At 43.4% G+C, this 42,212-nt stretch carries 35 protein-coding genes and 2 tRNA genes; 16 read left to right on the top strand and 21 right to left on the bottom strand.

Annotated elements, in window-relative coordinates; translation table 11 throughout:
* Positions 1-62 precede the first annotated feature (62 nt).
* On the top strand, positions 63-857 hold the full coding sequence (locus AC2FA3_RS13405; protein WP_490510014.1) for a YdcF family protein: 795 nt from the start codon (positions 63-65) through the stop codon (positions 855-857).
* A 181-nt stretch (positions 858-1,038) separates the two neighbouring features.
* Positions 1,039-2,490 carry a cardiolipin synthase gene (cls, locus tag AC2FA3_RS13400; RefSeq protein WP_490510013.1) on the top strand — a complete coding sequence of 484 codons (1,452 nt, stop codon included), beginning with the start codon at positions 1,039-1,041 and terminating at the stop codon, positions 2,488-2,490.
* A gap of 79 nt (positions 2,491-2,569) precedes the next feature.
* Here the strand turns inward: cls and AC2FA3_RS13395 are convergent, their stop codons facing one another.
* From AC2FA3_RS13395 to rsmH, 7 genes are all read right to left on the bottom strand, one after another.
* A complete protein-coding gene (locus AC2FA3_RS13395) occupies positions 2,570-3,517 on the bottom strand; it encodes a putative RNA methyltransferase (RefSeq protein WP_490510012.1) in 948 nt (315 codons plus the stop codon).
* Between the two features lie 175 nt (positions 3,518-3,692).
* Positions 3,693-4,811, bottom strand: coding sequence for a phospho-N-acetylmuramoyl-pentapeptide-transferase (mraY, locus tag AC2FA3_RS13390; RefSeq protein WP_490510011.1), 1,119 nt, complete (start codon positions 4,809-4,811; stop codon positions 3,693-3,695).
* 3 nt (positions 4,812-4,814) lie between these two features.
* Complete coding sequence (locus tag AC2FA3_RS13385) at positions 4,815-6,272, bottom strand: UDP-N-acetylmuramoyl-tripeptide--D-alanyl-D-alanine ligase (protein ID WP_490510010.1); 1,458 nt, start codon at positions 6,270-6,272, stop codon at positions 4,815-4,817.
* Between the two features lie 109 nt (positions 6,273-6,381).
* Positions 6,382-8,145, bottom strand: coding sequence for a UDP-N-acetylmuramoyl-L-alanyl-D-glutamate--2,6-diaminopimelate ligase (locus tag AC2FA3_RS13380; protein ID WP_490510009.1), 1,764 nt, complete (start codon positions 8,143-8,145; stop codon positions 6,382-6,384).
* A gap of 72 nt (positions 8,146-8,217) precedes the next feature.
* Positions 8,218-10,341 carry a peptidoglycan D,D-transpeptidase FtsI family protein gene (locus tag AC2FA3_RS13375; protein WP_490510008.1) on the bottom strand — a complete coding sequence of 708 codons (2,124 nt, stop codon included), beginning with the start codon at positions 10,339-10,341 and terminating at the stop codon, positions 8,218-8,220.
* Positions 10,338-10,808: a cell division protein FtsL gene (ftsL, locus tag AC2FA3_RS13370; protein ID WP_490510007.1), complete on the bottom strand. Its 471-nt coding sequence runs from the start codon at positions 10,806-10,808 to the stop codon at positions 10,338-10,340. Before ftsL ends, AC2FA3_RS13375 begins: the two co-directional genes overlap by 4 nt.
* 251 nt (positions 10,809-11,059) lie before the next feature.
* Positions 11,060-12,229 (bottom strand): 16S rRNA (cytosine(1402)-N(4))-methyltransferase RsmH, encoded by a 1,170-nt coding sequence (gene rsmH / locus AC2FA3_RS13365; protein ID WP_490510006.1) that lies wholly within the window; start codon positions 12,227-12,229, stop codon positions 11,060-11,062.
* Between the two features lie 323 nt (positions 12,230-12,552).
* Here rsmH and gltX point away from each other — a divergent pair, with 323 nt between their 5' ends.
* The 4 genes from gltX (at position 12,553) to AC2FA3_RS13345 (ending at position 15,020) form a co-directional block, all read left to right on the top strand.
* Positions 12,553-14,079: a glutamate--tRNA ligase gene (gene gltX, locus AC2FA3_RS13360; RefSeq protein WP_490510005.1), complete on the top strand. Its 1,527-nt coding sequence runs from the start codon at positions 12,553-12,555 to the stop codon at positions 14,077-14,079.
* A gap of 152 nt (positions 14,080-14,231) precedes the next feature.
* Positions 14,232-14,591: a hypothetical protein gene (locus tag AC2FA3_RS13355; RefSeq protein ID WP_490510003.1), complete on the top strand. Its 360-nt coding sequence runs from the start codon at positions 14,232-14,234 to the stop codon at positions 14,589-14,591.
* A gap of 122 nt (positions 14,592-14,713) precedes the next feature.
* Positions 14,714-14,789: transfer RNA gene (locus AC2FA3_RS13350), tRNA-Ala, on the top strand.
* A gap of 155 nt (positions 14,790-14,944) precedes the next feature.
* Positions 14,945-15,020 (top strand) — tRNA-Glu (locus AC2FA3_RS13345).
* A gap of 204 nt (positions 15,021-15,224) precedes the next feature.
* On the opposite strand, the gene AC2FA3_RS13340 is transcribed toward AC2FA3_RS13345, so the two are convergent.
* On the bottom strand, positions 15,225-15,524 hold the full coding sequence (locus tag AC2FA3_RS13340) for a hypothetical protein (protein ID WP_201546666.1): 300 nt from the start codon (positions 15,522-15,524) through the stop codon (positions 15,225-15,227).
* 320 nt (positions 15,525-15,844) lie between these two features.
* Between AC2FA3_RS13340 and AC2FA3_RS13335 the strand changes: the two genes are divergently transcribed.
* On the top strand, positions 15,845-16,303 hold the full coding sequence (locus AC2FA3_RS13335; RefSeq protein ID WP_490510002.1) for a hypothetical protein: 459 nt from the start codon (positions 15,845-15,847) through the stop codon (positions 16,301-16,303).
* A 113-nt stretch (positions 16,304-16,416) separates the two neighbouring features.
* Here AC2FA3_RS13335 and acnA read toward each other — a convergent pair whose 3' ends face one another.
* Both acnA and AC2FA3_RS13325 read right to left on the bottom strand, forming a co-directional pair.
* Positions 16,417-19,224 (bottom strand): aconitate hydratase AcnA, encoded by a 2,808-nt coding sequence (gene acnA, locus AC2FA3_RS13330; protein ID WP_490510001.1) that lies wholly within the window; start codon positions 19,222-19,224, stop codon positions 16,417-16,419.
* A gap of 354 nt (positions 19,225-19,578) precedes the next feature.
* Positions 19,579-20,592: a DUF3025 domain-containing protein gene (locus tag AC2FA3_RS13325; protein ID WP_490510000.1), complete on the bottom strand. Its 1,014-nt coding sequence runs from the start codon at positions 20,590-20,592 to the stop codon at positions 19,579-19,581.
* A gap of 114 nt (positions 20,593-20,706) precedes the next feature.
* Between AC2FA3_RS13325 and AC2FA3_RS13320 the strand changes: the two genes are divergently transcribed.
* Both AC2FA3_RS13320 and AC2FA3_RS13315 read left to right on the top strand, forming a co-directional pair.
* Positions 20,707-21,423, top strand: coding sequence for a hypothetical protein (locus tag AC2FA3_RS13320; RefSeq protein WP_490509999.1), 717 nt, complete (start codon positions 20,707-20,709; stop codon positions 21,421-21,423).
* A 44-nt stretch (positions 21,424-21,467) separates the two neighbouring features.
* A complete protein-coding gene (locus AC2FA3_RS13315) occupies positions 21,468-22,031 on the top strand; it encodes a YchJ family protein (RefSeq protein WP_490509998.1) in 564 nt (187 codons plus the stop codon).
* 34 nt (positions 22,032-22,065) lie between these two features.
* On the opposite strand, the gene AC2FA3_RS13310 is transcribed toward AC2FA3_RS13315, so the two are convergent.
* The 3 genes from AC2FA3_RS13310 to AC2FA3_RS13300 are packed head-to-tail and all read right to left on the bottom strand — an operon-like array spanning position 22,066 to position 24,560.
* On the bottom strand, positions 22,066-22,962 hold the full coding sequence (locus AC2FA3_RS13310; RefSeq protein ID WP_490509997.1) for a class II glutamine amidotransferase: 897 nt from the start codon (positions 22,960-22,962) through the stop codon (positions 22,066-22,068).
* Positions 22,963-23,274: a hypothetical protein gene (locus AC2FA3_RS13305; protein ID WP_490509996.1), complete on the bottom strand. Its 312-nt coding sequence runs from the start codon at positions 23,272-23,274 to the stop codon at positions 22,963-22,965.
* A gap of 47 nt (positions 23,275-23,321) precedes the next feature.
* The gene (locus AC2FA3_RS13300; protein ID WP_490509995.1) at positions 23,322-24,560 is read right to left on the bottom strand and encodes a homoserine kinase; all 1,239 of its coding nucleotides are present in this window, start codon (positions 24,558-24,560) and stop codon (positions 23,322-23,324) included.
* A gap of 181 nt (positions 24,561-24,741) precedes the next feature.
* On the opposite strand from AC2FA3_RS13300, the gene hisF reads away from it, so the two are divergent.
* The 7 genes from hisF (at position 24,742) to glmS (ending at position 33,008) form a co-directional block, all read left to right on the top strand.
* Positions 24,742-25,524 carry an imidazole glycerol phosphate synthase subunit HisF gene (gene hisF / locus AC2FA3_RS13295; RefSeq protein WP_490509994.1) on the top strand — a complete coding sequence of 261 codons (783 nt, stop codon included), beginning with the start codon at positions 24,742-24,744 and terminating at the stop codon, positions 25,522-25,524.
* Between the two features lie 181 nt (positions 25,525-25,705).
* Positions 25,706-26,236, top strand: coding sequence for a 6,7-dimethyl-8-ribityllumazine synthase (ribH, locus tag AC2FA3_RS13290; RefSeq protein WP_201546650.1), 531 nt, complete (start codon positions 25,706-25,708; stop codon positions 26,234-26,236).
* A gap of 299 nt (positions 26,237-26,535) precedes the next feature.
* Positions 26,536-27,696, top strand: a complete 1,161-nt coding sequence (gene nusB, locus AC2FA3_RS13285) for a transcription antitermination factor NusB (RefSeq protein ID WP_490509993.1) — start codon at positions 26,536-26,538, stop codon at positions 27,694-27,696.
* A 2-nt stretch (positions 27,697-27,698) separates the two neighbouring features.
* Positions 27,699-28,739: a thiamine-phosphate kinase gene (gene thiL, locus AC2FA3_RS13280; RefSeq protein ID WP_490509992.1), complete on the top strand. Its 1,041-nt coding sequence runs from the start codon at positions 27,699-27,701 to the stop codon at positions 28,737-28,739.
* Positions 28,740-28,742: 3 nt separating this feature from the next.
* Complete coding sequence (locus AC2FA3_RS13275) at positions 28,743-29,333, top strand: phosphatidylglycerophosphatase A family protein (protein ID WP_490509991.1); 591 nt, start codon at positions 28,743-28,745, stop codon at positions 29,331-29,333.
* A 221-nt stretch (positions 29,334-29,554) separates the two neighbouring features.
* A complete protein-coding gene (gene glmU / locus AC2FA3_RS13270; RefSeq protein ID WP_490509990.1) occupies positions 29,555-30,937 on the top strand; it encodes a bifunctional UDP-N-acetylglucosamine diphosphorylase/glucosamine-1-phosphate N-acetyltransferase GlmU in 1,383 nt (460 codons plus the stop codon).
* A 226-nt stretch (positions 30,938-31,163) separates the two neighbouring features.
* A complete protein-coding gene (gene glmS / locus AC2FA3_RS13265; protein WP_490509989.1) occupies positions 31,164-33,008 on the top strand; it encodes a glutamine--fructose-6-phosphate transaminase (isomerizing) in 1,845 nt (614 codons plus the stop codon).
* Between the two features lie 193 nt (positions 33,009-33,201).
* Here glmS and AC2FA3_RS13260 read toward each other — a convergent pair whose 3' ends face one another.
* The 8 genes from AC2FA3_RS13260 to AC2FA3_RS13225 form a co-directional block, all read right to left on the bottom strand.
* Positions 33,202-33,678, bottom strand: a complete 477-nt coding sequence (locus AC2FA3_RS13260) for a hypothetical protein (protein ID WP_490509987.1) — start codon at positions 33,676-33,678, stop codon at positions 33,202-33,204.
* 75 nt (positions 33,679-33,753) lie between these two features.
* Complete coding sequence (locus AC2FA3_RS13255; RefSeq protein WP_490509986.1) at positions 33,754-34,578, bottom strand: sulfite exporter TauE/SafE family protein; 825 nt, start codon at positions 34,576-34,578, stop codon at positions 33,754-33,756.
* Positions 34,579-34,673: 95 nt separating this feature from the next.
* Positions 34,674-35,174, bottom strand: a complete 501-nt coding sequence (locus AC2FA3_RS13250) for a flavin reductase (protein ID WP_490509985.1) — start codon at positions 35,172-35,174, stop codon at positions 34,674-34,676.
* An 87-nt stretch (positions 35,175-35,261) separates the two neighbouring features.
* On the bottom strand, positions 35,262-36,308 hold the full coding sequence (locus AC2FA3_RS13245) for a methionine synthase (RefSeq protein ID WP_490509984.1): 1,047 nt from the start codon (positions 36,306-36,308) through the stop codon (positions 35,262-35,264).
* 68 nt (positions 36,309-36,376) lie between these two features.
* Complete coding sequence (locus tag AC2FA3_RS13240) at positions 36,377-37,414, bottom strand: DUF1852 domain-containing protein (protein ID WP_490509983.1); 1,038 nt, start codon at positions 37,412-37,414, stop codon at positions 36,377-36,379.
* Between the two features lie 404 nt (positions 37,415-37,818).
* Entirely contained in the window at positions 37,819-39,093 is a 1,275-nt protein-coding gene (locus AC2FA3_RS13235; protein WP_490509982.1) for a lipoprotein-releasing ABC transporter permease subunit, read from the bottom strand.
* Positions 39,094-39,132: 39 nt separating this feature from the next.
* A complete protein-coding gene (locus AC2FA3_RS13230) occupies positions 39,133-40,635 on the bottom strand; it encodes a surface lipoprotein assembly modifier (protein ID WP_490509981.1) in 1,503 nt (500 codons plus the stop codon).
* Between the two features lie 100 nt (positions 40,636-40,735).
* On the bottom strand, positions 40,736-42,212 hold a 1,477-nt coding region (locus AC2FA3_RS13225; protein WP_490509980.1), incomplete at its 5' end, for a transferrin-binding protein-like solute binding protein.

Here is a 42,212-nt window from a genome sequence, read left to right as displayed (position 1 = left end):
ATATTCGATTCAATAAAAATTAAACACTAGCATATTTATCTAGACATAATAAAAGCAAAACTATGGCAAAAAAATTAGTCATTATAGCGCGAGTTGGATTGGTGGTGGTTGGTGTGGTTATCATGGTTGATTGTGCCGTGTTAATGACAGTCGGCAAAATTAACTTTGGCACTGTCGTACCGTTTTTATTGGGCAGCGTGTTTGTCGCACATGGGATATTTTGGCATGCCATCCGTAAGTTTACTAGGCAAAACCCTTTCCGCAATCGTATTTGGTATGCGCTGTGGCTGCTGTTTTTTATTTGGCTTATTAGCTTCGGGTTATTTGTTTTCTCATTGCAGCAGCAGATTAAACGCAGCGCGCAGCCTGTGTCTGAGGTCGCGGCGATTGTTGTACTAGGTTCAGGTACGGTCGCAGGCAAGCCAACACCGACGCTTACTAAGCGCTTAGATACAGCTGCTCCGCTGATTAAAGCACAGCCCGAGGCATTGGTGCTTACCAGTGGTGGCATTGGTATGGGGCAGACGCAGAGTGAAGCCAGTATTATGGCGACTTATTTACATGAGACACATGGCATTGCCTTTGAGCACATTTTACAAGAGGGCAAAAGCACCAGTACCGCCGAAAACTTAATCTATAGCCAATTAATTTTGGCAGCGCAAGATATCTCTATTACAGCGCCTATTGCGATCGTGACCAGTGATTTCCATACCATTCGCGCCGCTGCCATTGCCAAGCATCAAGGCTATCAGCAGCCTATTTTGCTCGCCAGCCCTACGCCGTTATCGATTCGCTATAATGCGTGGTTTCGTGAGTATTTTGCCTTTGTCAGTGGTTGGCTATTTGGCGAATACTAGTAGAAGTTAATAAATAGAAACCGATAAATAGAAGCTAATAAAATCTATAAACAAGCCAAACCATCAAACCATCAAACCATCAAACCATCAAACCATCAAACCACTCAGAGTTTCAATAAAAATAATAACGACCACAATCATAATCATAACTTTCACAAATATAACAACCATGGACAGCGCTATGCTCATCGACATCTTATTAACCATTCATTTTATCTTACTGGTACTGATATCCTTGCGCGTGCTTGCACGTCATGATTTAACCGCACCAGCGCGCTTGGCTTGGATTGTTATTTTATTTGTCTTACCTTATCTTGGTGTACTGGTTTATTGGATGTTCGGCGAGGTGCATTTAGGGCACAACTTCACCCGCGAACGCGAGGCAATCATCGACAAACTACGTCAATACCGTCCCTCAGTGCTTGGTAGCGATGTGGCTTTATTGCATGCCGTCAAGCCTGAGTATCACGCAGCCTTTGCTTATTCAGCAAAAGCCACCGGCTTTCAGACTACGGTAGGCAATAGTGCCGAGCTGATGCCAGACGCAGCTGAGACGCGCAGACGCATGATTGCCGATTTTGATGCGGCGACCGATCATATTCATGTGCTTTATTATATTTGGCTGGTCGATGGCATGGGGACTGATACCGCCGAAGCGCTTATTCGCGCAGCAAAGCGCGGCGTTACCTGCCGGGCGATGGTCGATGGTATGGGCTCACGTAAGATGGTGGGCTCAAAGCTATGGCAACAGATGAAGGATGCGGGTGTACAGCTCAGTGTTGCATTGCCATTAACCAATATCATAAAGGTCCTGCTGTTTAGCCGTATTGACTTGCGTAATCACCGCAAGATTACCGTGATTGATGGCAAGATTGGCTACGCTGGCAGCCGTAACTGCGCCGACCCTGAGTTTATGGTAAAACCTAAATATGCCCCTTGGGTCGATATTATGCTGCGTATCGAAGGCCCCATCGTTGGGCAAACTCAGATGTTATTTGCCAGTGATTGGTTGACTGAAAACCCTGATACGCCGCTCGACAGCTTTCCGTATGCGACAGATTTACAGCCAAATCTGCTATCTAATAATTTTGCTGCCCAAGTGTTTTCCGATGGTCCGACCCAGCGCCACGGCACCACGCCACAGTTTTTGGGCGCTTTAATTAGCCAAGCTCAGCATACCTTGATGATTTCTACCCCTTATTTTGTGCCAGATTATTCACTGGTGAGCATTCTATGTGCGACCGCCTATCGCGGGGTTGAGGTGACGATGATTTTCCCGAAGAAAAACGACTCCTTTATCGTTGCTGCGACCAGTCATAGTTATTACTGGCAATTGCTTGAAGCAGGCGTAAAGATTTATGAGTATAAACCCGGATTGCTACACGCCAAAACTCTGACTGTCGATGGTGAAATCAGCTTGATTGGCTCAACCAATTTAGATTTACGTAGCTTTGATTTGAACTATGAAAACAATATCCTATTTAGTGATAACAAACTGACTACCGATATTATGGAGCGCCAATATCAATATATCGCTGACTCTGATGAAGTGACGCGCGAAGAAGTGAAAAACTGGCCACTGTCTTATCGGATTTGGAATAATATCGTTGCCACCATGGGACCGGTTTTATAAATGAATCCTTGTTAATAAATCCTTATTAAAGAAAAATGATTAATATGAAGTAATTTTCATTAAATTTACTTTATTAATTTCATACAGCAGCTGTTTTTTGCAAAATGTAGATAACAAACTTGGCTTCAGTTTCAAAAGGCTTTGCGGTCACTTCTGCTAGTAGCTCCTGTCTTTTTTCGCCACGCGCACGATATGCATAAGGGGTCATGGTCATTAAATCCGCCAATTCCTCTGCCGATAATTTTAGACTACTGCTGATATGATGGGTTTGTAAAAGCTTAAAATAAGGCGCCAATTCCTGCAAAAACTTATCCGAATCATGCTCGCGGACGTCATCAAATAACGTCTCACGCATCGTTGCTAAATGCCCTATATCGGGCTTGGCAATGATTAGATAGCCTGCATCACTTAATACCTCATTGAACACTTCTGGCAAAATGGGGCTAAAAATACTGCTAATGCCATTGATGCTATGTGCCCGTAATGGCAAGTGGGCAGCGCTGGTGACTAACGGATAGATGGCTGCCGCTTTAATTACCTCTGTGGCAGAATAATCTTTAACTGGTTGATACCAAAGACGACCTAAAGCCTTACTGGTCTTTGCCAGCTCTACGACGGCAGGTTTACTGATATCCGCTGCAATCAGTACGTCCATTCCCATTTGCGCCATTGCCTGCGTGTAATATCCTTCTCCGCAGCCAATATCTAGCCAGTTAATAGGCTTATCTTTTTTATTAAGAATGGCTTTTTGTGCCGTCAGTAACGCCGCCATCTTTTGGCAAATTAAGTCATTTAATGGCTGATAATGTCCGGCATTTAAGAACCGTTTGCGCGCATCAATTGATTGCTGACTGTCGCCCGGTGCTTTGGTTTTTTTTTGTTGTACTGGCAACAGATTGACATAACCCTGACGTGCCACATCAAATGGATGGACCGTTTGCTTTGGATGCAAGCTGCCATCACAGCGCCAAGTATCGGCAGCTGGTTGCAGAGGTGATTGACAAAGGGGACAAATAAATAAGCTCACAAATATCTCAACGTCATCGCAATATGGCTGCCATTTTAACAAAGTTCAGACTTCTTAAGGAATAAAAGGTGGATTAAAACCATAATGAAAAACATAGAGGCAAAATTATAAGCAAGCATTAAAAAAAGCCATCTCAGATTTTGAGATGGCTTTTGATTTATATTTTATTGACGACTTAACGCAGTTTTAAAGTCATCAGGCCAAGAATGACTAGGATAATGGCAATAATCCAAAACCTTGCCACCACTTGCGTCTCTTTCCAGCCAATCTCTTCAAAGTGGTGATGCAATGGTGCCATGCGAAAGACGCGCTTTTTACGCAGTTTATACGAGCCAACCTGTAGCATCACTGACAAGGCTTCTGCAACAAACAACCCACCCATAATGGCAAAGGCAATCTCTTGACGGGTCATAACTGCTATCGTACCGAGCATGGCACCGAGAGCAAGCGCCCCAACATCACCCATAAATACTTGCGCTGGATGGGCATTAAACCATAAGAATCCAAGTCCAGCACCAATCATCGAACCACAGACAATAATCACTTCCGAGTTATAGGCGATATAAGGTACATGCAAGTAATCCGCAAAGCGCACGTCACCTGACACATAAGCCATGGCGCCTAAACCTGCTGCTACCAAGACCACGGGCAAAATAGCCAAACCATCCAAGCCATCGGTTAAGTTGACAGAGTTAGAAGCACCATTAATCACAAAGTAGGTAAAGATAATAAACCCAATACCAAACGGCACTGCTGAGAATGGAATAATCCAATCTTTAAAAATCGGTAGCAGCAAATCCTGCATCTCACGCGTGGTCGCCATATCCGGCTGTAATGTAGCAATATAATATAAAGATATACCGACGAATAACGCGCCCATCGATAGCCAAAAGTATTTTTTGCGAGCGATTAAGCCTTTGGGGTCTTTATATTTGATTTTAAGCCAATCATCTGCCCAACCGACCGCACCAAAGATAATCATAACAATGAGCAAAATCCACACATAGGGATTGTTTAATCGCGCCCACAATAAGGTTGAAACCCCAATCGCGCTCAAAATCAGCACCCCACCCATGGTCGGCGTGCCCGTCTTAGCCAAATGCGACTGCGGACCATCATTACGAATCGACTGACCGTACTTCAGCGCACGCAGACGTCGAATGACGCGTCCACCAAAAATCATACTAAAGGCAAGTGCGGTAATGACCGCCAGTAACGCGCGCAGCGTCAACGAAGAAACCGCAGAGAACGGCGTATAATACTGACCAAGCCAGCCAAACAACCAAACTAACACCGCCTACTCCTCGACTAGCGCATTGATAAGGGTTTCCATTTCCATGGAACGTGAGCCTTTAAACAGCACCGTACAAGGCTGCGCCTGCTGTGCTCGTAAATAAGACTGTAAATACGCCAATAAACTGTCTTTATCAGCAAAGGCATGGGCGCTGATAGCAGAAATCTCTTGCGCACCCGCCACCGTATGAGGCGCATATTCACCGACACACAGCAGCACATTGATGCCCGTCGTCGCAATGGTACGGCCCAAGCTTTGATGCTCGCTAACCGCCGCCTCTCCAAGCTCTGCAATATCACCGAGTACCATCACTTGCGTACCCGTTTGCGCCGCAAGCACCTTAGCTGCTGCTCGCACTGAATGCGGATTGGCATTATAAGTATCATCAATCAAACGATGCATACCGAGTAGTTGGCTATTTAAACGCCCTTTAGCAGGACGGGCGTTTTCAAGTCCGATGACGATGTCGCTGATATCTATATTTAGCGCATGGGCACAAGCAGCAGCGGCCAAGGCATTATTAACATTATGCTCACCAGCTAAAGGTAGACTGATATCATGAACTTGGCTGTCGATATGCAGCTTAAATTCACTGCGCTCAGGCTCAACATCTAAATGGCTGGCACTGACATCGGTATTGCCGAAACCAATCACGTGTGAGGTATACTTTTCAGCGATACGGCGCAGCTTATTGGTAAAATCATCTTTATCAGGAACGATAGCGTACTGCGTGTCATTCAAAGTATGGTAAATCTCAGCCTTGGTTTGGCAAATGCCTTCACGGCTACCAAATTCCCCTAAATGTGCGGTACCAATATTAAGAACACAGGCCACATCCGGCTTTACAATCTCAGTAGTATAAGCAATCTCACCAATATGGTTAGCGCCTAGCTCCAAAATCGCATACCGATGATGATCGGATAATTCGAGCAACATCATCGGCACACCCAAGTCGTTATTTAGGTTCCCACGGGTAATCAGCGTTGGTGCCAAGCGTCCAAAGATACTACCGAGCATCTCTTTACAGGTGGTTTTACCGCTCGAACCCGTAATGGCAATAACGGTTAAATTTTTATGCTGCTGACGACGATACGCAGCCAATTGTCCTAGCGCTAAACGGGTATCGCTCACGACTAACTGCGGAATATCAGCAGAAATGGGACGTGAAACGATTGCCGCGACCGCACCTTGTTCTATAGCAGTAGCGATGTAATCGTGACCGTCAAAATTATCACCGCTGAGCGCTAAAAAGATATCACCAGGTTTTATGGTACGAGTATCGGTAGCGATACGAGTGCTGGTAATTGACTTGCTTGTGTCCGTGCTATTATTGCTTGATGTTGCTTGACCTTCAGCAAATTGCCAATGCCCATCGAGTGTTGCGGTTGCCGCAAGTAGATTGTCTACTTGCCAAACATACAGCCCTTGCGACTGCATGCTGTTATCGTTGTCGGCTGTCATAATGATTACCTTATATATGATGACTACTTATCTTTGATATTTAATGATATCTGTTGTTCAAAAAAGCTCAAAAAAATGAGCGGCAAGCGCTATTATTTGTCTATAAAGGCTATACGCGCCCTGCTTTCTTTAAAGCGTTTTGCAAAATAACGCTGTCGTCAAAATCATAACGAACATGGTTAATTTCTTGATAGGTTTCATGACCCTTGCCCGCGATAACAACGATATCATCAGGCGCAGCTTGATTAACTGCATATTCGATGGCCGTTTGGCGCGCCGGTTCGATATAGGCACGTTGATATTGCTCGCTCGTCATGCCCGCTTGCATATCTTGCAAGATTACATTTGGGTCTTCGGTACGTGGATTATCCGCCGTCAATACAACGTTATCGGCGCCTGCCAATCCCGCTTGCGCCATCAATGGGCGCTTGCCCGCATCACGGTCGCCGCCACAACCAAACACTGCCCATAGCTGACCTTTACAATGGGTTTTTAGACTGGCAAGCACTTGGCTTAACGCATCGGGCGTATGCGCATAATCAACAATAAAACAACCATCATTGGAGGGCACACGCTGCATACGTCCAACCGCACCTTGTAGCTGCGGGATAACGCCCGCAATGCGCTCCAAACTAATCCCTAGGGCTACAGCAGCGCCAATAGCAGCCAGCAAATTGGCAACGTTAAAACGACCCAATAATGGGCTGACGATATTAATGCTATTGGTTTCTTTGTTTTTAAAATCAGCATTATCAAAGTCACTGTTACCAAAATCAGTACGCAGCGCAATCTCAACACCCTGCAAACTTGGCTTGATTTCAGCGGCAACAAAGGTCGCAGATTTTGCTGGGTCTAAACTATAGGTCCAAACCGTTAATTGGCTGGCATGCGCGGTATCGAGCATAATCTGTGCATGCTCGTCATCGATATTGATGATGGCGTGGGTTAACTCTGAGAAATGTGCTTTATCAAACAGCTTGGCTTTTGCCGCCGCATACTCTGCCATATCGGCATGATAATCTAGATGATCACGGCTCAAATTGGTATAAATCGCCACCGATACTGGCATACCTTCTAAACGCTGCTGATCCAAACCGTGCGAGCTGGCTTCCAATGCCAATAATTCAGCATTCTCTGTACCCATTTGATATAAAAACTTCTGTACCGCTAAGGCATCACCGGTGGTATGGCTGGCTTGCACTAAAGCGCCTAATCTGCCGTTACCCGCCGTGCCCATCACGGCGCTACTCATGCCAGTTAACTGCGTCAATTGTGCCACCAATTGGCTGATAGTGGTTTTGCCATTGGTGCCCGTTACTGCGACGACCGTCGGCAAGGTTACGGACTGCTGATATTGCAAACGCGCCTGAATCAAGTCACCTAAAAAATCACGGATATTGGGCACATATAATACGGGGCAAGGCAGGCGGTCCAATTGCTGCTGTGCGATAGATTCAGCATTATCATCAGTCAAAGCAAGATTGGCATGCGGCGGCATAGTAGACTTAGACAGTAAAGCAAGAGGGTCAATTTCTGCTAGGATAAAAGCCGCCTGCTCAGCGGCTTGATAGAGGTGGTCACGACTTTTTTGACAGTTTGGTATATGACTTTTTAATAAGACAAAGACATCGTTGTCTGCCAATTGACGGCTGTCTAAGCAGAACTGCTCAAATGGAATGTTAGCAACCGAAGTTTTTGCATTCGGTAGTTGACTACTAGATGCGGCTAGCATCGTTGTCAATGCCTGCGCTAGACTGTGTTTATCTTTATAGTTTTGACTATGACTCTGCCTATCTTTATCGTTGCCACTAGCTTCAATCAGCTGTTGCAAGGTGACTGTGGTGCTGCTTAGCGGCGAGGTAGACAGAGTCATTGGCAAATCCTAAACGGTTAAAACGCATCAAATGATTAAGAGCTGAATATTGAAAAAAACTTACTTTTTTGCCTACTGGTCTTCGGTTCTTAATGGCTTATCTAACGGCACATTATACAAACGCAGCGCCTCTTTCATGACGTTATGAAAGACAGGAGCGACTGTTAAGCCGGCATAAATCTGACCACGCGGGTCTTCGATTAACATCACGCCAACCAGCTTAGGATTAGACGCTGGCGCCATACCGGCAAAGACGTTACGATACTGGTCGGTATAGTAGCCACCTTTTGGATTGATACGGCGCGACGTTCCTGTTTTACCAGCGACGCGATAACCGTCGATAGCAGCACCCTTAGCCGTACCGCCCGGTTCGGTGACACTTTCCATCATTTGCACGATAGACATAGCTTGCTCATGTGCCATGATACGCTTACTGGGCTGCCGCTCGCCATCTTTAGTCAGCGTTAAGGGATGCATCACCCCGCCTGCCGCCAGCGCCGAGTACGCTTGAGCAATCTGCGCCAGCGTCACTTGGATACCATAGCCGTAACTGACCGTTGCCCGTCTTGAAGTTTCTTTTTCTTCCGGTGTGACCACAAGGCCACTACCTTCACCTGGAAATTGTAACGGTGTTTTTGAGCCAAAACCAAACTGTTTTTGCATACTGGTAATACCATCAGCCGGTAACGACAAAGCAATCTTGGTCGAGGCCACGTTACTCGATTTCTGTAGTAGCGTTGCCAACGTAATCCGACCCAAATTATTATGGTCACGAATGGTATAGCCACGGACACGAATAGAGCCAGGATTGGTATCGATCAATGATGTCGCCGTATATTTACCTGAATCTAAAGCAGCAGCAACGGTAAATGGTTTCATGACTGAGCCGGGCTCAAAGACGTCAAGTAGCGCACGGTTACGCTGGTTTTCACCGGTCATCTCATTAAGATTATTAGAGTTAAATGACGGCCACGTCGACAAGGCGAGCACTTCACCGGTTTGCACATCGACAATCATGCCCGTTGACCAGCGCGCTTTTTGTAAGCGACCAGCTTTTTCAAGCTCTTTATAAAGCAAGTACTGTAAGCGTGAATCAATCGTTAACGCGACATCTTTACCCGGTACTTCTGGCTTAACTTGCTTAATTTCTTTTAAGCTATTTTGCTTAGCATCTTTTAGTACCAATACCTTACCATCTTCACCGGCCAGCTCAGTTTCGTACTGGCGTTCGATACCGGCGCGCCCTTCATAACCGCCTTCAGGGTCATTGGCATTTTGTCCCATAAAACCTAACAGTTGCGAGTTCGGTTGCGGCTGTGGATAGTAGCGCTGGAAAAAGTTTTTCTCATTCACACCCGGAAAATCAAGCGAGCTGACACTTTGAGCAATCTCAGGCGTGACTTTATTAAGTAGCGGCAGATAATGCGAGCCTGCACCCGATGGCAACGCCGCTTTCACCGCTGCTTCATCGGTCACATCGACACTAGGGTCGATAGCAGTCACTCGTTTCAGCTCATCTACCGAAATATTGGCAGCAGCAGCAAGCGTGGTCAAATCCATATTATCCAAGCGCTTTTGCATACGCGCAACCAGCTTTGGACTATCAGGATTGGTGAGGATAATACGCTTAAGCTCGTAATATTCGCGTGCATAATCATGCGGGCTAAACGACACGGTCGCTAGTGGCGCACTAACTGCTAATGGCAAATCATTGCGATCGGTAATCATACCGCGATAGGATTTTTGCGTACGCACGCTGGTAATCAGCTCGTTACCTTTATCTTGGTAAAACTGAGCATTGGCTACCTGTAAATAATAGGCACGACCGATAAGCCCTACTAAAATCAGCAGTGCCAGCCCCCAAATCGTACGAAAGCGGTTTTTATCCTGCTCGACACCGCCGCGAGAAGATGCTCCAGAGGCTTTACCCAAAAAAGATCTTTTGCTTTTTTGGGTTTTAACACTGGTATAAGCGCCCTGTTCTTCGTTCTTTTTTAGGCGGCTAAACAGCTTGGCTTTACGATTATCAGCCGCTTTATTGTCAGGTTTGCTGCTGGTTTGCGCAGATTTGGCAGCACTGGCACGGCGTAGTGGCTTAGTCACTTTACCACTAGTGACTTTGCCACTGGCAGGTTTTTTGCTGTTATTCTTAGCGGCATCTTTAGCACTATTAGCATTGGATTTTTTATCAGTCATCGTCCTGCCTCCGCTACATCAGCATCCGCTTCAAAAAAATCTGTTTCATTGACAGCTGCTGCATCTGAGCCATCAGCTTCGATGACTGGTGCGACGGCAACTGCCGCACCCGGCTGAATAATCAGCTTGTCTTTAAGGGTTGGCGAAAACATACCCAATTCGGCGACGGCGCGACTGGCAATTTGCGGGGTGGCACTAAAGGTTTGCTGCTCGATAAGCAAACGCTGATGTTCTACCTGCAGCTTGCGCTCTTGTTTTTTCATGTCTTGCAAGGTTTTATAATCCTGATGATATTGCTGCACACCCTCGGCAGTTTTGATGCCGCTCCAGATAATTGCTGCCGCCAATATTAATAATATGGCCACATAAATACTGACCACATTAAATCGGCGCACGAATAATTCGCCAACATCAGTATTAGCAGGCATTGCGGTGCGACGGTTGACAGGTTTGTCAGATATTGCCATGACGATCTCAAAAAAGTGAACTTCAAATATAAAAAGCGCTAACCATTTGCGAGTGATCACACCCTCATGAGCCATCAGCACCATCAATAAAAACAAATAGGAATAGAATTAAAACCCAGCTAAAAGTAACTGCTGAGCCTAGCAGAGAATGTTTACAGCTTTTTAACAGCCGCGTAATCATTAAAACATTCAGTCATATTTTAACCACATAACTTAATAGCAGTCTTTAGGGTATTCTTCTATGGCTTAGTTTATGAATTTTCATCTGCTACATAATCCGTATCGGTACGGGTTGCCATGCGTAACCATGCGCTACGCGAGCGTGGATTGTGACTGACTTCTGTCTTACTAGGACCCACACGTTTCGGCTTACTAAAGTAGCGCGGGCGGTTTGGCGGCATCGGCAGGTTCTCATCTTCTGGATATTGCCCTTTACTATGACGCTGTAGAAACTGCTTGATACGGCGATCCTCTAAAGAATGAAAGCTAATCACCGCCAGCTGCCCGCCCGACTTTAAAATCGGGATACTTTGTTCTAAAAAGTCGTCAACATCGCCAAGCTCATTATTAATGAAGATACGCATGGCTTGAAAGCTTTGCGTGGCTGGGTGTTTGCCACGTTGCCAATTTGGATGCGCGACTTTAATCACTTCAGCCAATGCTAAAGTAGAATCGTAACTGTCCATCTGCTTAATCGCACGCGCAATACGTCGGCTATGGCGCTCTTCGCCAAACTCATAAAGCACATTGGCCAAGGTTTCATCATCGACCGTCTCTAACCACTGGGCAACCGACTGCCCACGACTGGTATCCATACGCATATCGACTGCGCCATCACGCATAAAGCTAAAACCACGGCTGCCATCGTCAATTTGCGGTGAGGAAATACCCAAATCCGCCATTAAACCATCAACTTGCTTGATGCCCATAGCTGCTAAACTGTCAGTCAATGTCGCAAAACTGTCATGAACCACTTTTACACGGCTATCGGTATTTGCCAATTCGCGAGCAACAGCAATCGCCGTCGGGTCTTTATCAAATACAATCAAGGTTGCATCATCGGCAAGTTGGCTTAATAGCAATCGACTATGACCACCACGCCCGAAGGTTGCATCGACGTAGATGCCACTCATTTTTAAGCCGTTTTGGCTTTCACTACTTTGTTCTGTATTGTCTGTTTGCTTTGGTAGCGATTTGACGCCCAATACGGCAGCGACTGTTTCTTCTAACAGCACCGCATCATGGGCAAAACTTAATTCATCAGAAGTGGTTTGTTCTGTTGCAGATTCTTGAGCAAGCTGATTAGCAGAATCATTTTCGACAGCAGACGAATGAACTTCTGACTCAGCATTATCAATGACTGCAGAAGAGGTGGTTTTAGAGTTTTGCTTATTTTTTGGCTTATTATTCGATATGGACACAAACGACTCAGTAAATGACGGTCATTTTGACCGGTAATAGTAAAAAATCAGATGAAAATAAACAAGTTATGACTTACTTCACATTATTATCGCAAGGATACACTGGTAGTCAAGCGCTAGAGGGGCATTTCGTTAAAAATATCCCGTCTCTCTGTTATACTAGCGCTATATTTTACGCTATTTTTCACTATTGACGGTTATTGTTTCACCCGTATTTTTTACTAAAACCTTTGATTCATATTTGTCGTTACTATCTTTAACCGCTATTTTTTATTATCAGCTTTTACTGCCATATTCATTAACTACCACATTCTGAGATTCTTATGATGCAAACCTTTACTGCTAACAGCACCCGTCCTATCCGTACTCGTATTGCGCCATCGCCTACTGGCTTTCCGCATGTCGGCACCGCTTATATCGCGCTCTTTAATTTAGCCTTTGCTAAAGCCCATGGTGGCGAGTTTATTTTACGTATCGAAGATACGGACCAAACCCGCTCAACGGAGCAATCTGAAAAAATGATTTTGGATGCGCTGCGCTGGGTCGGTCTTGACTGGGCGGAAGGTCCAGATATCGGCGGTCCGCACGCACCTTATCGTCAGAGCGAGCGTAGTGAGATTTATAAAAAGCATGCTGAACAGCTTATCGAAAACAATCATGCGTTCCGTTGTTTTTGTAGCAGTGAAGAGCTGGATGCCATGCGCGCTGCGCAAATGGCCAATGGCGAAACCCCACGTTACGACGGTCGCTGCGCTCATTTAGCTCCAGAGAAAACCGAGCAATTGGTCAATGAGGGTAAACCGCACGTGATTCGTATGCGTGTACCAACTGAAGGCGCATGTCAGGTACAAGATATGCTACGCGGTACGGTTGAGATTCCTTGGACACAAGTCGACATGCAAGTGCTGCTAAAAACCGATGGCTTACCTACTTATCATTTAGCCAACGTCGTTGATGATCACTTGATGGACATCAGCCATGTATTACGCGGTGAAGAGTGGTTAAACTCTGCCCCTAAGCATCAGCTGCTTTATGAGTATTTTGGGTGGGAGATGCCAGTGCTTTGCCACATGCCGCTCCTGCGTAACCCAGATAAATCAAAACTCTCTAAGCGTAAAAACCCAACCTCCATTACCTATTATCGTGATGCTGGCGTGCTACCTGAAGCGCTACTAAATTACCTCGGTCGTATGGGCTACTCAATGCCTGACGAAGCTGAGCAGTTTACCTTAGAAGAAATGATTGCCAGCTTTGATATTCAGCGTGTGTCGCTTGGCGGCCCTATTTTTGACATTGAGAAACTTAACTGGCTCAATGCTGAGTGGCTGCGCGCACTTACTCCTGAAGAGTTAAAAAATAAAATCCTCGACTGGGCAAGTAACAGCGATAAATTAACCGCCATTGCTGCCGCTATTCAGCCACGTATCGAATTACTGTCTGATGCGGTTAATTGGAGTGGGTTTTATTTCCAAAACCTGCCGAGTATTACTGCCGAAAGCTTTACCCATAAATCACTGACGCCTGAGCAAATTACTGAGATGCTACAACTGGCACTTTGGCAGCTAGAGACTTTACCGACCTGGTCGGAAGAAAATATTTATGCCACGCTAAAAGGTCTTGCGGCTCATCTTGATATTAAAATGCGCGACTTTATGGCGCCATTCTTTGTCGCTATTGCTGGTAGCACCTCATCGACGCCGGTCATGAACTCTATGGCGATTATCGGTGCCGATATGACGCTGATACGTTTACGTCATGCGATTGATGTACTGGGTGGTTTGGGTAAAAAGAAGCTTAAAAAGCTTGAAAAACAAGCAGCAGAATTGCCAGATTTTTTGGCAGCTGAATAGTTTTTAATTGTTTGTTAATAACATTTTTGATTCATAATATTATTAATAAATAAAAAAGAGGGGTCAGGCTAATACTGACCCCTCTTTGCCTTACTCTCAGAATTTGAATACAAATACTGATTCTTTATTTAACATCTCAGTTGGAAATAAAAATGAGCGCCAAGACCGTCACGATAGAAAGCAAAGATTATGTCTTTAATACGTTAAAAGAAGCACAAAGATACTATGATGCAATTGTAAAAGAGTTATACGATGCCAAGCTAACCCTTACGACTGGGAAAGACTTTGAAGACTTAAAGTGGATATATACGACTTACTCTGATTATAATAAATCAGCGCGATTAAATGAGTCTGATATCGTTGGCTTTAAAGGTATCAGCACAGTACAACAAAAAGGAGGGCAATATATCCCCACAGAATGTGCTGCCATTATTTTTTCAGACGGCAAAGAAGAAGAATTTTTTACCGATAAAGCCATTAAAGAGATAGCCAGTCAGCAAAATCCACGCTAATTTAGGTTTATTAAGTAGCTAAATCCGCTTTAAACGCTTTTTTTCGCATATTTATCGATTATTTTGAAAATAGCGGTTGACAAGACCGGTGGTGTTACATAAAATACGCACACTCTTAGCGAGGGGCTATAGCTCAGTTGGTAGAGCACTTGCATGGCATGCAAGGGGTCAACGGTTCGACTCCGTTTAGCTCCACCATACTATTTATTGCAAAGCTCAGTTCACTGAAACTTTAACATAAGTACTCGCTAGTAGGACGATATCAGCACCTAGGCACAGCTTGCTCTATTCTTAGATAAGCTCTCTGATATTGTGAAGTACCGTTGTAACCATTTGGTTATAACACTCTATGCGTCCCCATCGTCTAGAGGCCTAGGACACCGCCCTTTCACGGCGGTAACGGGGGTTCGAATCCCCCTGGGGACGCCACTATACGGCGTCACTTATTAGCACTTTTGCTTAGCAGCTTTAAGCATTAGATTAGACTAATAAGCGAACAATAAAAAATCCCAGTCATCATACGGTGACTGGGATTTTTTTGTCTGTTGTTTCGTTAAATTGCTGTTAATCATTATTTAGATATTTTGATATGAGGCAGGCTAGCTTTGTTAAGAATAACCTTTAGTGTTCACCCTAACGATCATAACAAGAGACAAACTCTCTAATTGCCCAACCCCATTGTCTATATTCTCCTTGATAGTATCCTTCTAAATACACCCAAGGACGGTCTTTATTATCGTAAGTGGTTTCTGTGATATAAACTTCACGATCGTTGCGTAGTTTATTGATAATCTTACCATTCGGTTTATCACGAATATTTAATGGCGTGCCAGTAGGATCGGTTACTTTACAAACCTGCTCTGCATGCGCCGCTCCCATCCCAGCTGTGATAGTAAAAATAGATAGGGCGAATATACCAATCAATCGTTTCATCTCAACTTCCTTTTATCAATAAATACTTGATACGTTTTTGCTATCGTAGCAAAAACGCCTATGACCCATTATGCATTTTGTATAAGATATTTTGGTTTGATCAATTTCTTATAAAGAGTAAAGGTAAGTCATGTCTCATGGCTTCTAATATTATTATTTGTGAGGTGAATTAAGAATTAAGCTATTATCACTCTCTGTTACTCTTATCATAAACGCTTTGATAGACATTTAGTAGGTTGCCTGTTGATTTATCATAATTGGTATTTACGGGTATGTGAGAAGGGTTAAGGCAATTGGAATAAATTATTCAGGAAATAATAATGAACGATGACACCAAGAAAAAATTTACTTTATTACTGGAAGAGTTAATTAACGCAACCTGCTCAGAATCTAGGCAAGTAGAAATAAATATTGAACTAAATAAACTGTCTCCCGACCCTTTTTGGAGTGATTATATATTCTGGAGTGAGGAGTCTGTAAACGAAGATTTAAGTATAAATTATGAGGAATTTTTTGATAAAATTACTGATTACCCAAATTCTAATGAGTATAAAACAAAGAAACGCATTTTAGAGCTGGCACAAAAACTCGTTATTAGAGATTTTTCTGAAATTAGCGAAGTTGATATCGTAAATGAAATCAATTCACTATCTCCTGATATCAGCTGGACGAATTATCTTTTCGTCGATAAGAGTTGCTTGAACACTGACGGCAGCATTGATAAAGAAAAATTCTTAAATACTATATTTAAGGAAAGCTGGAATGAGAACTTTAGATAACTAATGAAAATAAAATTTCAGATACTTGCTTTCTGTTTTCCCAGATAATAAAAAAGCCCAATCCCCTACTTTAACTGGGACTGGGCTTTTTTTATTCTAAATATAACTAATCATTATGCAGCGTTTTTACTCTCAGCTGCCAATTGACGTAGTACATAGTGCAGTACACCGCCGTGACGCACGTATTCGCGCTCTTTTGGCGTCTGTAGCATGACGTTGACATCAAAGCTCTCAGACGAACCATCTGCACGTGTGGCCGTGACTTTTGCAGTCTTGCTCTCACCATTATCTAGACCAGTGATGCTAAGCACCTCAGAACCATCTAGATTATAAGTCGCAGCATTTTCACCTGCTTTAAAGGTTAATGGCAATACACCCATACCAACTAGGTTTGAGCGGTGAATACGCTCAAACGAGCTGGTCAATACTGCTTTTACCCCGAGTAAGATTGTCCCTTTAGCTGCCCAGTCACGACTAGAGCCAGAGCCATATTCTGCACCACCAAGGACTACGAGCGGACGCTTGTCTTCTTTATACTTCATTGCCGCATCATAAATGGCCATTTCTTCGCCGTCTTGTAGCGTGGCGCTATCACCGTTGAAGTAATAGGTATAGCCGCCCTCTTTGCCAGCCATCATAGTATTTTTGATACGGATATTGGCAAAGGTACCGCGCGTCATGACCGCATCATTACCACGGCGTGAGCCATAGCTGTTGAAGTCGGCTTGTAACACGCCACGCTCTTGTAAGTATTTACCTGCTGGCGAGTCTGGATCGATATTACCGGCGGGTGAAATATGGTCAGTGGTGATTGAATCACCAAATAAACCCAAGATACGCGCCCCTTCGATATCAGGAATACCTTCTGGCTCCATGGTCATACCATCAAAGAATGGAGGGTTTTTGATATAAGTAGACGCTTCGCTCCATGGATACAACTGGCTATCAGCTGAGCTAATGGCGTTCCATGCTGCACTACCGTCAAACACTTCACCGTAGTTTTTACGGAACATATCAGCGTCGATATTATTGGCAATCAGCTCATTAATCTCATCTGACGTCGGCCAGATATCTTTAAGGTAAACATCATTGCCTTCTTGGTCTTGCCCTAGCGGATGGGTGGTCAATTCAATATCGACCGTACCTGCCAGCGCATAAGCAACCACTAACGGAGGCGACGCCAAGTAGCTGGCCTTAACATGCGAGTGAATGCGACCTTCAAAGTTACGGTTGCCTGACAGTACGGCAGCGGCAACCAAGTCGCCTTCTTCGATAGCGCCTTCAATTGCCTCTAACAGCGGACCTGAGTTACCGATACAAGTGGTGCAACCATAGCCAACTAAGTAAAAACCCACTTTCTCGAGCTCATCCATCAATTTGGCTTTTTCAAGGTAATCAGTCACCACTTTCGAGCCTGGAGCAAGAGAGGTCTTAACCCAAGGTTTAGCAGTTAGACCTTTTGCTGCGGCTTTTTTAGCCACTAAACCTGCGCCAATCATTACAGCGGGGTTTGAGGTGTTGGTACAAGAGGTAATGGCCGCAATAACGACAGAGCCATCACGCAATCGATACTCTTCATCTTCAATTTTAACCGTGCAGTAAGTACTGCCTTCAGCGCAGAAAGGCTTGGGTTTTGCCGCCAAAGATTTGGCTTGCTCTTGCTTACCGCCTTCTTCATCAAAGCGAACCTTGGCTTCAATTTCCTTCTTACGGTCTTTGGTCATCACTTTCAGGGTTTCACCAAATTTTTCGTGCATATCAGACAGATTGATACGCTGTTGTGGCAAGTTTGGGCCAGCCAATGCGGGTTGAACGGATGACAAGTCCAATTCCAACTTACTTGAATAAGTTGCTACTGGGGTATCGGCATCGTGCCATAGACCCTGCGCCTTAGCATATTTTTCGACCAGCTCAATCTGGCTCTCTTCTCGACCTGACAGACGCAGATAATCAATCGCCATTTGGTCAATCGGGAAAATACCGCAGGTTGCGCCATACTCGGGTGCCATATTAGCAATGGTGGCTCGATCAGCAAGCGGCATACTGTGTAGACCTTCGCCATAAAACTCGACGAACTTACCAACCACACCATGCGCACGTAACATTTCAACCACGCGTAATACCAAGTCTGTGGCGGTAACGCCTTCGGTGAGCTTACCCTTTAGCTCAAAACCAACGACTTGTGGAATCAGCATCGATGATGGTTGATTGAGCATCGCCGCTTCCGCTTCAATACCACCGACACCCCAACCAAGGACACCAATACCATTAATCATGGTGGTATGACTGTCGGTACCAAATACTGTATCAGGATAAGCAGTCAACTCGCCATCAACTTCAGCAGCCATCACGACACGCGCCAAATATTCTAGGTTTACTTGATGCACGATACCGGTGGCTGGTGGTACCACTACGAAGTTTTTAAAGGCATTCTTACCCCAATGTAAAAACTCATAACGCTCATTGTTACGTTTAAATTCAATCTTTTCGTTTAAATCTAGTGCATCTTCGCGACCATAGGCGTCAACTTGCACAGAATGGTCAACGACCAATTCACTCGGGATAAAGGGATTGATTTGATCCGCTTTGCCGCCAAGCTTAACCACCGCATCACGCATGGCTGCTAAGTCGACCACTGACGGCACGCCAGTAAAATCTTGCAAGACGACACGGGCGGGCATAAAAGCGATTTCTTTTGACGCTTCTGCACCCGCGTCCCAATTGGCAACCGCCTCAATATGGTTTTTGCCGACAGATTGACCGTCGTCTTCATTACGTAATAGGTTTTCTAAGACGATTTTCATGCAAAATGGCAGTTTGCTGATGTGTTGAAAAGTTTCAGTCAGCTTCGGTAAACTGTAGTAGGCATGTTCCTTGCCCGCGACCGAAATGGTGTCTTTTACATTAAAAATATCACTCATGGTAGCTTCCTTATCGTTGTTATATATCCTTGACATAAATCGTTATGAATTTATGCAGATAATTGGTGGCTAAATAGCGGGTACTTAAATTTTTATTAAATGAATGTCATTAGGTTTAATGGCTAGAGCTTAGTAGCTGATAATAGTAGCTAAGAGAAATAGCCAGCTGTGTTGTTATATTAGTAAGAGCGGCATTAACAAAAGATATAAGCATCTCTCTAGCGTTTAACAGTAACGCCCTTTTACCATAACAAATAAGCCGTGCTTTGTTAACGTCTAGATGGTGTTGAATCGTGGCACAATCGTAAACGTAACAATGCTTTAGCACTCGATTAGCAAGGTATTTATTGTCTCTTACTTTTGAAGAAGACGACCGCTACGAAAGACTTGGCTATCCTCATAAAAGCTAGGATGGGCATTCTCCGCCCAAAAGTGTGGCACACCCAAAATAGGTAATGGCGAGAGCTTACGCGGTGTCACATCCGGTTGCGATAACAACGCCTCCATATAGTCAGTTACTTTCTGATCCAAGTGACCGATACGCTCAGATAACGATAAGGCAAAAAAGTCTTGCGCGACATGTATCACGATACTATGGGCGCATAATGCTTTGCGCGGTTGTAGTAGCTTTTCAAGCAGTGCATGCCCAAAAATATATACCGCAGCCTGAGAGGATTCATGCAGCTGTTTTGGCTTATCCCACTGCTGACGCGGTTGTACCAAACTTGCCTGCCAATCAAAATTGATCAGCGCTTCACCGATACTAGGCTCAGCTGTCACCAATATTGCGCCATTTTCATCAAACACCGTAATGGTATCGCGAACGCGCCCTCGACTGCTCCCAATACCTTGCTGCTCAATTTCAAGCATATGATAGTAATTGAGCAGCGCTTTAGTTTTGGGAAAGGTTAGCCAAATACTGCCATTAAATAAATCATGCAAATTATCACGCGTCGGAATATTACCGGTCGTACCGATAAAGCTCTCGTACGCCTCGCCTTCTGGCAACGCCTCTTGTGAGACAAATTGTAAGGTTTTAGCTTGATTATTGAGCGCCGGTTTGGTTTGCGGTAGTGACTGCTGTAGGTCGTTAGCCTGTTGCTGCAATGCTGTATTTAAAACCTTGGCGATAATATCAGGCGTATGTTCTATTTTGTCTGTCTGAGCAGGCTCATTATTTAAGCCACTTAATTGAATGATGATTTTACTAATATAGCCTAACTGGTTTAAGTGACAGAGCCACGGTGCTTGCCAATCAATAGCAGCAAAAGTGTCATCAAGCGTGCTATTACATGCAGGCGGGTTATTGGTAGAAGCATCGAAAGAAGTAGTTTGATAAGGATTAGCAGGTAAATCAGTGGTGGTCATATTGACTATCTCTATTAGACGACTGGCGTGTCTATGGTATCATGGAGCGCTTTTTTACGGCTAGACGAGCCGCTCGAAATGACGTTTTCGCGCGCTATTTATTGATGAGTTTTTATGGCTAATTTTAACACCCACTTAAATGTCGCATTCATGGTTAGTGGTACGATGAGTTTGACTGTTTACAAAGCGGGATTGATTGATGATTCCGGGTTTTTAATGTGCGTGGCGCTTGGTACCACTGGGGGATTATTACCTGATTTGGATTCTGATAACTCAACGCCGATTAAGCTTGGGTTTAACATTACCTCATTTATTTTTGCCTTTGGTCTCGTGATGCATTGGCGCAGTGAGCTGAGTTTGCTGGCACTGATAGCGTTATGGCTGGCAGGATACGGCTTTATGCGTTATGTCGTATTCTCTATTTTTACCAACATGACCGTCCATCGCGGTGTCATTCATTCCGTACCCTATATGGCGATACTGGGTCTTGGAATGACCTATTTAAGCTATGATATTTTAAACTTACCGTTAACGGTTAGCTGGTTCTACGGCTTGTTTTTATTCGGCGGCGCGATGGTGCATTTGGCATTGGATGAGTTATATAGCGTCAATTTGATGGGTATGAAAATGAAGCGCTCATCGGGTACCGCCATGAAGTTCTATCAACATAAAGACAAATGGTGGTATCTGCTACTGTACGTCATCCTTGCACTCTTGGTATATTTTGCGCCACCGTTTGATAGGTTTTGGGAGCAGCTGCGTGATCCAGCACCTTGGGCTCAGCTAAAAATCGGGCTGTGGCCAGAAATGATCAAAAATTGGCTGCAATAAAATTTGTACCGCTACTAAAAAACAAATAATAACTTGAGTAAATAATGTCGATTTCCATACAAATCTGCCCTTGCCAGATTAACCTGTCATCAGATGATATAGGCTCATCACTACTTTATAAGGAGTGCTGCCAGCCTTACCATGACGGGCTTTTTGATAAAGACTTTGATAAGTTAGACGGCATAAAAGCGGACACTGCTGAACGTCTTATGCGGTCGCGCTATAGCGCCTTTGTCTTGGTCAAGCCAGAGTACATCGTCAAAACTACGCTGCCGGCGCAGCAAAACTTGCTAGACATAAAGTCTATTGAGAGTTGGGCAAAAGAGACAGATTGGGTAGGTTTAGAAATTGTCGGTCATACGCCAAAGCTAGGCAAACATCATGCGCAGGTTGAGTTTAAGGCCTATTTTAATATGCCTGATGGCAAAGAACAAAAACAACAGGTGCATCATGAATTATCTGCTTTTGTAAAAACAAAAAACAAAGCTGATAATGATGCGAGTTGGTACTTTTTGGATCCGACCGTTTCTATGTCTGTCACACAGAAACAGCCGTGTATTTGTGGTTCGGGTGAAAAGTTTAAACGCTGTTGTGGCGCTTATATCTAACTGATATTTAACCAATATTAACTATTTTCCAACTCTAAACACTCGCCCCAACTGCTCTTGCCACCGCAATCCCTTCTTCAATCGTCAAAAATTTGCGCTGGCTTGGACTGTCTTTATAAATGACATCGCCATCTTGGAACATCAAGCATTCATTGACGGCTAACTGTTGCCATTTTTCATTTTCAGTGAGTGGAACAGTCACTAGAATCGTAACTTTATCGGTGTCTGTGGTCACATCGCTAAAGTTAATAGCTAAATCATCATCTGCTAATTTCGCTTCACCAAACGGCGCTTTACGCGTGAGATAAAACAGTAAGCTACCAGCATAAGCCAATTGCCAACGACCATTCGATATCAAGCAATTAAACAAACCATTGGCAGATAAATAACGACATTGGGTAGTCAAAAAGTTAAACAGCGTTTGGTTATCAGGACGGGTTTTAAAGCTGCTTTTCAGACGATTAACGAGATAACAGAATGCCATTTCAGAATCGGTGTTACCGACTGGCTGGCAATGTGAGGCATTGCCATTATCTTGCAGGCGCTGACAGCGTTTAATAAACTCGCTATTCATCTGCCCATTATGAGCAAATACCCACTGCTCGCCCCAGACTTCACGAACGAAAGGATGAGTATTGGCCAAGCAGTTCTGCCCTTGGGTCGCCTTACGAATATGGGCAATGACGTTCATGGCTTTAATCGGATAATTATTAACCAAATCGGCAACGGGCGATAAATGGCTCGGATGATTGTCATGGAACAGACGCAGGCCAGTCGAAGCATTACCCGAATCGCATTCGCTACGCTCAAAGAACGCAATACCAAAGCCATCTTCATGGCTGTCGGTCATGCCGCCGCGACGCCGAAACCCTGCAAAGCTAAAACCAATATCCGTTGGGGTATTACAGTTCATTCCTAAGAGTTGACACATTTATACTTCACCGCCGTTGTTGTCGTCTTTTGCAGAATTTAAAGTAGGGTTTAGAGTAGCTTCTGACACTTCATCAAACATCTCATAAGGCGTTGCCCCATCGGTGTCGATATTCGCCAAAATACGCTGTGCATGCGCCAAATCAGTATCCTGTACCCAAAGCACAATCCCAGAATTCATACCCGGCATCACGCTCAGCGGTTGCAGAGATACTGTAATGCCGTTATTACGCAGCAGATTAGCATGTAGCTCGCCTTGTATATTGGTATCGTAGCACGCCAGTTTGTGCCAGTTATCAACTTGATCGGTCATGGTGAATTCCTTTTAAACATTTAAATGTCTTGTTAATACAAATGGATTTAATAAAAGTCAAAACCTGATGACCAGTTAATTTGATTTAACGGATAAGCATCAATATGGAAACCGTTTGGATAATCTTTAAAGCCAGGCTGTAATTTCAATTGATTTATAGCGGCTTGCGCTTGTTGCTCAGTAGCAAATACACCGATTAATTTAAAATCTTCGACATCGTTGTTTTTATCATCGTCTTTACAGCGTGCGTGTTCAAGTACAAATACCGTATTTTGCTCTTTTTCAACATGTGACCAATGGTAAGCGGCTAGACGCTTCATCAAGTCAGGATTTTTGACCATAATGTTATCGCCAGTCCGCCCTTCGGTACGGTTATAATGAATAACGTTTAAACGTAGCAGCCAAAAGATAACCGCCGCTTTTGCCAACATTACTGGTAAGGCACATTTTTCATCCGCGCCAAGTGAGCGTTTTGACTCATAGCCTTGCAAAAAAGCGGCCATTTTACTGCGGTCAAAATTCACCGACTCACCTTGCTCAGCATCACCCCACGTGGTACAAAAGTCATTAATGGTAATGGCAATATCCATCACATAATGTTCGACGCTGACTTCGGTAAAATCCAACAACCCTGTCAGACGCTCTTCGCCTTTTTGGCTATTATTTAACGATAAGTCCCATAAGGTATTATCCGCAAACATGTCTAAATGACATAAGCCTTTTGGCAAAGTCGCAAGCGGCAAATCTGAGTAAGCGCGCCAAATATCGCTCATCAATTTGGCTTCATCACCGGGCATAAACTGCATTTCACGGTCGCGTACTTCCGCCCATGGATATAAAGGCACACCATATTCTTCCGCAGGTTGTAATGCTTGCAAAGTCTCATGTAGCATGGCTAAAGCGGCGCCAATTTCGTGACACATCGCTTGTGTGGTCTGTTGTGGGTGCGAGCCTGCTAGGCATGGCACTAACGTAATTGCTTTATTATCGTATTGAATGACATAACATTTTTCTTCACTATCAACCAACGATAACGGCGCAGCGACCGGTAATTTACCATCTAATTGATTTAAAATGACCGCCATTTTTTCGATGTCTTCTGGTGGACGCTCTTCAAATAACGTAAATACATAAGAGTGCGCACCATCCACATCATCAGTCGTCTGAATAAACCAGTTAGAGTTTTTAATGCCTTGGGTAATTGGAATGGCGCGCGCAAATGACACGCCAAAACGCTGGCAAAAATCGGCAAACTGGTCATCGGTTAACTGGGTATAGACGGACATGACATCTCACTTATGGCAATAGAATAAAAAGGTAAATAGGTACGGTAATGACAGTGATTGTACCGCGCATGAGCAAACTTTGGTTAACAGCATAATAATCTTGCGAAAATCTGCCTGATATGGCGGTGATTTTGCTAGACTAGCGCTTATAGAATGAATTGATTATAAGGCGAAAGTCCCTATGTTAGCAAAGCGTATCATTCCTTGTTTGGACGTTGATAATGGCCGTGTGGTCAAAGGCGTACAATTTGTCGATATTAAAGACGCAGGCGACCCTGTTGAAGTCGCTAAGCGCTACAATGAACAAGGTGCCGATGAGATTACTTTTTTAGACATTACCGCAACCAATGATGAGCGTGATACCACCTATCATACCGTTGAGCGTATGGCAGAAACGGTATTTGTTCCGCTTACAGTCGGCGGCGGTGTGCGTAAGATTGCGGATATCCGCAACTTACTCAATGCAGGTGCGGATAAAGTAGCGATTAATTCAGCAGCGGTATTTACCCCTGAGTTTGTCGGTGAAGCGGCGCAGAAATTTGGTAATCAATGTATTGTAGTTGCTATCGATGCCAAGCGCGTCGCTGATATTGAGGTTGATGGCATCATCATGCCGCGTTGGGAGATTTTTACCCATGGTGGTCGTAAGCCAACGGGTATTGATGCGGTTGCTTGGGCAAGTAAAATGGCGGCGCTTGGCGCTGGCGAATTATTGGTCACCTCAATGGATGGTGACGGCACCAAAAAAGGCTATGATTTGGCACTTATGAAGCAAATTACCAGTCGTGTGAATGTGCCCGTTATTGCTTCAGGTGGCGTTGGCAATCTGCAGCATTTAGCCGAAGGCGTATTAGAAGGCGGCGTCGATGCCGTGCTCGCTGCCAGTATTTTTCACTTTGGCGAATATACGGTGCAAGAAGCGAAAGAATATATGGCAGCACAAGGCATAGCAATGCGCTTATAACGCCTTTGTAAAATACAAATGCAACGGTAAAAAATGTTATCATAGCGCTAACTACTTATTATCATTTGATTTTCGTTCATTTAACGGATAATTAATCGCTTAAATAGATTATTTGAACCCAGCGTTATATTTAGATTCCTATACTTTTATATTAAAAACCCATTCAGCAAAGGATATTTTTATGTCGAATTTACAACAGCAGCGCAATGATGTGACCCATATCGATGGTAACTTACATCAAAATGAAGATGCGCGTATCGGTATCGTCGTTGGTCGTTTTAACGGTTTTGTCGTTGAATCATTGGTAGATGGCGCAATCGATGCGCTACTGCGTCATGGCGTTTTGGGTAGCAACATTACCGTGATTCGTGTTCCTGGTGCCTTTGAGTTGCCATTGGTCGCTCAGCGCGCTGCTGAGTCTGATCGCTTTGACGCCATTATTGCGTTAGGCGCAATTATTCGTGGTAGCACGCCGCATTTTGACTTTGTTGCTAGCGAATCTGCCAAAGGCCTAAGCAGTGTTGCGATTGATTATAATATTCCTGTTGCCAATGGCGTATTGACCACTGACAGCATCGAGCAAGCGATTGAGCGCTCTGGTACGAAAGCCGGTAATAAAGGCTCAGAAGCGGCGATGGTGGTACTAGAGATGATTGCGGTATTATCACAGTTAGATATTAATGATGACTATGATAGTAGCGACGATGCTTAACAATGACGCTTAATTAAACCATCATTTCATAAAGTATTTTTATTATTTAAGCAGTTGAATGGGCGCTGTGGTTCTTTATAAGCTATGGTTTGTTATAAAAAGTCACAGCGCCTATTCTAGGCAGAACAATGCTACAAAGAACAGTGCTCCAAAAAAAGTTGTAAACGGCGCTAGCAAGCGTCGATGTAACACTTGACTGTCATAGCTGTCAGTCGATTACTATTTAACATATTTTATGCTATTGCTTATCCCATAGTTGCTTATCACATATTTGTTTAAAACCTAGGTACAAACCCCTTATGACTGACCAACTCAAGCGCGCTATTAGCGCGGCGCAAACCGCACAACTCACTGATGGACAAGCTGAAGCGACACGTATCGCAAGCAGTAGTGCGGGCGATCAAACCTTCGATATGAGTGAAACCACTTATAAGACCAGCCACACTGCTGTGCGTAAGGCTCGTCGCTTTGCGATGCAAGGTCTATACGAATGGCTGGTAACCGACCACCGTTTTGATATCGATGGCAAGCTTGGCTGGAAAGCCAATGCCCCACATGATATCGCTGCCCGTACCCGTGCGACCAATGCCATGCATACCGTACATATCGGTTATTACCATGAAATGATGCGTGATATTCCAGAGCAGATTGACGCTCTCGATGTGCTAATCAGTCAGCATCTTGATCGTGAAATCGATAAGCTTGATACCGTCGAGCACGCTATTTTATTAATTGGTGCGTATGAGCTACAAAACCGCTTAGAGATTCCTTATAAAGTGGTGCTTGATGAGGCGATGAAGCTAAATAATCATTTTGGCGCTACAGATGCGCATAAATTGATTAATGCCGTCCTTGATAAAATGGCGGTTGAATTACGTGCGCTTGAAGTAGAAGCAGATAGCAAAGCCAATCTACGCACGTCACAAAAAGCGGCGACTCAATCTAAGACTAAGCAGGCTGAAGCTCAATCTGCTAATGTTGAAGAAGCTACTGAAACCCCTGCCGAATCTGATATCGACAGCACGGTAACTGGCTCAAACAAACCACGTATCAGTGCGAATAATGCCAGTGTTAAACGCAATAGCGCGAGTAAAGCATTAGCAAATATCATTGATTATAAGATAGGCAAGCAAAACGAAGCGGCAAAAGATGTCGTTGCTGCCGACTCTATCGTTAATGAACAGCTTGTCGAAGAAAATACTGCGGCCAATACTGACATTGATGAAGACAGTAATTTAGATAGTAGCGCAGATAGTAATGATGCTAGCAACGAGAACAATAGCGCCGCCGATATTGCGCTACAAGACTCTAATATTGTTAGTACTGACCAAGAAGTCGCTGACCAAGAAGATGCTGCCGCAGATAGCAGCTCGTTAGATAATACTGAGCTAGACGATACTATGTCAGACAACTTAGATAACATTGTGTCAGATGATACTGATGCAAAAAGTAAAGACTAGTCATGAATGAGTTTGAGCTGATTGAGCGTATATTTTCCCAAATCCAAGCTGCACAGTCATCGTCTAGCATTGTCGATAAAGGCAATGTCGAAAAAGGCATTGGTGATGATGCCGCGGTAATGAGCTTGCCTGCAGGCGCGCGCTTGGTCAGCTGTATTGATACCCTCGTTCAAGGTCGTCACTTTAGCGCTGATTGGGAGCAAGTGAATAAGCTTGCCTTTTCTATCGGCTATAAAGCCGTTGCGGTAAATGTCTCAGATATTGCCGCGATGGGCGCCACCCCGCACAGTATTTTATTGGCATTAGCCTTACCTGAGCGTTTGGCTAATGAGCAATGGCTGACTGAGTTTGCCAACGGTTTATTTCATGCTTGCCAGCTATTTGGTGTGACGCTTATTGGCGGTGATACCACGCGCAGTGATAGCTTGATACTCAGTGTCAGCGCGCAAGGATTGCTTGATGCCAACACACCAGCTGTTTACCGCTCAGGCGCGCAAGTTGGTGATAAAGTCTATGTCTCAGGCACGCTTGGCGATGCCGCTTATGCGCTACAACATCCTGATAATGCTGTCGGTATTGAGCTTGCACATCGATTGCATATGCCAACGCCTCGTATTACCTTAGGTACCGCACTAGCGAAAGTTGGTGCAACTTCTATGATAGATATCTCTGATGGTTTGTATCAAGACCTTGGGCATATCTGCCAGCAAAGCGGTATCGCTATGCGACTTAATTTGGAAAATCTGCCTACTAGCAAACCATTAGTCAGCATCGATTTATCTGAGCGTTTATTGTGTCAATTGGCAGGTGGCGATGATTATGAACTGGCTTTTACCTTGCCTGCTCATATCGAACCGCCTAATAGTAAGGACGCTAATACGCCTGTTACCTGTATAGGTGAAGTAATAGCCATAAACCAGGCAAATGCTACTACGAATTTACGACCAGCGCTTTTTTATCAAGGTCAGCCAGTCACACCGACTCATCCAACCCCATTTCCTACTTGGCCCAATCTGACGGGTTACCAACATTTTGCAGGTTAACCCATGATTGATCACGACCTTATTAAGCCTGACATCCGTAAAGCCAATGATTGCCCGCCTCTCCCCGCCAATGCCTGTGCGCTTGACCGTTTAATTTATTGGCTTGGTATTGGTTTAGGCAGTGGTCTGCCTCGCCGTGCCCCCGGTACTTGGGGCACAGTTGGCGGTTTAATCGTTGCGATACCTTTATTAAGTTTAGGCTTTGTGCCGTTTTTGATTATGACCATTTTAGCTTGTTTGCTTGGTAATGCGATATGCGGTCGTACCTCAGAGCTGATGGGCGGTCACGATAATCCGCACATTGTTTGGGATGAATGGGCAGGTATGTGGCTTACATTACTGCCGCTATCTTATATGGGTATTGCTGACGGCAATTTTTGGCAAAATATCGCCCAAATATCTACTATCGTAGCAATCATTATCGCCTTTATATTATTCCGCTTTTTTGACATTATTAAGCCACCGCCGATTAGCTGGGCGGATAAAAAAGTCGCGGGCGGTCTGGGTATTATGCTCGATGATATTATCGCTGGCATCATGGCGGCAGCTATTTGGGTGATTGTTTATACTTTTATTTTTACCCTTGCTGATTAACAATCATCATTATCTAATTTTTAGTTAGACTACCTTTATGCTTTCACGTCTTTCATTTCTTAACATCTTTTATCGTCTCCCTAATTTTATGCGCTAGAATTTTTGGTGCTAGCTGGATAAAACAATATTAAGATTACAAAGATGTCACGACATAGCATTTTGGTTAAATGACGATTTACGTTATAATTCAAACTTATATTTTGTTACATTTGTAGGCTATTATGACATCTTCTCTTTCGGTAATTATCCTCGCTGCTGGCAAAGGCACGCGTATGCAGTCAGCCAAGCCAAAAGTGCTGCAGACACTGGCTGGCAAGTCACTATTGGGTCATGTGCTTGATACCTGTCATCAATTGATCGTTGATGACACTATTATTGTTCATGGTTTTGGCGGCGAGCAAGTCCAAGCAGACATTAGTGAGCAATATGCGCACCTGCCTATTACTTGGGTCGCCCAGACTGAGCAGTTAGGGACAGGACATGCGGTAAAAGTGACGCTGTCTGATTTACCAAAAGAAGGTCAAAGTCTGATTCTTTATGGTGATGTCCCATTGGTCAGCTGCCAGACGTTAACAGCATTAAAGTCTGCCAATACTGACGGTATGTCGATGTTGACCTTGACTGTTGAAAACCCTTTTGGTCTCGGTCGTATCAAGCGTGATAAAGATGGCAATATCGAAGCGATCGTCGAGCAAAAAGATGCCAGCGCCGATGAGCAAAAAATTCAAGAGATTAATAGCGGTATTTATTGCGTTGATAATGCGTTGTTGCATAAATATCTGCCAAAGCTGTCTAATAATAATGCGCAGCAAGAATACTACCTGACTGATATTGTTAAAATGGCTGTCGCTGAAGGCATTAATATCGTTGCGATTGAGCCTGAGCATACCTTTGAGATTGAAGGCGTCAATAACCGCCAACAGCTTGCTAGCTTAGAGCGCACGTGGCAAGGAAAATTGGTTGCAGACCTGCAAGAAGCCGGTGTGCAGTTTGCCGACCCAAGTCGTGTTGATATTCGTGGTACCTTAACTGCCGGTCAAGATGTGTTTGTTGATGTGGGAGTGGTATTTGAGGGCGATTGCCTCTTAGGCGATAACGTTTATATCGAAGCGGGCTGTGTGATTAAAAATGCCCGTATTGGTAATGCCTGTCATATCAAACCTTATTGCGTGATTGATCGTGCTGAGATTGGTGCAGGTGTCGATGTTGGTCCTTTTGCCCATTTGCGTCCTGAAACAATTTTGGCTGACAACAGCAAAGTTGGTAATTTTGTTGAAATTAAAAAATCGACGATTGGTCGTGGCAGCAAGGTCAATCACCTAAGCTACGTCGGCGATGCAACGGTCGGTACCGACGTCAATATCGGCGCTGGTGTGATTACCTGTAATTACGATGGCGTAAAAAAATCGCAAACCATCATCGAAGACAATGCCTTTATCGGCTCTAACGCCAGCTTGGTGGCACCTGTAACCATTGGTGATACGGCTACGGTTGCTGCAGGCTCCGTGATTACTAAAGACGTTGATAGTAAAGCATTGGCTTTTGGTCGCGCTCGTCAAACCCAGAAAGATGACTTTCAGCGTCCGACTAAAAAGTCAAAATAGTCAAAAATACGTTGAAAACTGTTCATTTAAACACTATTTAATTTAAACAATAATAAGCAGCATGACAATCTTTGTGATGCTGCTTCCTTATATTTATAGCGTCAGGATTGTGAGCGCAAAAGCCTCGCACTGACCTAATATAAAGTTCTATTATTTAATAACTGAATATAATCGTATCTAAGCATTGAACAATCAAAACATGAAACATCGAATTTAAGGAATAGTTATGTGTGGAATCGTTGGAGCAGTAGCTGAGCGTAATATCGCCAATATCTTACTTGAAGGTCTTAAGCGCCTAGAATACCGTGGTTATGATTCCGCTGGTTTGGTTGTCATTCGTGATGGTGAGCTGCATCGCGAGCGTCAAGTAGGTAAAGTGCAAGCGCTGGTCGATGCCGTCGCAGTCAATCCTGAATTTTTCGATGGTCATATCGGTATTGCCCATACACGTTGGGCAACGCATGGCGAACCTGCTCAGCGTAACGCCCACCCGCACATATCAGGTAAAATCGCTGTCGTCCACAACGGTATCGTTGAGAACTATGCCGAATTAAAAGAAGATCTGATTGCCAAAGGCTACGAGTTTACCTCGCAAACCGATACCGAAGTTGTCGCCCATTTAATAAATGATATCTACAAAAGCACGCCTGATTTATTAGAAGCCGTTCGTGCGGTTATTCCTTTATTACATGGCGCTTTTGCCCTTGGTATTTTGCATATCGATTGCCCAGATGAGCTGATTACCGTCCGCTTAGGTTCTCCTTTGGTCATCGGTGTTGGGATTGGCGAGAACTTTATTGCCTCTGATCAATTAGCCCTATTACCGGTCACCAATCGCTTTATGTATCTAGAAGAAGGCGATATTGCCAGAATGACTCGCGACAGTATTACCGTTTATGCCGATGGCGTTGAAGTAAAACGTCAGATACATGAAATTGACGCGACCCAGCATAATGCCGATAAAGGTGAGTTTAAGCATTATATGCTTAAAGAAATCTATGAGCAGCCAGATGCTGTCAGAAGAACTGTTGAGATGGCAGTTGATAACGGTACAACTTTTAAATTACGCGACGACTTTTTACAACGTCATGAAGCGCAATTAAAAGGCATTAAGCACGTCCAAGTCATCGCTTGTGGTACCAGTTATCACTCAGGTTTGGTGGCAAAATATTGGTTTGAGAGCCTAATTCGTGTGCCTTGTTCCGTTGAAGTTGCTAGTGAGTTCCGCTACCGCAATCCGGTCGTCGTCGACAACACATTGGTCATTTGTATTTCGCAATCTGGCGAAACAGCGGATACCTTATCCGCGCTTCGTGATACCCAAAAGCAAGCGCCAATAGGGCTAGTCAGCTTGGCCTTATGTAATGTACCGACATCGTCACTGGTCCGTGAGACAGACATTTTTTTACCAACGCTTGCTGGCCCTGAGATTGGTGTTGCTTCTACCAAAGCCTTTACGACTCAGCTTGCGGCTTTGATGCTGCTGGTGTTAAAAGTGGGTGTCCTGCAAGAGCGTATGACTGGCGAAAACTTGACCATTCTGCTTGGTCAATTACAACACTTACCCGGTCAACTACATGCCAGCTTAAACCTTGATGCGCCTATCAAAGCCATGAGTGAGCACTTTGAATATAAGAAAAGCTGCTTGTTTTTAGGGCGCGGTTTACAGTTCCCAATCGCCTTAGAAGGTGCCCTAAAGCTAAAAGAAATCTCTTATATTCACGCAGAAGGCTATGCCGCAGGTGAGCTAAAACATGGGCCATTGGCATTGGTTGATAAAGATATGCCTATCGTGGTGCTAGCACCAAAAGACAGTATGTTTGATAAGCTAAAAGCCAACATGCAAGAGGTACATGCGCGTCACGGTGAGCTGTTTGTATTCGCCAGTGAAGAAAGTAAGATGGTCGCAGAAGATAGAATGCACGTGGTCTATGTACCTGAGGTTTGCGAGACGCTTGCCCCTATCGTCTACAGTGTGCCAGTACAATTACTTTCGTATCATGTAGCGGTAATGCGTGGCACAGATGTCGATCAGCCACGTAACCTCGCAAAATCAGTGACGGTTGAGTAGAGTAAGTCTTTGATTTTAAAGGATTTTTAATCATAAATTACTTATTATAATATTGTATAATACTGAATCCTTTGCTGTCTAGTATTAACTAGATAGCAAAGGATTTTTTGTGTAATGAACCTGGGAAATTTCATTAACTTGGATATATGTCAGTATAAGTATTATATTGAGCAGCAAAGCAAACCAGAATTGATTATGTTCCTATTTCAGACTCAGCCTTATTTAGGTTGTCGCAAATGTCTTTTGTGACATCAAAACTACCCACTTTAATATCATCTAAATCATAATAGCTATACTGATAATCAAATCCCATATTTATCCCTTGAATAACCTCTGCTTCTGCACAGGCTAACTCAGTATGTTCATTTCGCATTACCGTTTCAATCTCTTTTCTTTCAGATGCATTATAACCAGATACCTTCAGCCTATAACCGAAAGTGACCGTTGTTCCATCAAAATCAATCTTTTCTAAAGTCGTCACTTCATCAAGTACGCTTGGCAACTCTCTTGTTGACATATCGATATTACGATACATCTCCTGTACATCACGTTCGTGATTGCTAGCCGTAGTAACACTTTCACCATGAGCCAAATCAGAGTTATCATTCGAACAGGCGGTAAGTGTTAGAAAAGCTGAAAGTACAGCCAATGCTTTAAGTTTATTAAACATAATTATCCAAAATAATATGATTAGGGCGTGTCCTCATTCTAAAGAGAACACGCCCTATTATACAAATATGAATATCTAAACCAGCCCTTTATAAAGAAAATAGCACCCAACCACCGTTAATAACACCGCAAAGCATTTCTTTAATAGTTCTGGCGATAATATATGAGCGACTTTTGCGCCTAACTTAGCAGTGAAAAAACTCATAATGCTAATGCCTAAAAAGGCATAAACATGGACAAAGCCAATAGTATTTGGCACATCGACTTGCTGCTGCATCCCAAAAAGCATAAACCCTAACGCACCGGCAATGGCGATCGGCAAGCCACATGCCGCTGACGTACCAACTGCTTTTTGCATAACCACGCCATAACGCGTGAGATAAGGGACGGTTAAGCTGCCACCGCCAATACCGAAGATAGCAGAAGCGATACCAATGACCCCGCCTGCTGCTAGTTGCTTAGGTTTTGACGGCAGGGCTGTATTGGCATGGTTAACTCCACTGGCATCATTAGTAACCTGCTTTTTGCCACCAAAAAACATCTTATAAGCGACCCACAGCAAAAATACTCCAACAATCAGCTGAAGATACAATCCAGATATCTGTCCCGCAATTCCTGCCCCAAAAAAGCAACCAATCGCTAAACCTGGTGCCAGATTTTTAAAGACTGGCCACATAACCGCGCCTTTTTTATTGTGCGCCATCAGCGAGCTGATAGAGGTGACAATGATAGTCGCTAGTGACGTCCCTAACGCTAAATGCATGATGCTGTCAGGACTGTAATCCATTTGGGTAAAGACGATAAATAAAAGCGGTACGATGATGGTGCCACCACCCACGCCAAACAGCCCCGCAGCAAATCCTGCTAGCGCGCCTATTATTAAGAAAATGAGTATTTCCACAGGATAGTTACTTCTCGGTTAAAGGATTGAAGGGTGATGTGAGTGAAATGCTCATCGATTCGAGGGCCGACTTAAAAACTAACTTCAACGCTAATTTAAGCGATTTCTATTTGAGCGACTTGTCCCACTTGATGGTATGAGCGATTAAAATATACCAAACTTTCATCGCTCTCACTTTGTTTGATAGCAACAACTCGGCACATAAAAATACTATGTGTACCCACTTGTTGAATGTCTTCAATCTCACAATCGAAACTGACCAATGCGTCTTCTAAAATAGGCGCACCTGTGGTTAATGTCGTCCAAGCGCCATGCTCAAAGCGCTCTTCTGAACATAGCTTGGAGGCAAAGGCATTAGATATAGACTCATGCTGGGTGCCTAACACATTAACACTTAACGTTTTATTTTCAAGAAAATGGGCATGTGAGCGAGAAGTCTGATTCATACAGACAAGCAAGGTTGGCGGTGTGTCGGTCACGCTACATACCGCAGAGGCGGTAAACCCATGACAACCAGAGTTGCCTTTTGTGGTGATCACATTGACCGCCGTCGGTAATAGAGACATGCCCTCTCTAAAATCAGTTGCTTCAATCATGACTTAACTCCTAAATTTTAATCTTTAAGTACATTGATAACTGAGGTCACTCATAGGTTTAAACAAGCTAGCGTTTGTTAAGAAATGCTAAACGCTTATCTCTTGGCGTACGATTTCTGCGCCCGCGCTCAAAGCATTTAATTTGCCGCGTGCAACTTGGCGGGATAACGGTGCCATGCCGCAATTAGTCGAAGGGTAAAGCTTATCAGCATCAACAAACTGCAGCGCTTTGCGTAAGGTATCTGCCACTTCTTCTGGGGTTTCAATGCTATTGGTTGCCACATCAATGGCGCCGACCATCACTTTTTTACCGCGGATTAACTCAATCAAATCCATCGGTACATGCGAGTTTTGACACTCTAAAGAGACAATATCGATATTTGACTGCTGCAATTTAGGAAAGGCTTGCTCATATTGGCGCCACTCTGTACCTAAGGTTTTCTTCCAATCAGTATTGGCTTTGATGCCGTAGCCGTAGCAAATATGCACCGCTGTTTCACATTTTAAACCTTCGATAGCACGCTCTAAAGTGGCAATACCCCAATCGTTGACGTCATCGAAGAACACATTAAAAGCCGGTTCATCAAATTGGATAATATCGACACCAGCCGCTTCTAGATCTTTCGCTTCTTGATTGAGGATTTTAGCAAATTCCCACGCCAATTTTTCACGGCTTTTATAATGACCATCATATAAAGTATCAATCATCGTCATCGGGCCGGGCAGCGCCCATTTAATCGGCTGATCGGTTTGCGAGCGTAAAAACTTAGCATCGTCAACAAACACAGGTTTTTGGCGGCTCACCGCACCAACGACTGACGGCACACTGGCCTCATAGCGATTACGAATTTTGACCGTCTCACGCTTTTCGAAATCGACACCATCGAGATGTTCGATAAAGGTGGTCACAAAATGCTGGCGCGTCTGCTCGCCATCACTGACGATATCAATCCCTGCCTGTAGTTGCTCTTGTAATGACACCCGTAGCGCATCTTGTTTGGCTTCAAGCAGCTGTTCGCCTTCTAAAGCCCAAGGTGACCAAATTTTTTCAGGTTCAGCGAGCCATGAAGGTTTTGGCAAACTGCCAGCAGTCGATGTCGGTAATAATTTTTGTGTCGGTAATAATAGTGTCATAGGATTTATCTTCTTATGTATTCGTATTCTCATTTCAGCTAGATTGAACGTATCTAAATTGAACGTATTTAGGCGGCGTATTCTTTATCTGCACATTCTTCCACCGCGCGCTCATGTACATCATAGCTTGCCGCCCATTCTTCAAGAATAGCTTGATAGGGCTGAATAAATTGCGCTTCCGTAAACTTGCCTTGCTTCACCGCCATTTGACTACGCTCTTCGCGGTCATAGACGATTTGCGTTAGGGAATAATCCTGATACTTTAAGCTAGGTTGATACACCTGACCTGCCGTCGAGTTGGCATTATAAATTTCAGGACGATAAATCTTTTGGAAAGTTTCCATGGTGCTTATTGCACTGATGAGCTCAAGGTCGGTGTAATCACTCAGCAAGTCACCGGCAAAATAAAAGGCCAAAGGCGCAAAACTACCTGCAGGCATAAAGTAGCGCACGGTTAAGCCCATTTTGGAAAAGTACTCATCAGTCAACGACCCCTTGTTCGAAGAGCAGCCATCTTGTCTATACTCCACCCCTAATACCGGATGCTGATTAATCGTACGATGATAGGTTTTACTGGTTGATACACTCAGGCAAATCACCGGCTGTTTATTAAACTCAGCTTGATAGGCTTCTGAATTCAATAAATACTGAAACAGTTTTCCGTGCAAATCACCAAAATCTTCTGGCGGTGGTAAGGTGGGGTTCTTGTCAAAATGCTCTAATAGGACGATGCTAAAGTCATAATCGCGCACGTAAGATGAGAAACTATTGCCAATCATACCGTCGATACGGGTGTTGTCTTTATGGTCAACAATCGTTGTTTTAAGCGTTTCAATGATAGGAAAGGTATGTCCATTACCTTCGATATCCAAATCTGCTGAAATAATATCAACTTCAACAGAATAACGGTCGGCAGTTGGGTTATCCCAATGCGCCAAGGCATTAAAACGATTATTGATCATTCTTAACGTTTTACGCAGATTTTCTTCGCGATGTTCACCGCGTGCCAAATTGGCAAAGTTAGTCGTTAGACGCGTGCTATCTACAGGATGATAGTTTTCATCAAAACGAATGCTTGAGATGGAATATGTAAATTGTTTACTCATGATAATCCGCTACCCTAATCTCATTGTGTGAGATAAAACCAAATTTGTGTATGAGATAAATCATACCCGAACTGAATCATGAATAAAAATGATACTATCTAAATTAAAGATGAGTGAAATTCATTTTATTAAAATTAGGTTATAAGAAAAGGATTGGATAGCAGGGATTTTGGTAGATTATTTTACGGGAAATGAGATTTATAAAGGACTGGAAAAATCTTGGATGATTGAAGAGAATAATGTAGCAGGTTTAGCAACTGACTCGCATTTTACTATCATAAATTGAAGTCGCATATAACGTAGAACTCAAACCACAAGTGATAAAGAAAATGGTAAAAGTATGAGACTGAATGCTTTGCTGTACTATACTAACTAAATGCAAAAGTAGATAATATTATAGGTAATTATTCACCTCTTAGTGCTTTTACAGGTTGGATTTTAGCTGCGCTGTATGCTGGATATAGAGTAGATAATAAAACAACAACTAAAGAAGATATTAAGATAAGCAGTATATCTATGAGTTTGATTTTGGAGGGTAACGATTCGACAAAGTAATTATCAAAAAGCCCTAAATCAAAAGTGACATTGATCCAAGCCGAAAGGCTAGGAATGCTAAGCGACAGTACAATGCCTAAGGCTAAACCAATCATCACCCCCAATACGCCAATAACAGTCCCCTGAACGATAAATATTCGGGAAATAAGACTTGATGACGCTCCAAAAGTTTTTAGTATCGCTACATCTGATCTTTTTTCTGTAACGCTCATCACCAATGTTGAAATAACGTTAAATGCTGCAACTAAAATAATGAGGAATAGAAGTAACGACATCATGGTTTTTTGCATACGAATAGAAGTATATAAACTGCCATGGGTCTGCGTCCACTCTCCACTAGAAAGGGTAACGTCTTTTTGAACATCTTGGAGGGTAGAAGCTTGATTAGAGGCACTAGCTAATGCTTGCTTAGCTGAGTCCTGAGAGGTGAAAACATCTTTTAAATTTAAACGAATACCAGTCGCACCATGATTTAAGCCTACCGCATCAGAAGCATCATCCATGGCGATATAACTCATCCACTTCTCTATCTCTTGGCTGACATGAAATACGCCCGTAAGCGTATAGGTATGAAAAGTAGGTGTGATACCGACTGTAGAATTAGAAGGTTTAGAGATTATAATTCCGACTTCATCACCGAGCTTTAAAGAGTACTTATCGACGACATATTTGCCGAGGATAATATTATTAGCACCAGCATTTAAGCTATCAAAATCACCCGCTACCATGCTTTGTTTAAGAATAGATACTTTAGCATGAGAAGTTGGCTCTATACCGTTTATGATGGTGCTATTGACTTCTCCATTTAAGGACAACATCCCTCGAGCCTGCACAAAAGGCGCAGTCGCTATTACATTGCTATCGTTTTTTTCTATGGCTTGTGCGAAAGATTTCCAATCATCTAAAGGAAAGGACGAATAAACAGCAGCCTGTGGCACCATCCCTAGTATTTTCTTAGATAGCGCTTCTTCAAAACCATTTAAGACTGACGTCACCACAATTAATGCAGCAACGCCAAGTATTAGACCTGCCATAGACACCGATGAGATAAAAGATAAAAACTTATTAGAATTTTCCGAACGAGTAAAGCGCAATCCTATAAAAATGGGTAACGAACGGCGCATAAGTTAATATCTCTTATATATATATATGGATAGTAAAAATTAAAATGCTTTAGTCAATTCGACTGAAACATCATTTTTATCATATTCTTCAAAAGGTGAATTACTGCTTACTTTATTATAGCTCCAACTTAATCTTGGTGTCAGACCCAAGAAAGAGAAACCTCTATTCCATGCGGTAATACCCGCACTATATTCTTTGTTTTCACGTTGAATACCAAAGAAGTCTGCACCATCATAATTACGCTCTGCGTAACCAAGATCTAATCTTGTCGTATAACCTTTTGGCCATGTTTGCCCCCAACCTACTCTGACGCCTGGACGGTCATAAGCTAAGGAATCATCTTCAGAATCTCGAGTAGAATAATCAATACCAAATGTCCAAAATTGCTGACCATTTGGCAGATAAATTGCGGTATTTGCTAATAGCCAGTCTGCACCATCATTAAATTCATATTTATCTATATAGCTTGATTTAGCGTAGCGTGCCAAACCCTGATAACGTAGCTTTGGACTAAGCCATTGATTAGCGCTGAGCTTTATGCCCGTAGTATCTGCATAGCTCTGTAAACCACCATCGCCGCTTTTACCTTGCGCATACCAGCGTTTGTTATAAAATGGGCCAATCTCCACTTCTGTAACAGCATTCTGATAGCCTATACCCGCACCAATACCAGCAGTTACATCATTATAGTCTTTATTGTCCCAGTAGTATTTACCATAGCTATTTAAGTTCACAGTGGTAAATATTTTGTTGTCATACAACCATTTTCTATCACCACTTGCATTAAAGTTCAAACCTTTCCCTGACTCTCTAGGTGATGTGTAAGTAAGAACTGAGCCATCGGGTCTAACTATTTGCGTACCTTGCTCTGGTGAGTTAGTGATATTGCTATCGTCCATATACGATACTGAACCATTGAAACTCCAACGGTCTTGAGAGTTAATAGCATCTAAATAGTTATTAATCACTTTTACATCATCTTCAGTAGGCGCTTCACTACGCAATGCTTCAAACTCCGACTGTGCAGCATCAAATTGGCGATTGTAGTACAAAGCCATGGCCAACTGAAATCTTAAAATCTGAACTTCAGGTAATTGCGCATTGACCTTACGATACATAGTTACTGCTTCATCTAACTTACCTTTTTTTGCAGCGATAATAGCATTACCCCAGTCTATCACTGAAGGATCATAATTAGATACTTGTTGATAAACAGGCAGTAGCTCCTCCAATGACTCTGCATCACCTTGTTTTAGCATAATACCTAATAAGTTCTCAAACTCAGCAGGATTAGCTTTTAAATATGCTTTGCTTTCTTCTTTACTCATCTTTGGGCCAGAATCATCTGAGGGCAAGTCTGTTGGAAGTCTTTCAAACTCATCTGGGCGCGATTGATTGATTAAATTGTTAATTGTTTCAATAGAGTTGTCCTGTGGCGCTAGTGGCACTGTTGATGGTTGAGCAGCCTCTACAGTTATAGCACTGCAGCCTATTATCAGAGTTAATGCACTATACATACTAGATTGTCGAAAATATTGCATAACCGTTCCTATCGGTAAGTTATTAATCATTAGATACAAAAACGACCACCTAAAGGTAGTCGTTCTGTATTAAACATACTTAATTATTAACTGATTATGATTATTCAACACTGTTGATTGGTGGTAAAGCAGGAGGTGTTATTACAATATCTTTTTTAGGTAGCTGTGCTGCACCGAATACACCGCCCCACTTAGAATCGCCGTAGCCATCCTTTGAATTGATAGAGTTAAGCGCACCACCCAATTCTTGAGCTTTGTCACCAAAGAAACTACCTTTAAATGAACCTTTACTGTCTTGAACATTACCATAAGTCAATTCTGCTTTGCCGTTAACAACAGAGTTACCTACAACTTTACCATCGAATTTAACTAAATCAACTGGTGTTAATACTACACCGCCAGCAGCGTTTTTATCGCCTTTGTTCCAAACGTTATAGATACTACCAGTAACTGTTTTTGCAGCAGAATCATACTCTGCTTGTACAAAGTTACCAATGGCCGCGCCAGTAGAACCAATCTGTACTGAGTTAGAACCACCAGTATCAACAGCATCACCGGTGAAAGTATTATCAATACCATACATTAATGCATGACCAGCATACTGATATTTACCAGTATTATTCAAAGCAGTCATGTTAGCAATACTAGCTTCATTGATACCACGATAAAAATAGACATCAGTCTTGGTGCTATTTTTGCCATCGAAGTCTTTGTCAGCAAGTGGTGCTTTTACATAAGTCTTACCAGCAATCTGACTAGCTAGAATGCTATCTAATTGACCGGTCACACGACCATACTGAACATTTTTAAGCTTTAATCCTGTAGTCTTAAAATCATTGCTAAGGTTAGTATCAGTAGGATTAGCAAGTGGCAAATTCAATTTGTTACCAAGCGCATCTTTTACAAGATACTGCGCGCTATTAGTTTTAAGCGCATTAGCGTTATCTGCGTCAGTATCAAGAGCAAGCGCACCGAAAACTCTTACATTGTTAGCACCGGCTGCAATAGTAGCAGGAGTTTGAGTAATATTACTGTTGTTACCAACTTTAGATTCTTGACCCTTGATTGTTGATGAAGCAACAGTATCAGCTGCCTGTACTTTTGAAACAGTTACAAATGCGCCTGTACCGTTTGCTTCAGAAATAGCGCCTCTCAAAGCATCATTATTCTTTTGGATTGAGTCAGCTTGTGCAACATTTGGGTTAGCGTTAGGTGCTTCACCAAGAACATATTTAACAAGGTTAGGATTAGCTACTGTGTTTGGTGCAGATACATCAGCGTACTGAGCAACAACAATGTTGGTCATCTTTTTGTTTGCTAGAGGTACAAAACCTACGACCGTATTATTACCATCGTTTCCAGCTTTACCATTAGTAGCTGGAGTTTTATCAAAATTAGAATTGTCACCACGTACATACTGCTGCCCAACTACTGAAGAATTTTTAGATTGAGTTCCTTCAGCTTCTGCTGCGCCACCTGGGTTATCAGTAGGATCATTTCCAGGCGTAGGCGTAGGCGTAGGCGTAGGCGTAGGCGTAGGCGTAGGCGTAGGCGTAGGCGTAGGCGTAGGCGTAGGC

The sequence above is a fragment of the Janibacter sp. CoH_79_TC_3 genome, assembly GCF_058197955.1.
Note: the sequence above shows the minus strand (reverse complement) of the source record. Positions and strands in the feature narration are given on the sequence as shown.

Bases quoted from the DNA above. Each gene is read 5' to 3' on its own strand.
- AC2FA3_RS13405 (WP_490510014.1), top strand. From the start codon at position 63: ATGGCAAAAAAATTAGTCATTATAGCGCGAGTTGGATTGGTGGTGGTT.
- cls (WP_490510013.1), top strand. From the start codon at position 1,039: ATGCTCATCGACATCTTATTAACCATTCATTTTATCTTACTGGTACTG.
- AC2FA3_RS13385 (WP_490510010.1), bottom strand. From the start codon at position 6,272: ATGACAGCCGACAACGATAACAGCATGCAGTCGCAAGGGCTGTATGTT.
- AC2FA3_RS13380 (WP_490510009.1), bottom strand. From the start codon at position 8,145: ATGACTCTGTCTACCTCGCCGCTAAGCAGCACCACAGTCACCTTGCAA.
- AC2FA3_RS13375 (WP_490510008.1), bottom strand. From the start codon at position 10,341: ATGACTGATAAAAAATCCAATGCTAATAGTGCTAAAGATGCCGCTAAG.
- ftsL (WP_490510007.1), bottom strand. From the start codon at position 10,808: ATGGCAATATCTGACAAACCTGTCAACCGTCGCACCGCAATGCCTGCT.
- gltX (WP_490510005.1), top strand. From the start codon at position 12,553: ATGATGCAAACCTTTACTGCTAACAGCACCCGTCCTATCCGTACTCGT.
- AC2FA3_RS13355 (WP_490510003.1), top strand. From the start codon at position 14,232: ATGAGCGCCAAGACCGTCACGATAGAAAGCAAAGATTATGTCTTTAAT.
- AC2FA3_RS13340 (WP_201546666.1), bottom strand. From the start codon at position 15,524: ATGAAACGATTGATTGGTATATTCGCCCTATCTATTTTTACTATCACA.
- AC2FA3_RS13335 (WP_490510002.1), top strand. From the start codon at position 15,845: ATGAACGATGACACCAAGAAAAAATTTACTTTATTACTGGAAGAGTTA.
- acnA (WP_490510001.1), bottom strand. From the start codon at position 19,224: ATGAGTGATATTTTTAATGTAAAAGACACCATTTCGGTCGCGGGCAAG.
- AC2FA3_RS13325 (WP_490510000.1), bottom strand. From the start codon at position 20,592: ATGACCACCACTGATTTACCTGCTAATCCTTATCAAACTACTTCTTTC.
- AC2FA3_RS13320 (WP_490509999.1), top strand. From the start codon at position 20,707: ATGGCTAATTTTAACACCCACTTAAATGTCGCATTCATGGTTAGTGGT.
- AC2FA3_RS13315 (WP_490509998.1), top strand. From the start codon at position 21,468: ATGTCGATTTCCATACAAATCTGCCCTTGCCAGATTAACCTGTCATCA.
- AC2FA3_RS13310 (WP_490509997.1), bottom strand. From the start codon at position 22,962: ATGTGTCAACTCTTAGGAATGAACTGTAATACCCCAACGGATATTGGT.
- AC2FA3_RS13305 (WP_490509996.1), bottom strand. From the start codon at position 23,274: ATGACCGATCAAGTTGATAACTGGCACAAACTGGCGTGCTACGATACC.
- AC2FA3_RS13300 (WP_490509995.1), bottom strand. From the start codon at position 24,560: ATGTCCGTCTATACCCAGTTAACCGATGACCAGTTTGCCGATTTTTGC.
- hisF (WP_490509994.1), top strand. From the start codon at position 24,742: ATGTTAGCAAAGCGTATCATTCCTTGTTTGGACGTTGATAATGGCCGT.
- ribH (WP_201546650.1), top strand. From the start codon at position 25,706: ATGTCGAATTTACAACAGCAGCGCAATGATGTGACCCATATCGATGGT.
- nusB (WP_490509993.1), top strand. From the start codon at position 26,536: ATGACTGACCAACTCAAGCGCGCTATTAGCGCGGCGCAAACCGCACAA.
- thiL (WP_490509992.1), top strand. From the start codon at position 27,699: ATGAATGAGTTTGAGCTGATTGAGCGTATATTTTCCCAAATCCAAGCT.
- AC2FA3_RS13275 (WP_490509991.1), top strand. From the start codon at position 28,743: ATGATTGATCACGACCTTATTAAGCCTGACATCCGTAAAGCCAATGAT.
- glmU (WP_490509990.1), top strand. From the start codon at position 29,555: ATGACATCTTCTCTTTCGGTAATTATCCTCGCTGCTGGCAAAGGCACG.
- glmS (WP_490509989.1), top strand. From the start codon at position 31,164: ATGTGTGGAATCGTTGGAGCAGTAGCTGAGCGTAATATCGCCAATATC.
- AC2FA3_RS13260 (WP_490509987.1), bottom strand. From the start codon at position 33,678: ATGTTTAATAAACTTAAAGCATTGGCTGTACTTTCAGCTTTTCTAACA.
- AC2FA3_RS13250 (WP_490509985.1), bottom strand. From the start codon at position 35,174: ATGATTGAAGCAACTGATTTTAGAGAGGGCATGTCTCTATTACCGACG.
- AC2FA3_RS13245 (WP_490509984.1), bottom strand. From the start codon at position 36,308: ATGACACTATTATTACCGACACAAAAATTATTACCGACATCGACTGCT.
- AC2FA3_RS13240 (WP_490509983.1), bottom strand. From the start codon at position 37,414: ATGAGTAAACAATTTACATATTCCATCTCAAGCATTCGTTTTGATGAA.
- AC2FA3_RS13235 (WP_490509982.1), bottom strand. From the start codon at position 39,093: ATGCGCCGTTCGTTACCCATTTTTATAGGATTGCGCTTTACTCGTTCG.
- AC2FA3_RS13230 (WP_490509981.1), bottom strand. From the start codon at position 40,635: ATGCAATATTTTCGACAATCTAGTATGTATAGTGCATTAACTCTGATA.